This window comes from Streptosporangium longisporum (assembly GCF_039534895.1).
GTDB classification, from domain to species: domain Bacteria; phylum Actinomycetota; class Actinomycetes; order Streptosporangiales; family Streptosporangiaceae; genus Streptosporangium; species Streptosporangium longisporum.
Genome location: NZ_BAAAWD010000011.1, coordinates 56,019 through 112,853, shown reverse-complemented (window position 1 = coordinate 112,853; position 56,835 = coordinate 56,019). Strand labels below are relative to the sequence as shown.

48 protein-coding genes and 1 pseudogene (2 of these 49 running past the window's edge) are annotated in these 56,835 nt (G+C 71.4%); 22 read left to right on the top strand and 27 right to left on the bottom strand.

All coding sequences use genetic code 11. The features are described 5' to 3' along the window. Window positions 1-1,083, bottom strand: partial view of a pyridoxal phosphate-dependent decarboxylase family protein gene (locus tag ABD832_RS21055; protein ID WP_344898053.1) — the 5' portion only. It extends 465 nt beyond the left edge of the window; only the first 1,083 of its 1,548 coding nucleotides appear in the window; the start codon lies at window positions 1,081-1,083; the stop codon falls past the left edge of the window. Window positions 1,084-1,144: 61 nt separating this feature from the next. Here ABD832_RS21055 and ABD832_RS21050 point away from each other — a divergent pair, with 61 nt between their 5' ends. Together ABD832_RS21050 and ABD832_RS21045 are read left to right on the top strand one after the other, a co-directional pair. Then, window positions 1,145-2,485, top strand: a complete 1,341-nt coding sequence (locus ABD832_RS21050) for an aminotransferase-like domain-containing protein (protein WP_344898051.1) — start codon at window positions 1,145-1,147, stop codon at window positions 2,483-2,485. 356 nt (window positions 2,486-2,841) lie between these two features. Beyond that, window positions 2,842-4,113 carry a hypothetical protein gene (locus tag ABD832_RS21045; RefSeq protein WP_344898049.1) on the top strand — a complete coding sequence of 424 codons (1,272 nt, stop codon included), beginning with the start codon at window positions 2,842-2,844 and terminating at the stop codon, window positions 4,111-4,113. Window positions 4,114-4,196: 83 nt separating this feature from the next. On the opposite strand, the gene ABD832_RS21040 is transcribed toward ABD832_RS21045, so the two are convergent. The 4 genes from ABD832_RS21040 to ABD832_RS21025 are packed head-to-tail and all read right to left on the bottom strand — an operon-like array spanning window position 4,197 to window position 8,363. Then, complete coding sequence (locus ABD832_RS21040) at window positions 4,197-5,198, bottom strand: LacI family DNA-binding transcriptional regulator (protein ID WP_344898047.1); 1,002 nt, start codon at window positions 5,196-5,198, stop codon at window positions 4,197-4,199. 53 nt (window positions 5,199-5,251) lie between these two features. Then, window positions 5,252-6,142, bottom strand: coding sequence for a carbohydrate ABC transporter permease (locus tag ABD832_RS21035; protein ID WP_344898045.1), 891 nt, complete (start codon window positions 6,140-6,142; stop codon window positions 5,252-5,254). Further along, window positions 6,142-7,044, bottom strand: coding sequence for a carbohydrate ABC transporter permease (locus ABD832_RS21030; protein ID WP_344898043.1), 903 nt, complete (start codon window positions 7,042-7,044; stop codon window positions 6,142-6,144). The genes ABD832_RS21035 and ABD832_RS21030 overlap by 1 nt, the downstream gene beginning before the upstream one ends. Then, window positions 7,041-8,363, bottom strand: coding sequence for an ABC transporter substrate-binding protein (locus tag ABD832_RS21025; protein WP_344898041.1), 1,323 nt, complete (start codon window positions 8,361-8,363; stop codon window positions 7,041-7,043). The genes ABD832_RS21030 and ABD832_RS21025 overlap by 4 nt, the downstream gene beginning before the upstream one ends. 337 nt (window positions 8,364-8,700) lie before the next feature. On the opposite strand from ABD832_RS21025, the pseudogene ABD832_RS21020 reads away from it, so the two are divergent. From ABD832_RS21020 to ABD832_RS21010, 3 genes and pseudogenes are all read left to right on the top strand, one after another. Continuing rightward, window positions 8,701-9,951: pseudogene (locus ABD832_RS21020) on the top strand (beta-galactosidase); the annotation flags it as partial. Window positions 9,952-10,012: 61 nt separating this feature from the next. After that, window positions 10,013-10,825: a beta-galactosidase trimerization domain-containing protein gene (locus ABD832_RS21015; protein WP_344898151.1), complete on the top strand. Its 813-nt coding sequence runs from the start codon at window positions 10,013-10,015 to the stop codon at window positions 10,823-10,825. Between the two features lie 94 nt (window positions 10,826-10,919). Further along, window positions 10,920-12,446 carry a glycoside hydrolase family 53 protein gene (locus tag ABD832_RS21010; RefSeq protein ID WP_344898039.1) on the top strand — a complete coding sequence of 509 codons (1,527 nt, stop codon included), beginning with the start codon at window positions 10,920-10,922 and terminating at the stop codon, window positions 12,444-12,446. 199 nt (window positions 12,447-12,645) lie between these two features. On the opposite strand, the gene ABD832_RS21005 is transcribed toward ABD832_RS21010, so the two are convergent. Together ABD832_RS21005 and ABD832_RS21000 are read right to left on the bottom strand one after the other, a co-directional pair. Continuing rightward, window positions 12,646-14,082: a pectate lyase family protein gene (locus tag ABD832_RS21005; RefSeq protein WP_344898037.1), complete on the bottom strand. Its 1,437-nt coding sequence runs from the start codon at window positions 14,080-14,082 to the stop codon at window positions 12,646-12,648. Window positions 14,083-14,321: 239 nt separating this feature from the next. Then, entirely contained in the window at window positions 14,322-15,182 is an 861-nt protein-coding gene (locus ABD832_RS21000; RefSeq protein ID WP_344898035.1) for an NAD(P)-dependent oxidoreductase, read from the bottom strand. A 94-nt stretch (window positions 15,183-15,276) separates the two neighbouring features. Between ABD832_RS21000 and ABD832_RS20995 the strand changes: the two genes are divergently transcribed. Then, entirely contained in the window at window positions 15,277-15,858 is a 582-nt protein-coding gene (locus ABD832_RS20995; protein WP_344898033.1) for a TetR/AcrR family transcriptional regulator, read from the top strand. Between the two features lie 11 nt (window positions 15,859-15,869). On the opposite strand, the gene ABD832_RS20990 is transcribed toward ABD832_RS20995, so the two are convergent. Then, a complete protein-coding gene (locus tag ABD832_RS20990; protein WP_344898149.1) occupies window positions 15,870-16,745 on the bottom strand; it encodes an NAD(P)-dependent oxidoreductase in 876 nt (291 codons plus the stop codon). A gap of 185 nt (window positions 16,746-16,930) precedes the next feature. On the opposite strand from ABD832_RS20990, the gene ABD832_RS20985 reads away from it, so the two are divergent. Further along, window positions 16,931-17,275 (top strand): winged helix-turn-helix transcriptional regulator, encoded by a 345-nt coding sequence (locus tag ABD832_RS20985; protein ID WP_344898031.1) that lies wholly within the window; start codon window positions 16,931-16,933, stop codon window positions 17,273-17,275. A gap of 108 nt (window positions 17,276-17,383) precedes the next feature. Here the strand turns inward: ABD832_RS20985 and ABD832_RS20980 are convergent, their stop codons facing one another. Further along, window positions 17,384-18,247, bottom strand: a complete 864-nt coding sequence (locus tag ABD832_RS20980) for an NAD(+)/NADH kinase (protein ID WP_344898029.1) — start codon at window positions 18,245-18,247, stop codon at window positions 17,384-17,386. A 159-nt stretch (window positions 18,248-18,406) separates the two neighbouring features. Continuing rightward, window positions 18,407-18,883 carry a hypothetical protein gene (locus ABD832_RS20975; protein WP_344898027.1) on the bottom strand — a complete coding sequence of 159 codons (477 nt, stop codon included), beginning with the start codon at window positions 18,881-18,883 and terminating at the stop codon, window positions 18,407-18,409. Between the two features lie 285 nt (window positions 18,884-19,168). On the opposite strand from ABD832_RS20975, the gene ABD832_RS20970 reads away from it, so the two are divergent. From ABD832_RS20970 to ABD832_RS20955, 4 genes are all read left to right on the top strand, one after another. Further along, the gene (locus ABD832_RS20970) at window positions 19,169-20,110 is read left to right on the top strand and encodes a sulfotransferase family protein (RefSeq protein WP_344898025.1); all 942 of its coding nucleotides are present in this window, start codon (window positions 19,169-19,171) and stop codon (window positions 20,108-20,110) included. Then, window positions 20,107-21,294 carry a glycosyltransferase family 4 protein gene (locus tag ABD832_RS20965; RefSeq protein WP_344898023.1) on the top strand — a complete coding sequence of 396 codons (1,188 nt, stop codon included), beginning with the start codon at window positions 20,107-20,109 and terminating at the stop codon, window positions 21,292-21,294. The genes ABD832_RS20970 and ABD832_RS20965 overlap by 4 nt, the downstream gene beginning before the upstream one ends. A 574-nt stretch (window positions 21,295-21,868) precedes the next feature. Then, entirely contained in the window at window positions 21,869-23,164 is a 1,296-nt protein-coding gene (locus ABD832_RS20960; protein ID WP_413224438.1) for a family 2B encapsulin nanocompartment shell protein, read from the top strand. A gap of 37 nt (window positions 23,165-23,201) precedes the next feature. Then, window positions 23,202-24,251, top strand: a complete 1,050-nt coding sequence (locus ABD832_RS20955) for a family 2 encapsulin nanocompartment cargo protein polyprenyl transferase (RefSeq protein WP_344898019.1) — start codon at window positions 23,202-23,204, stop codon at window positions 24,249-24,251. A gap of 57 nt (window positions 24,252-24,308) precedes the next feature. On the opposite strand, the gene ABD832_RS20950 is transcribed toward ABD832_RS20955, so the two are convergent. Then, window positions 24,309-25,460 carry an acyl-CoA dehydrogenase family protein gene (locus ABD832_RS20950; RefSeq protein WP_344898017.1) on the bottom strand — a complete coding sequence of 384 codons (1,152 nt, stop codon included), beginning with the start codon at window positions 25,458-25,460 and terminating at the stop codon, window positions 24,309-24,311. 371 nt (window positions 25,461-25,831) lie between these two features. Beyond that, the gene (locus ABD832_RS20945; protein ID WP_344898015.1) at window positions 25,832-26,575 is read right to left on the bottom strand and encodes a hypothetical protein; all 744 of its coding nucleotides are present in this window, start codon (window positions 26,573-26,575) and stop codon (window positions 25,832-25,834) included. Window positions 26,576-26,894: 319 nt separating this feature from the next. Between ABD832_RS20945 and ABD832_RS20940 the strand changes: the two genes are divergently transcribed. The 7 genes from ABD832_RS20940 to hrpA all read left to right on the top strand — a co-directional run bounded on the left by ABD832_RS20940 (window position 26,895) and on the right by hrpA (window position 39,362). Beyond that, window positions 26,895-28,532: an ABC-F family ATP-binding cassette domain-containing protein gene (locus ABD832_RS20940; protein ID WP_344898013.1), complete on the top strand. Its 1,638-nt coding sequence runs from the start codon at window positions 26,895-26,897 to the stop codon at window positions 28,530-28,532. A gap of 129 nt (window positions 28,533-28,661) precedes the next feature. Continuing rightward, a complete protein-coding gene (locus tag ABD832_RS20935; RefSeq protein WP_344898011.1) occupies window positions 28,662-29,642 on the top strand; it encodes a LacI family DNA-binding transcriptional regulator in 981 nt (326 codons plus the stop codon). Between the two features lie 289 nt (window positions 29,643-29,931). After that, a complete protein-coding gene (locus tag ABD832_RS20930; protein ID WP_344898009.1) occupies window positions 29,932-30,480 on the top strand; it encodes a hypothetical protein in 549 nt (182 codons plus the stop codon). 7 nt (window positions 30,481-30,487) lie between these two features. After that, window positions 30,488-31,573 carry a COG1361 family protein gene (locus tag ABD832_RS20925; protein ID WP_344898007.1) on the top strand — a complete coding sequence of 362 codons (1,086 nt, stop codon included), beginning with the start codon at window positions 30,488-30,490 and terminating at the stop codon, window positions 31,571-31,573. 215 nt (window positions 31,574-31,788) lie between these two features. Next, on the top strand, window positions 31,789-32,535 hold the full coding sequence (ppgK, locus tag ABD832_RS20920; RefSeq protein ID WP_344898005.1) for a polyphosphate--glucose phosphotransferase: 747 nt from the start codon (window positions 31,789-31,791) through the stop codon (window positions 32,533-32,535). 254 nt (window positions 32,536-32,789) lie between these two features. Beyond that, on the top strand, window positions 32,790-35,093 hold the full coding sequence (locus tag ABD832_RS42230; RefSeq protein ID WP_413224436.1) for a glycoside hydrolase family 6 protein: 2,304 nt from the start codon (window positions 32,790-32,792) through the stop codon (window positions 35,091-35,093). 372 nt (window positions 35,094-35,465) lie between these two features. Next, window positions 35,466-39,362, top strand: coding sequence for an ATP-dependent RNA helicase HrpA (hrpA, locus tag ABD832_RS20905; protein ID WP_344898004.1), 3,897 nt, complete (start codon window positions 35,466-35,468; stop codon window positions 39,360-39,362). A 60-nt stretch (window positions 39,363-39,422) separates the two neighbouring features. Here hrpA and ABD832_RS20900 read toward each other — a convergent pair whose 3' ends face one another. After that, the gene (locus tag ABD832_RS20900) at window positions 39,423-39,812 is read right to left on the bottom strand and encodes a Uma2 family endonuclease (RefSeq protein WP_344898003.1); all 390 of its coding nucleotides are present in this window, start codon (window positions 39,810-39,812) and stop codon (window positions 39,423-39,425) included. A 337-nt stretch (window positions 39,813-40,149) separates the two neighbouring features. On the opposite strand from ABD832_RS20900, the gene ABD832_RS20895 reads away from it, so the two are divergent. Next, the gene (locus tag ABD832_RS20895) at window positions 40,150-40,791 is read left to right on the top strand and encodes an HAD family hydrolase (RefSeq protein WP_344898145.1); all 642 of its coding nucleotides are present in this window, start codon (window positions 40,150-40,152) and stop codon (window positions 40,789-40,791) included. Window positions 40,792-40,860: 69 nt separating this feature from the next. Here the strand turns inward: ABD832_RS20895 and ABD832_RS20890 are convergent, their stop codons facing one another. From ABD832_RS20890 to ABD832_RS20865, 6 genes are all read right to left on the bottom strand, one after another. Next, entirely contained in the window at window positions 40,861-41,895 is a 1,035-nt protein-coding gene (locus tag ABD832_RS20890) for a pectate lyase family protein (RefSeq protein ID WP_344898002.1), read from the bottom strand. 114 nt (window positions 41,896-42,009) lie between these two features. Then, window positions 42,010-43,074 carry a pectate lyase family protein gene (locus ABD832_RS20885; protein WP_344898001.1) on the bottom strand — a complete coding sequence of 355 codons (1,065 nt, stop codon included), beginning with the start codon at window positions 43,072-43,074 and terminating at the stop codon, window positions 42,010-42,012. Window positions 43,075-43,085: 11 nt separating this feature from the next. Then, window positions 43,086-44,207 (bottom strand): pectate lyase family protein, encoded by a 1,122-nt coding sequence (locus tag ABD832_RS20880; protein WP_344898000.1) that lies wholly within the window; start codon window positions 44,205-44,207, stop codon window positions 43,086-43,088. Window positions 44,208-44,958: 751 nt separating this feature from the next. Beyond that, window positions 44,959-45,288 carry a DUF5709 domain-containing protein gene (locus ABD832_RS20875; protein ID WP_344897999.1) on the bottom strand — a complete coding sequence of 110 codons (330 nt, stop codon included), beginning with the start codon at window positions 45,286-45,288 and terminating at the stop codon, window positions 44,959-44,961. A 73-nt stretch (window positions 45,289-45,361) separates the two neighbouring features. Beyond that, window positions 45,362-45,856 (bottom strand): NUDIX domain-containing protein, encoded by a 495-nt coding sequence (locus ABD832_RS20870; RefSeq protein WP_344897998.1) that lies wholly within the window; start codon window positions 45,854-45,856, stop codon window positions 45,362-45,364. Between the two features lie 159 nt (window positions 45,857-46,015). Then, entirely contained in the window at window positions 46,016-46,582 is a 567-nt protein-coding gene (locus ABD832_RS20865) for a GNAT family N-acetyltransferase (protein ID WP_344897997.1), read from the bottom strand. 190 nt (window positions 46,583-46,772) lie between these two features. Here ABD832_RS20865 and ABD832_RS20860 point away from each other — a divergent pair, with 190 nt between their 5' ends. After that, a complete protein-coding gene (locus tag ABD832_RS20860) occupies window positions 46,773-47,231 on the top strand; it encodes a MarR family winged helix-turn-helix transcriptional regulator (RefSeq protein ID WP_344897994.1) in 459 nt (152 codons plus the stop codon). A gap of 42 nt (window positions 47,232-47,273) precedes the next feature. Here ABD832_RS20860 and ABD832_RS20855 read toward each other — a convergent pair whose 3' ends face one another. Further along, window positions 47,274-48,137, bottom strand: coding sequence for a hypothetical protein (locus ABD832_RS20855; protein WP_344897991.1), 864 nt, complete (start codon window positions 48,135-48,137; stop codon window positions 47,274-47,276). Between the two features lie 313 nt (window positions 48,138-48,450). Between ABD832_RS20855 and ABD832_RS20850 the strand changes: the two genes are divergently transcribed. Then, a complete protein-coding gene (locus ABD832_RS20850; RefSeq protein WP_344897988.1) occupies window positions 48,451-49,719 on the top strand; it encodes a hypothetical protein in 1,269 nt (422 codons plus the stop codon). A 51-nt stretch (window positions 49,720-49,770) separates the two neighbouring features. On the opposite strand, the gene ABD832_RS20845 is transcribed toward ABD832_RS20850, so the two are convergent. The 4 genes from ABD832_RS20845 to ABD832_RS20830 form a co-directional block, all read right to left on the bottom strand. Further along, a complete protein-coding gene (locus tag ABD832_RS20845) occupies window positions 49,771-50,943 on the bottom strand; it encodes an alkaline phosphatase PhoX (protein ID WP_344897985.1) in 1,173 nt (390 codons plus the stop codon). Between the two features lie 400 nt (window positions 50,944-51,343). Next, window positions 51,344-51,751: a hypothetical protein gene (locus ABD832_RS20840; RefSeq protein ID WP_344897982.1), complete on the bottom strand. Its 408-nt coding sequence runs from the start codon at window positions 51,749-51,751 to the stop codon at window positions 51,344-51,346. Then, window positions 51,751-51,996 carry a hypothetical protein gene (locus ABD832_RS20835; protein WP_344897979.1) on the bottom strand — a complete coding sequence of 82 codons (246 nt, stop codon included), beginning with the start codon at window positions 51,994-51,996 and terminating at the stop codon, window positions 51,751-51,753. The genes ABD832_RS20840 and ABD832_RS20835 overlap by 1 nt, the downstream gene beginning before the upstream one ends. A 243-nt stretch (window positions 51,997-52,239) precedes the next feature. Beyond that, window positions 52,240-53,973 carry an ABC transporter ATP-binding protein gene (locus tag ABD832_RS20830; protein ID WP_344897976.1) on the bottom strand — a complete coding sequence of 578 codons (1,734 nt, stop codon included), beginning with the start codon at window positions 53,971-53,973 and terminating at the stop codon, window positions 52,240-52,242. A 123-nt stretch (window positions 53,974-54,096) separates the two neighbouring features. Here ABD832_RS20830 and ABD832_RS20825 point away from each other — a divergent pair, with 123 nt between their 5' ends. Next, the gene (locus ABD832_RS20825) at window positions 54,097-54,513 is read left to right on the top strand and encodes a MarR family winged helix-turn-helix transcriptional regulator (RefSeq protein WP_344897973.1); all 417 of its coding nucleotides are present in this window, start codon (window positions 54,097-54,099) and stop codon (window positions 54,511-54,513) included. A gap of 108 nt (window positions 54,514-54,621) precedes the next feature. Here the strand turns inward: ABD832_RS20825 and ABD832_RS20820 are convergent, their stop codons facing one another. The 3 genes in view from ABD832_RS20820 to lanKC are tightly spaced (at most 1 nt apart) and all read right to left on the bottom strand, a layout consistent with a single transcriptional unit that may run on beyond the window. After that, window positions 54,622-55,479, bottom strand: coding sequence for an ABC transporter permease (locus ABD832_RS20820; protein WP_344897970.1), 858 nt, complete (start codon window positions 55,477-55,479; stop codon window positions 54,622-54,624). Beyond that, complete coding sequence (locus tag ABD832_RS20815) at window positions 55,466-56,704, bottom strand: ATP-binding cassette domain-containing protein (protein WP_344897967.1); 1,239 nt, start codon at window positions 56,702-56,704, stop codon at window positions 55,466-55,468. The genes ABD832_RS20820 and ABD832_RS20815 overlap by 14 nt, the downstream gene beginning before the upstream one ends. A 1-nt stretch (window position 56,705) precedes the next feature. Further along, window positions 56,706-56,835: the 3' portion of a class III lanthionine synthetase LanKC gene (lanKC, locus tag ABD832_RS20810; protein ID WP_344897964.1), read on the bottom strand. The gene runs 2,543 nt beyond the window's last position; the window shows 130 of its 2,673 coding nt (coding positions 2,544-2,673); the start codon falls outside the window, past its right edge; it ends in the stop codon at window positions 56,706-56,708.

Here is a 56,835-nt window from a genome sequence, read left to right as displayed (position 1 = left end):
GGTGAACTGGACCGCGCTGTCGTAGGGCACGTTCAGCCACTTGTGCAGGTCCACGCAGACCGAGTCGGCCTCGCCCAGGCCCGCGACCAGGTGGGCGTGCCCGGCCGACAGCGCGGCGAAGGCCCCGAACGCGGCGTCCACGTGCAGCCAGAACGGGTGACGCTCGCGCAGGGCGGCGATGGCGCGCAGGTCGTCGAAGTCGACGGTGTTCACCGTCCCGGCGTTGGCGACCACGATCGCCGGGGCCCCGCCGAGCCGGTCCAGCCGCTCCAGCTCCCGGGCGAGCAGGTCCACGTCCACCGCCTCCCGGCCCGGCAGGACGCCGACCCGCCGGATCGCCGAGCGTCCCAGCCCGAGCACGGACAGCGCCTTGGCGACGCTGGAGTGCGGGCTTCCCGACAGCACCGTCACCGGCCCGAGCGCGGCCGTGCCCTCCTCGGCCACCGACACGCCGCGTACCTCGCCCAGCCACTCCCTGGCGATCGCCAGGCCCGCGAGGTTGGACATGGTCGCGCCGCTGACGAACACCCCCTCGTGCTCCCGGGGCAGACCGAAGAGGTCGCGCAGCCAGGTGACCGTCTCCCGTTCGAGGTCGGGGGCGAGCGAGTCCAGCCCCGAGGTGGGGTTCTGGTCGAGTGTGCCGGTCAGCCAGTCGCCCGCCAGCGCCGCGGGCGTCGCGCCGCCCGTGACGAACCCCAGGTAGCGGGGGCCCGGACCGGCCGCGAAGCCCGGCTCCCACCGCGTCGCGAACACCTCCATCGCCCGCTCCAGGCCGATCCCGGCCCCGGGTAGCGGCGCGGGCTCCGGCCGCACCGGCACCCGTGCGGCCGGCCGGTCGTCCAGGCCGTCCAGGATGCGCACGGCGTACGCGCTGACGGCCTCCATCAGCTCGGGCACGCGGGCACGATCGGCTCCCAGAGGGTCGCGGGCGTGCCCGGATTCCGGAAGGTCATGGGCGTGCTCGGCCCCCAGGGGGTCACGGGCATACCCGGCTTCCGGAAGGTCGCGGGCGTGCTCCGCTCCTGGAAGGTCGTTCGAAAGTGCGGGGACGCGCGGGGTGGCCGGGCCGGGTGTGGCGTTCATGCTCCGACGCTAGGAGGCAGGCCGGGTCCGTGTCCTGGTCCAATTGCGGCAAACTGGACCGGTGTTCACGGATGTCCTGACGGGATGGCGGCGCCCGGGAAGCCCCCTGGCGGACGCGCTGGCCGCCGCGCTGCGCGAGGCCGTGCTCGACGGGCGCGTACGGGTCGGGGACCGGTTGCCCTCGGAGCGCAGGCTGGCCACCGAGCTCGCGGTGAGCCGGGGAACGGTGGTCGCGGCCCTGTCCCGGCTGCGCGAGGAGGGCTGGATCGTCACCGGGCAGGGCAGCGGGAGCAGGGTGCGGCTGCCGCGCGACCTCGGCGAGCGCTACGCGCCGCTGTCGGTGGACGGCCGGGGCCCGCTCCTCGACCTGCGCCGAGCCCTCCCGGCCGCCCCGCGCGCGCTCGTCACCGGCGCGGTCACCCGCGCGCTCGCCAGGTCGGCGGGACTGCTGCTGGAGAGCGGTGAGCCCGGTGCCGGGCTGCCCGAGCTGCGCGAGCTGATCGCCCGGCGCCACACCGCCGAGGGGACGCCCACCCGGCCCGGGCAGATCCTGGTCACCTCCGGGGCCCGCGCCGCGCTGGCGCTGCTGGCCGCCCATCTGGGCCCGCGCAGGATCGTGGTGGAGAACCCCTCCTTCTTCGACACCCTGACGATGCTGCGGCGCCTCGGCGTCCGGACCGTCCCGGCACGCGTCACCGGGCAGGGCTGGGACCCCGGCGCGCTGGCCACCGCGTTCCGCGAGGCCGCGAGGGGAGCGGCCCTGCTGACCCCCGACTTCCAGAACCCGACCGGGGCGCTGATGGACGCCCGTACCCGCGCGGAGGTCGCGGAGCTGGCCGCGCGGCACGGGGTGACCGTGATCGTGGACGAGACCATGCGCGACCTGGACCTGCGCGACCGGGCGGCGCCCGAACCCCGTGTCGGCGGGGCCGTCACGATCGGTTCCCTGAGCAAGACCGTGTGGGGCGGGCTGCGCGTCGGCTGGATCCGCGGCCCGGCCGGGCTGATCCGCGCGCTCCTCCTCGACCCCGTCAGCGGCCTGTACGCCCCGCCGCCCCTGGAACAGCTCGTGGCCTGCGAGATCCTCCCCCTCCTGGACGGGCTGCTGGTCCAGCGCAGGGGCGAGCTGCGGCGCCAGCGCGACCACCTGGCCGCGAGCCTGGAGGCGGACGGGTGGGACTTCGCCCTCCCGCCGGGCGGCCTGGCGCTGTGGCTGCGCCTGGACGGGACGGCGGGGGAGACCCTCGCGGCCCGGGCGGCCGAGATCGGGCTCAGCCTGCTGCCGGGCTCGGCCTTCTCCCCGGACGGGACCCTGACCGGCCGGCTACGGGTGCCCTACACCGCTCCGGTCGAGACCCTCGACCGGGTCGTCGAGCACCTGCGGCGGGCCCACAGGTCCTGAAGGCTGTACACCGGGCCGCAGGCGGGGAGCCGGGCCCACCGGCGGCCGTGCGCCGCCTGGGACGCGGACACACTCGACCGGCCGGGACGCGGACACACCCGACCGGCCGGGACGCGGACGCGCTCAACCGGCCGGGTGCGGACGGGCCCGACCGCCCAGGGACACGGACAGCCCGATCGCCCGTAACACGGACGGGCCCGTCCGCCGGGACGGGCGCCGCCGTCCTTACTCGGCACCGTCACAACTGTGTTCACTTCTGTCACGCCGATGGACGCCTGTTTTGCGAACAGGACGCCGACATTCTGGGATGATCGCCGGATATCCTGTCGGACATCGAGAATGACGGACAGTGACAGATGCCCCCCATCGATGACATCACCGCCTTCGCCTCGGCCCAGCCGGTTCTGACGGCCATCGCCGGAGTGTTCGCGCTCCTCGTCCTGGTCGCGGCGTACTTCGTGGTCCGCGCCGTCCAGCGCGCGGCGGTCCGCTTCTATCACCGTCACATCGCCCCCCGCCCGGCGGAGGACATCCTCACCATCGTCGCGGCCAGCATCGCGACCGGCGTCTCCGCCCAGGGCATGTGGCGCTTCTCCGGTGACGTGCTCGGCTTCGACGGCCCGCTGCGGCTGCTGCTCTTCGCCTTCATCGAGGTCGCCGTCATCACCAGCGCGGTCCGGGCCCGCCGCAACATGCGGGAGAACTTCTCCGCCGGTATCGACGGCGTCGCCGTGTGGACGCTGACCGGGCTGACCGCGGTGCTGTCGAGCATGGACGCCCGCAGCGTCGCCGAGGCCGTCTTCCGGCTCGCCGCCCCCCTGGTCGCGGCCTGGCTGTGGGAGCGCGGCATGGCGATCGAACGCCACCGCATCACCGGGCGTTCCCGGATCAACTGGAGGATCACCCCGGAGCGGGCCCTGGTCCGCATCGGCCTGGCCGAGGTCAGTGACCGTACGGCGAGCGAGGTGGACGCGCACCGCAGGCTGACCCGGGTCGCGCTGGCCGCCAAGCGCGCCCGCGCGCTGCGTGCCGCCGGGGCGTCCGAGCGGAAGATGCGCTCGGCCCTGACCAAGCTGGACCGTGCCATGGACCGGGCGGTGGAGCACACCGGGCTGGCGGCCGACCCCGCGCGCCAGGAGGCCCTGCTCTCCCAGATCGGCGCCCTCTACAACACCTCCGCGCTGATCGACCTCACGCCGCCCGTGCCGTGGAGCCCGGAGGCCGAGGAGCCGCAGTCGCGGGCGCGCGCCGCGGTGGCGGCCGGGCCGTCGGGCACACCGGGGGCGCGTTCGGCGATCGACGACGACGATGACGAGTTCCAGGTGCTGGACGTGCCGCCGCCGGTGGTCGACACCGCGCAGCGCGCGGCCCTGATGCGGGCCGCCCGGGAGTACTGGGACAAGCAGATCGAGCGCAGGTTCGTGCCCCGCGCCACCGACATCGCGCACGAGACCGGGGTCTCGCTGGCCAGTGCCCGCGAGTACCGGGCGCTGTGGAAGCTGGAGCCCAAGGCTCACGCGCTGCTGGAGGCGGCCTTCCACGAGCACGGGATCGTCGACACCGGCACCTTCCCCGCCATCGAGACCGAGCAGGTGCTGACCGTCAACGGCTCGTCGCCCGCGCGCTGACCCCTCACCGGGTCCTCGCCGGGCCCGCCCGCCGAGGGCCCGTCCCGGCCGGACCCGTGACGGCCGGTACGGGATCCGGCCGGTCAGGTGGACTCGCGGACGACCAGGGTCGTGGGCAGGATCACCGGCTCGACCCGCTCCGCGCCGTCGATCAGGGCGAGCAGCAGGCGGACGGTCTCCTCGGCGACCCGTTCCAGGGGCTGCCTGATCGTGGTGAGCGGCGGGTGGGTGGAGAGCGCCACCGCCGAGTCGTCGAATCCGCCCACCGCGACGTCCTCGGGCACCCGCCGCCCGGCGGCGCGCAGCGTGGACAGCGCGCCCGCGGCCATCAGGTCCGAGGCGACGAACACCGCGTCGAGGTCGGGGGCACGTTCCAGCAGGCGGGCCATGGCGCTCTCCCCGCCCAGCTGGGTGTAGTCGCCGTGCTCGATGAGCCGCCTGCTCGCCTTCCTGCCCAGGATGTCGCCGAAGCCCTCCAGCCGCAGCGCGCCGCCGGGGGTGTCCAGCGGGCCGGTGATGGTGGCGATCCGCCTGCGGCCCTGTTCGACCAGGTAGCGCGTCATCTGCCGGGCACCCTCGCGGTCGTCGGCCGCCGCGTACGGGATCACGTTCTCCCGGCCGATGACGGCGCCCTGTGCGACGGCGGGCACCGGGATGTCCACCAGCGCGTCCACCAGCTTGTCGCCGGCGTGCGGGGAGACCAGGAACACCCCGTCGGCGTGGCCGCCGCGCAGGTAGCGGATCACCCGGTCGCGGTCGCCGTCGTTCCCGGCGATCATCATCACCAGTGACACGTCCCGCTCGGCGAGGCGCCGGGTGGCGGTGCGCAGCAGCACGCTGTAGGTGGGGTCCTCGAACAGCCGCTCCTGCGGTTCCGACAGGACCATCACCACCGAGCCGGTCCGCTGGGTGACCAGGCTGCGGGCGGCGCGGTTGACGATGTACCCGGTCTCGGCGATGGCCCGCCTGACGGCGGCGTGCGAGGCCGGGCTGACGTAGCGGTCGTCGTTGAGGACCCGGGAGACCGTTCCCCGGGACACCCCCGCCACCGCCGCGACGTCGTGAATGGTCGGACGCTTCGCCATGCTGCCATTGTCCCCTCGGCCGGAGGCCCGCCGACCGCCGGGCGAGCCGGTCACTAGATTTTCACGGCCCCGCCGGCCAGGTCGGTCCGCCAGTAGCGCTGCATGGTCAGGAAGAGCGCGATCAGCGGGACGATCGACAGCAGCGTGCCGGTGAGGATCAGGTTGTACAGCGCGGGCTGGTTGGCCCCGGCCGCGAGCAGCGTGTAGAGGCCCACGGTCAGCGGGAACCTCTGGTCGTCGCCCAGCATGATGAACGGCAGCAGGAAGTTGTTCCAGATCGCGACGAACTGGAACAGGAAGACGGTCACCATGCCCGGCAGCATCAGCGGCAGGGCCACCCGGCGCAGCAGCGTCAGGTGACCGGCGCCGTCGATGCGGCCCGCCTCCAGCAGGACGTCCGGGACGGCCGCCCCGGCGTAGACGCGCGCGAGATAGATGCCGTACGGGCTCAGGATCTGCGGGAGCAGGACCGACCAGTAGGTGTCGGCGAGCCCGGCGCGGGAGAACAGCAGGTACTGCGGGATGGCCAGCACCACGGACGGCATCAGCACGCCGCCGAGCAGCAGGTTGAAGATGAGGTTCCGGCCGGGGAAGCGGTACTTGGCCAGGGCGTAGCCGGAGATCGCGGAGACGGCGGTGGACAGCAGGGCGCCGCCGCCCGCGTACAGCAGCGTGTTGAACATCCACAGCCAGAACACGCCGTCGCGGTAGGCGGCCAGGTCGGCGAGGTTGGACAGCAGGCCGGTCCCGGGCGCGAAGGTCGAGGTGGAGAACAGCTCCGCCTTGGACTTGGTGGCGGCCACCAGCACCCAGCCGACCGGCAGCAGGCAGTACAGCGCACCCAGCAGCAGGATCGCGGTCGGTGCGACCCCGAGCGGCCGGCGTCGCGGCGGGGCGGCGCGGCGGGGCCCGGCCGCGCTCTCCGGAAGGGTGGTGATGGCCATCAGCCCTCCCCTCCGAAGGCGCGGTCGCGGACCAGGCGCAGGAAGCCGAACGACAGGACCAGGGAGATCGCCGCGATGACGATCGAGGTGGCGGCGGCCGAGTAGAGGTCGCCGGTGACGAAGGCGTCGCGGTAGACCTTCATGAGCGGGCTCCAGGTCGAGCTGATCGTGTTCGTCAGCGGCCGCAGGGTGGTCGGCTCGGTGAACACCTGGACGGTGGCGATGATGGAGAACACCGTGGTGAGGATGAGCGCGGGCAGCAGGATCGGGATCTTGATCCGGAGCGCCACCTGCAGCTCGCTCGCCCCGTCCATCCTGGCGGCCTCGTAGTAGCTCCTGGGCACGGCCCGCAGGGCGGTGTAGAGCACCAGCATGTTGAAGCCGACGCCGCCCCAGACCGCGACGTTGGCCATGGAGAAGACCACCGCGCCGGTGCCGAGCAGGTCGACGTCGAGCACCTGGCGGATCGGGCTGAGGCTCGGCAGGTAGAGGAAGCCCCAGATCAGGCTGGCGGCCACGCCCGGGACCGCGTACGGCAGGAAGACGGCGATCCTGGAGAAGCGGGCCAGGCGCACGTGCGCGGAGTCCAGCAGCAGCGCGAACAGCAGCGCCAGGCCGAGCATGACCGCGAGCACCAGCAGGCCGTAGCCCAGCACGCGCAGCCAGCCCGCCCACAGCTCGGTGTCGCGCAGGGCGGCGGTGTAGTTGTCGAACCCCGCGTACACCTCACGGCGTGAGCCCTTGCCCAGGCCCAGTCCGGAGACCTTGGTGCGGCGCAGGCTCAGGTAGGCCGTGTAGACGACGGGAACGGCCATGAAGAGCGTGAACAGCGCCAGCGCGGGGGCGAGGAAGAGGTAGGGGACGGCGCCCGCGGTGCGGGCGCCGTCGTGCGGCCGTCTCATGGGGCGATCTGGAATCCGGACTTCTGCATGTCGGCGACCGTCGCCTCCTGCATCCTCCCGACGGCGTCGGAGAAGGCGGACCTGTCCTGGACGGCCTTGTCGAAGGCGTCCTTGAAGGCGTTGTACGTCACGTTGACGTTGGGCCCGAAGGTGAACCCGCGCGCGGTGGCGGAGATCGCGGCGGCCTGCCGCCAGAAGTCGGGCTGGTTGGAGAAGTAGTCCGGGGCCTCTCCGAGCAGGGTGCCGCCCTTGGTGGCGGCCGGGTAGACGGCGCCCTCCTTGACGAGCAGGGCCAGGGCCTCGGGGTCGGTGTTCAGCCAGGTCGCGAACTTCGCGGCGGCGGCCCGGTTGGCGGACTTGGCGGCGACCGCGGTGGAGGAGCCGCCCCAGAAGCCGCTGGTGTTCTCACCGGCGTTCCACTGCGGCAGCGGGGCGATCGCCCACCTCCCCTTGCCCTTGGGGGCGTTGCTGGACAGCACGCCGGGACCCCAGACGGCCGACGGCCAGGTCAGCAGCCTGCCGTCGTTGAGCGCCTTGTTCCACTCGGGGGTGAAGTAGGGCTGGTCGTCGACGACACCCTCCTTGACCAGTCCGCCCCAGTAGTCGGCGACCCTCCTGGTGGGCTCGTCGTCGACCGCGACCTTCCAGGACTCGCCGCTGATCGACCACCACCGGGCGCCGGCCTGCTGGGCGAGGCCGACGAAGGAGCCGGGGTCCTTGCTGGAGAAGGTGCCCAGGAACGCCCTGGGGTCCTTCTTCCGTACGGTGCGGGCGGCCTCGGCGTACTCGTCCCAGGTCTTGGGCACCTCGATGCCGTACTTCTCGAACAGGTCGCGGCGGTAGTAGAGCATCATCGGGCCGCTGTCCTGGGGGAGGGCGTAGACGGCGTCGGTGCCCAGGGTGACCAGCCCCCAGACACCCTCGCCGAACTCGCCCTTTGCCGCCGCCACCTCGGCGGTGATGTCGGCCACCGCGTCGGCGGCGACGAAGGAGGGCAGCATCTGGTACTCGGCCTGGACCAGGTCGGGGGGGTTGCCCGCCTTGGCGGCGGTCAGGAACTTGGCGGCGGCGTCGTCGCCCCCGGCCTGCTTGCTGATCGTCACCTTGATGCCGGGGTTCGCGGCGTTCCAGACCGCCGCGATCTTGTCCATGTTGGGGACCCAGCTCCAGTAGGTGAGCGTCACCGGGCCCGCGGGGGCGGAGCTCGGCGCGTTCTGCCCGGCCGGAGCGGCCGCGTTCTGCGCGCTGCCGGAACACCCGGCGGCCAGGGCCGCGGCGAGGACCGTGGCCGCCGCCACGACGAGCCGTTTCGTATGCATGTGTTCCTCCGTGTCGGGCGTTCGGGGGTGGGAGGCGGGGATCGGCCGCGAGGCGCTCCGGAGATGTCTGTGAACGTTCACAGAGTGAAATCCCGCGATACGCGCTGTCAATGACCGTTACGTTCTTGTTAAACCCCGATGTTCCCCGAGTTCTCGGCTTTGGGGTGTCGGCCTCTTCCCGGGATGTCGATCCTGCATTACTGTGCACGTTCACAGAAGACTTTTCGAGGGGGAGTCGTTGGCCGGATATCCCGTCCTGCCGGAGGGCATCGCGTACGGCGGGGACTACAACCCCGAGCAGTGGCCGGAGGAGGTCTGGCGCGAGGACGTCCGGCTGATGCGCGAGGCCGGGGTGAACCTGGTCAGCCTCGGCATCTTCACCTGGAGCCAGCTGGAGCCCGCCGAGGGCGTCCACGACTTCGGCAAACTGGACCGGATCATCGACCTGCTGGACGGCGCGGGCGTCAAGGTCGACCTGGCGACGCCGACCTCGTCCCCGCCCGCCTGGTTCAGGACGGCCTACCCGGCCTCCCGCCTCGTCGACCGGGAGGGCCACGTCATCGCCGGGGGGTCGCGGCACAGCTTCTGCCCCAGCTCACCGGAGTACGCCGCCGCCTCCGAGCGGATCGCCGGCCGGCTCGCAGCCCGCTACGCCGCCCACCCGGCGGTCGTCATGTGGCACGTCCACAACGAGTACGGCTGGGCGAACGCGCGCTGCTACTGCGAGACCTCGGCCGCGGCGTTCCGCGAGTGGCTGCGCGAGCGGCACGGGGACGTGGCAGCCCTCAACGCCGCGTGGGGCACCACGTTCTGGGGGCTGACCTACGGCTCGTTCGAGGAGGTGGAACCGCCCAGGCTCGGGCCGGCCGGCCAGCTCACCGCCCTGCAGCTCGACTACGCCCGCTTCTCGGTGGACGCGCACATCGCCAACTTCCGCCGTGAGCGCGACGCGGTCCGGCGCTTCGGCGCGCTGCCGGTCACCACCAACTTCATGATCCCCAACTGCGAGCCGATGGACTACTGGCGCTGGGCGGGCGAGGTGGACGTCGTCTCCAACGACCACTACCTCGACGCCGGGCGCGCCGACGGCCACATCGAGCTCGCCATGGCGGCCGACCTCACCCGCTCGGTGGCGGGCGGGCGGCCGTGGATGCTCATGGAGCACTCCACCGGTGCCGTCAACTGGCAGCCGCGCAACCTCGCCAAGCGGCCCGGGGAGATGCGGCGCAACAGCCTCGCGCACGTCGCCCGGGGGTCGGACTCGGTGCTGTTCTTCCAGTGGCGGGCCTCCCGCCACGGCGCGGAGAAGTTCCACTCGGCGATGCTGCCGCACGCCGGGACCGACTCCGGGCTGTGGCGCGACGTGGTCGCCCTCGGCGCCGAGCTGCGCGGCCTGGCCGGGGTGCGCGGCTCCCGGGTCGAGGCCGAGGTCGCGCTGGTGTGGGACTGGGAGTCGTACTGGGCGCTGGAGCTGGAGTGGCGTCCCTCGGTGGACCTGAGGTTCCGCGAGCGGGTGGAGGCCTTCTACGAGGCGCTCTGGCGCGAACACGTGACCGTCGACTTCGTCCACCCCTCCGCCGACCTGTCGGCGTACCGGCTGGTGGTCGCGCCGAGCTCGTACCTGCTCACCGAGGCGTCCGGCAAGAAACCTGCGCCGCTACGTCGAGGCCGGAGGTCACCTGGTCGTCTCGTACTTCTCCGGGATCGTCGACGAGAACGACACCATCCACCCGGGCGCCCACCCCGGCGCGCTGCGCGACGTGCTCGGCCTGTCGGTGGAGGAGTTCCACCCCCTGCCGGAGAACGGCACCGTCGGTGTCGCCGCCGCGGGCGAGGGTGGGGACGGGGATTCCGGCGACGGCGTCGAGGGCCGGACGAACATCCGGACGAACATCCGGATGAACGGCCGGATCTGGTCGGAGCGGATCCGCCTCGCCGGGGCGCGCGCCGTGGGCGTCTTCACCTGCGGGCCGGACGCGGGCCACCCCGCGGTGACCCGCCACGAGCTGGGAGCGGGCACTGCCTGGTACGTCGCGACCGCCCTCGACCCGGCCCCCGACCCGATCCCCGACCCGATCCCGGACGCGGCCCTCGACCCGGCCTCGGACCCGATCCCCGGCGCGGCTCCCGGCTCGGCCTCCGTCCCGATCCCCGGTCCGGCGTTCGACCCGGCCCTCATCCCGGTTCCCGGCGCGGCCTCCGCTTCCGGAGAGGACGGGGACCTGCGGGTGCTGCTGCGCGCGGTGCTCGACCGCGCGGGGGTCTCCCGCCCGCGTGGCCTGCCCGACACCCTCGAACGGGTGCGCCGGGGCCGCCACCTGTTCCTGCTCAACCACGGCGACCGGCCGGTCACGGTCCCGGAGGTGAACGGCACCGGCCTCCTCGACGGGGTGCGGCACACCGGATCGGCGACCGTACCGGCCGGCGGCGTCGTGGTCGTCGAGCTCGCCGGGAACACATGATCTCCCCCGCTGCCGCGCCGGCCACCTGACCGCGGCGCGTCACCGGGGGCCTCGGGGGACCGTCCGCACCACCCCTTCCCAGAGTGAGGACCCCATGAAGAAGATCCTGGTGGCGCTGCTGACCTGCGCCGCCGCGGTCCTGGCGCCGTCCCCGGCCCAGGCCGCCCCGACGATCACCAACGGCGGCTTCGAGACGGGCGGTGCCGTCGCGGCGCCTCCCGGGTGGAGCACCGGCGGCACCGCCGCCGCCGACTTCTCCGAGGCCGGTGGCCACACCGGCTCCTACCGCCTGTCCCACTGGTCCTCGAACGCCTACACCGTCGAGACCCACCAGACGCTGACCGGCCTGAGCTCGGGCACCTACACCCTCCGGGCCCGGGTCAGGGCCGGGGCCATGAGCCAGAGCTGGATCGCGCTGCGCAACTGCGGCCCGGCGGAGAAGCGGACCTACCTGCCGGTCGGCTCGTCCGAGTGGATCAGGATCGCGGTCACCCAGACCGTGACCGGCGGCAGGTGCACCGTCGCCCTCGGCTCCGCGGCGGCGGCCGGAGGCTGGGCCAACTTCGACGACGTCACCTTCGGCCCGGGTGCCGCGACGCTCGCGGTCAGGGGAGGCGACACCTCCGGCCTGGCCAAGTCCGAGGCGCTCGGCGGCAGGTACCACACCGCCTCGGGCATCCGCGGGGACGCGCTGGAGATCCTGCGCTCGGCCGGGATGAACCTCGTCCGGCTCAAGGTGTGGGTGAACCCGGCCGACGGCTACAACGACAAGGCGCGCGTGCTGGCCGTGGCCAGGCGGGTCAAGGCCCTGGGCATGGGGCTGCTGGTCGACTTCCACTACTCCGACACCTGGGCCGACCCCGGCAAGCAGTACAAGCCCGCCGCGTGGACCGGCCACTCGTTCGCGCAGCTCAAGGCCGCGGTGTACGACCACACCTACGACGTGCTGAACGCCCTCAAGGCGCAGGGCACGACCGCCGACATGGTCCAGGTCGGCAACGAGATCAACGGCGGCATGCTCTGGGAGGACGGCCGCACCGCGAACTTCGGCAACCTCGCCCAGCTGCTGAACTCCGGCTACGACGCGGTCAAGGCGGTGTCGTCCTCGACCAGGGTCGTGCTGCACCTCGCCGAGGGCGGCGACAACGCGCTGTTCCGCTGGTGGTTCGACAGCGCCGCGGCCAACGGCGTCCGCTACGACGTGATCGGCGTGTCCTACTACCCCTACTGGCACGGCACGCTCGGCGCGTTCCAGGCCAACGTCGACGACATCGCCTCCCGGTACGGCAGGCCGGTCCTGCTGGCCGAGACCGCCTACCCGTTCACCACCGGCAACGACGACGCGCTGACCAACATCATCACCGCCGCGACGCCCTACCCCGGCTATCCGGCCTCCCCCGCGGGCCAGTCGGCGATGCTCCGCGACGTGGCGAGCATCGTGCAGGCCGTACCGAACGGCCGCGGGCTCGGCTTCGTCTACTGGGAGCCCACCTGGACCGCGGTGACCGGCAACGGCTGGGACCCGGCCGACCCGTCCTCGGGCAACGGGTGGGAGAACCAGGCGCTGTTCGACTTCGCCGACCGGGCGCTGCCCGCGCTGGCGCAGTTCGCCCCCCGCTGAACCGTCACCGTCACCGTCACCGTCACCGTCACCGGCCCCGACGCCGGACGGCCCCCGCCCGCAGGTGGGCGAGGGCCGTCCGGGAGGCCGCGGGATGTGGGTGGGGCGGGTGGGGCGGCCGTCGGCCGGGCCGCCCCACCCGCCCCGTTCCGGAACGGCCCCGGTCAGGCGGGCCGGCCCGGGGCCTGGTCGAGCGGGATCAGACCGAGATCCGGCCGGCGCCGGCGCCGGCGGTCACGATGGACTTGACGCTGGAGGCGGTGTCGAGGGAGTAGGAGTAGGGGATGGAGGCCACGCTGCCACCGGCCTGGCCGGAGCCGGAGCCGACGAAGTGGTTGTTGCGGGCCACCAGGGTGCCCGGGCCGGAGTCGCCCTCGCCCAGGTGGTACGGGTCGTCGGTGTTCTCGAAGTAGTTGCCCTCGACCAGGACGCCCGCACCCTCGGTGGAGGCCACGCCGTAGCCGGTGACGCCGCCGTAGTAGTTGTTGTAGACGTGCACCGGGTTGCCGAAGCGCACGCGCGGGTGGCGCTGGGTGGTGGCGTCGAACCAGTTGTGGTGGTAGGTCACCCGCAGGTGGCCCCTGTCCTCGCTGCCGTTGCCGTCGTCGTGACCGAGCAGCATGGACTTGTTGTGGTTGGTCACCTTGTTCCAGGAGATGGTGACGTAGTCGCTGGCCCGCTTGACGTCCACGGCGCCGTCGTAGCCGTTGCTGAAGGTGTTGTGGTCGATCCAGACCCGGGTGGAGTACTGCACCTGGATGCCGTCGTCGTTCCAGTCACGGAAGCTGATGTTGCGCACGATGACGTTGGACGCGTTGGAGATGTTGAGCCCGCAGCCCGCGATCGTGGCGCCCGCGTTGCCGAGGACGGTCTTGTTCGAGCCGACCTTGAGCATCCCGGAGCAGGAGATCGTGCCCGAGACCCGGATGACCGCCGCGCTGCTCGACGACAGGGCGCTGCTCAGCGCCGAGGAGCTGGTGACCGTGGTGGTGGGGGCGTTGCCGCCTCCGGTGGTGCCGCCGCCCTGGGTCGCCCAGCCGACCAGGCCGGTCTGGGGCGGGTTGACGGTCGGGGTGACGGTGGGCGTCGGGGTCGGGGTCGGGTCGGGGTTGCCGCCGTCCGCCGGGACCAGGCGCCACTGCTTGCTCGCCACCGAGTCGCAGGAGTTCTGCTGGATCAGGGCCCCGGAGGCGGTGGAGCCGTCCTTGACGTTGAGGCACTTGCCGCCGTTGGCGTTGATCACCCGGTAGCTGGACCCGGACTGGCTCAGGTTCCAGTTCTGCGAGTTGCCGCCCGAGCAGGTCTGCTGCTGCACGGCCTTGCCGGCGGAGGTGCTCGCGTCCTGGACGCCCGCGCACAGACCGCTGTGCGTGGCCTTGAGCGTGCCGCCGCTGCCGGTGAAGGCCCAGGCCTGCCCCGCGCCGCCGCAGCCGCTCTGGGTGAGCTGGACGCCGCTGGCGGAGCCGGCGCCCGGCACGGTCAGGCACAGGCCGCTGGCGTTGTTGACCAGGTTGTAGGTGCCGGGTGCGGGCGCGGCGACGGCGGCCGACGAGACCCCTGCCACCGCTCCCGAGAGAGCCAGAGCCGCTGCGGCGATCGCCGCTCCGGCCGTCTTCCTGCTGATTCTGTGGAACACGGTCAAGCTCCTTGCCGGTCCGGCAGGCCGGTGCGGCCTGCGCTTCGGGTCCCCCCAGCGAGTACTCACGTTCACCGGAGCGGATCGGCGCCGGTGAGCGAGTAATCCACAAGCTAGGTAAGCGCTTTCCGCGTGTCAACCCGCCCGTGGAAGTTTCATGACAGGAACTGTTGCGGACCGGTGGGTCGCGACCCCGTGGAAGCGCCGAGACCCTCTCCCGAGGCCGGGCCGGTGACACGTCAGCGCTGCTTCAGCACGCCGATCAGGCTCGTGAGGCTGTTGCGGCCGTGGCCGGAGGCGATGCCCTGGCGGAAGATCTTCAGGACGGCGGCCGGGATCGAGTCGTCGACGCCGGAGGCCCGTGTGGTGTGCAGCACGTGTTCCAGGCTCGCCGCGCCCATGGAGATCCGGTCGACGTCCCCCTCGTGGTCGCCCGCGGTGATGCGTGGCGCGTAGAACTCCAGGAAGTAGCGGAGGTCCATGCTCCTCACCGCGTGCGGCAGGAAATCCTCGGCCGGGATGCCGTTGGCCTCCGCCACCGCCTGGCCGTGCAGATAGCCCGCCAGCGCCGTCCAGAACATGTCGATCCCGATCTGGTAGTACAGCGCCGCCAGTCCGGGGTCCTCGCCGAGGTACTCGATCCCGGTCAGCACCTCCAGGGCGGGCCTGTGCCCCTCGATCGCGTCCTGTGGGCCGCTGTAGTAGGTCATGGCGTCAGGCGTGCCGATGCCCGGGGGCGGCACCTGCACGCCACCGGTGACGTGCACGGCACCGCGCCCGGCCAGCCACGCGGCCGCCTGACGGGCCCTGTCCGGGGTGTCGGAGGTGAGGTTGACCAGGGTGCGTCCGTCCAGGGCGGCCCCCGGGACCTGCGCCAGGACGGCGTCCATCGCGTCGTAGTCGGTCAGGCTCAACACCACCGGTCCGCCGGCGGTGAGCGCCGCCTCGACGGATTCCGCCCTCCTGGCGCCCCGTACCACCAGCTCGTCCGCCCTGGCGGTCGTGCGGTTCCACACGGTCACCTGGTAGCCGCTGTCGAGGTAGGCGCCGGCCACGGCCTGCCCCATGGGGCCCAGCCCGATCACCGTCACAGACGTCATCCACGGTCTCCTTGTCAGTAGAATGAACGCTCTATTCAGGGCGAGACGATAACACGCGATTAAAACGAACGCTCTACCTAGTATGATGAGGTTCATGCGAACCCAGCACGAGATCGGCACCCGGGAGCGGATCGTCCGGACGACCTCTCGCCTGATGCAGCGGCAGGGGTACGAGGCGACGGGCCTCAAGCAGATCTCCCAGGAGGCCCGGGCCACACTCGGCTCGGTCTACCACTTCTTCCCGGGCGGCAAGCGGGAACTGGCGGTCGAGGCGGTCCGCCACGGGGACGGAGAGTTCGCGGAATTCCTGCGCAAGGCGTTCGACCAGGAGGACGATCCGGCCTCGGCGATCGTCGTCTGCGTCCGCGACCTGGCCAAGGGGCTGCGCGCGTCCGGCTGGCTGGACGGTTGCCCCGTCACCACCACGGCGCTGGAGAGCGCCGGACGGGAGCCCGAGATCCAGCAGGCCGCGGAGGACGCCTACGAGAACTGGCGCACGCTGGTCCGCGACAAACTCACCCGCTCCGGCTTCGCCGACGACGTGGCGCACGATCTCGCGCACAGCGTGATCAACATGCTGGAGGGTGCGGAGCTGTCGGCGCAGGTGTCCCAGAGCGAGGTGCCGCTGGAGATCGCCGGCAGGCACCTCGCACGGCTCATCGACTCCTACCGATGAGCCGAGCCGGGTCACGGCTGCCGCGCCGGCTTTCTGAGCACCTCCGTGAGCGCCGAGATGCTGTGATCGCCGTGGCCGGCCTCGGCCGCCCGCCTCACCAGGTCATGGAGCGGGGCGAGCCAGGCCGTGTCGACGTTCGTCTCCCCGGCCAGGTCGTCGTCGTGGGCCGCACCCGCCAGGAAGAGGTTCACCGAGGAGGCGGCGCCGGTGTAGTCGCCACTGTCGATCTCCTCGGCGTAGATCGGCAGCAGGGATTTGATCATGTCCAGCCACGTGCCGGCGAAGCGCACCATCGTGTTCACCTCCAGCCCGCGCGCCTGGACCGCGGCGGCGCCCTGGAAGAAGCCGACGAGAGCCGGCAGCAGCATGGCGCCCACCGCCATCTCGTACAGGGCGGCCAGGTCGGCCTCGTCGCCGAGGTGGACGGTGTCGCCGCCCAGCACCTTCAGGGTCGTCTCGAACTCCTCGAAGACCGCCTTGTCGCCGCTGTAGTACAGCAGGGTGTCCGGCGCTCCCACGGCCGAGGGCACGTTCTTGACCGCGCCCGCCAGGAACCGGGCGCCATGGCCGACGGCCCAGGCGGCCGTCTCGCGGGCGCCGGCCGGGGAACCGCTGTTGAGGGTGACCAGGGCCCGTCCGTGCAGCGACGCGCCGGCGGGCCGCAGTGCCAGCCGGGTGTCATCGAAGGTGGTCAGGCAGGTGACGACCAGGGGACCTGCCGTCACCGCCTCCTCGACGGTCTCCGCGTGTCTGGCTCCCATGGCGACGAGGGGTGCGGCTCTGGCGGCGGTCCTGTTCCAGACGGTGGTCGGATGTCCGGCCTTGACGAAGGCCTCGGCCAGTGCCGTGCCCATCGAGCCCAGTCCGATCACGGTCACGGGTGTCATGTTCTTTGCGGTCATGTGCGTACTCCAGCCACAGGGACAGAGATGAGGAGACGGGCGCGCTGTCGTGGGAACCGTCGTGGTCCGACGCGGGCCCGGCCCATGCTGGCCGGAGCACCTGCATTCTCTCAAGTACCGACATTTTTGCCGGGTACTGACATAAATGTGAGTAAGGGCAGGTGAAGGAGATGAAGAAGCGGACGTTCACCTGCGGTCTCGACGCCGCCATCGCCGTCATGGGAGGCAAGTGGAAGGGACTGATCCTGTTCACGCTCCAGGACGGTCCCCTGCGCTTCGGGGAGTTGCGGCGCGCGGTGCCCGGCATCAGCGAGCGGGTGCTGATCCTGCAGTTACGGGAGATGGAGACCACGGGCCTGCTGCACCGTGAGGTCTATCACCAGGTCCCGCCGAAGGTGGAGTACTCGCTCACCGAGTTCGGTCATTCGCTCAACACCGCCATGGCATCGCTCGGGGAGTGGGGCGAGGAGCACGTCGAGCGCATCGAGGCCATCCCGTGGGACCAGGTGGGATGAACCGGCGCGGACGGATCGGCAGGCCTCGTCACCGCCCGGTTCCGCGCTTCCGCCCACCGCCGGCACCGCGCGGAGGATCCGGCAGGTGCGGGGGAGGGGCCGGGAGGGTCAGTCGACCTCGGCGCTGCCGTTGACGCGGAGCTTGCGGCGGGCGCGCTCGTAGAAGCTCGTCGTGCCGAGCCGGACCACCCAGGCCGCGGCGCGCATCGCCGTGACGCCGAGCTCGTCCCCGGGCGACAGGTGCGCCCTGACCGCGCCGTCCACCTCCACGGCCAGCGTGCCGCTGGTCGGCAGCAGCTCCAGGGTGACCCGCTCGTCGGCCGAGAGCACGATGGCCCGGTTGAACGACGAGTGCGCCGCGGCCGGGACCACGAGGAACCCCTCCACGTTCGGCGAGACGATGGGACCGCCCGCGGAGAAACTGTAGGCGGTCGACCCGGTGGGGGTCGCGACGATCACCGCGTCGGCCGCGTACCGGACGAAGGAGTGCCCCTCCACGGTGATCGCCACCGCCGAGAGCCCGTCACCGGGGATCCGCACCAGGGCGATGTCGTTGAACGCGGTCATCAGGGTGCCGTCGGGCAGGGTCACGCACACCGCCATGCGCGGCTCGACCGTGTACTCGTGGTTGTCGATGGCCGACAGCGCGGGGGGCAGGTCGTCGATGTCGATCTCCGCGAGGAACCCCAGCCTGCCGAGGTTGACCCCGAGGACCGGGGTCTTCCTCCCGGAGCTGAGGCGCATGGTGCGCAGCATCGTGCCGTCACCGCCGAGGCTGACGAGCAGGTCGGCGCGGTCGATCAGCGTCTCGGTGTCGACCGACACGGCGCTGCAGTCGATCCGCCCCACCTCGTCCGGAAGCCCCATCACCGTGACGTCGCGGCCCCGGGCCCACTCGACGATCGTGTCGATGGCCACCTTCGAATCACGCTGCGGGTGCAGAACCAGCCCCACGGTCTTGACCATCCCCATGCCTCACACTGTACGGGGATCCGTCCCGCGCCCCGCACACCGCGGGGAGCGGCACGGGCGAGGCACGGACGGGGCACGGGCGGGACGCGGGGTCCGGACCGGTTCCGGTCCCGTCCCGGCAGCCGGAACGGGCCGGACGAGGCCGCGGGGATCGGGCGATCAGCCCTGGCGGCGCCTCTTCAGCCGTGCCTCGTGGATGTGGCGGCGCCCTCCCGCGAGCTCCTGCCTGACCCGCCGTTCCACGTCGGCGAAGACGCCGTAGTAGCCGTCCTCGTACTCCTCCATGATCTGGAAGGTCCACCGGCCGGGCAGCACGTCGCGGCCGATCAGCTCGCGGGTCACCAGCTCCGCCATGTCGTCCCGGCCCGCGGCGCGCAGCAGCTCCACGGCCTCGTCGAGCTGGAAGTCGGCGTGCCCGGTCAGCTGGTGGAAGGTGTACAGGTGGCCGCGGGCCCGGTCGGTGGTCTCCAGCGCCTCGGAGAGCTTGCCCAGCGCCTCGGCGGTCGCGTCGTCGACGTCCGGTGCCAGCTTCTCCTCGGGGTCCACCCGGCTTCCGGACGGGTCCGGGTAGGAGGGCCGCTCCTGCGGATCCCGGGGGGCGGACGCCTGCGGGCGTACGTCGTGGGTCACTGACATCTCCTCCTCGCGGGGGCGTGGCGGGCTCGGGACGGCACGGGACCCGCACCGCGCGGCCGGGGTCGCACGGCGGCGCGCCCGGCCCGGTCGTCACCGGCCGCATGCCGTCTGAGCTGTGGGAACGTCTCACTACCCCGGTCGGCGCAGGTGAATCGCCCGCCGTCGCGCGATCCGGCCCGATGCCTGCGGGCCAGGGTGTCCCCGAGGATGTATTCCCGGAACGCAGAGGTGACGTCCGGTGAACGCACAGTTAAATGCCAGGGAAGTCGAGTAACCTGCCTCGCCATGAGCTGGCAGCGTAAGGCCAACGACGCCCTTGTGCGGCTCACCGGATTCCAGGTGAACCGGGTAGGGAAAACCGGTTCGAGGGCGGGGGAGAGATCTCCGGGTGCGAGGTCCCCGGCCGCCCAGGAGCCGTTCAGGCCGCCCGCCGATCCCGTGACCGACCGGCTGCTGGTCGCCCCGGTCTTCGTCCTCTCCCCGGTCAGGTCCGGCTCCACCCTGCTGCGGGCCCTGCTCAACGCCCATTCCATGCTGCACGCCCCGCACGAGCTGCACGTCCGCAGGCTGCGGGTGGAGTTCGGCACCGCTTTGGCGGAGAAGGCCATGGGGGCGCTCGGGCACGACCGGTCCGACCTGGAGCACCTGCTGTGGGACCGGGTGCTCCATCGCGAGCTGGTCAGGAGCGGCAAGACGTTCTTCGTGGACAAGACCCCGGCCAACGCCTTCGCCCACCGGCGCATCGCCGCCTGCTGGCCGGACGCGCGGTTCGTCTTCCTGCTGCGTCACCCGGCGTCCATAGCGAGGTCCTGGTACGAGACCGGCGCCGACCGCGCCGACCGCACAGGCGGCACCGGCGGCGCGGGTGGCACCGGCGGCAGGACGCCGCAGGAGGCCGCGCTGGACGCCCTGCGCTACATGAAGGCAGTGCAGCGGGCTCGCCGGGAGCTCAAGGGATGCACCGTGCGCTACGAGGACCTGACCGCCGACCCCGAGACGCAGGCGCGCCGCCTGTGCGACTTCCTCGGCGTCCCCTGGGAGCCGCGGATGCTGGCGTACGGCGAGCAGGCCGTGCTGGAGAAGGGGCTCGGCGACTGGAAGGACAAGATCCGTTCGGGGACCGTGCAGCCCGGACGTGACCTGCCGGCGCCCGAGGAGGTCCCCGAGCCGCTCAGGCCGATGTGCCGCAGCTGGGGATACCTGCCCGGTGAGGGGGAGTCCTCGTGACGGTGCCCGGCCGACAGGCCATGACGATCCGCTACCTGCTCCTGCACGCCTACGGCATGGGCGGGACGATCCGCACGGTGATCAACCAGGCGAACGCGATGGCCGCCGCCGGGCACGACGTCGAGATCGCCAGCGTGGTACGGCGCAGGGAGAGGCCGCAGTTCCCGATCGACGGGCGTGTCCGCCTGCTGACGCTCTCGGACCAGCGCCGGGAGCGGCCCGTCGACTCGCTCGGACGCCGGGCCTGGCGGCGGATCCGTGGCAAGATCGTGCCCCCCGGCGAGTTCGCCGCCTCCTACTTCACCGAGCGGGTGGAACGTTCCGTGATCGACTACGTCTCCGCGCTGGAGGGCGGCGTCCTGGTCACCACCCGCCCCGCCCTGAACCTGATCTCGGCCCGGCGCGGCCCGGCCGGTGTCGTCAGGGTCGCGCAGGAGCACATGAACCTGGCCACCCATCCCGAGGCGGTCCGCGCGCAGATCGCCCGCCACTACGGCGCCCTGGACGCGGTGGCGGTGCTCACCGGGACCGACCGCGGGGAGTACCAGGAGCTGCTGCCCGGCACCCCCGTCGTGCGCATCCCCAACGCGGTCGCCGCCGGGCGTCCGGCGCCGTCCGACCGCCCGGACGGGCTCGTGGTCGCGGCCGGGCGGCTCGTCGGGCAGAAGGGCTTCGACCTGCTGATCCCCGCGTTCGCCGAGGTCGCCGGGCGTCACCCGGGCTGGCGGCTGCGCATCTACGGCACCGGCCCGAAGAAGGAGGCGCTGCTGGCGCTGACGGCCGAGCACGGGCTGTCGGACGTCGTCTCCCTGATGGGACGGACCGAGCGCCTGGACGAGGAGATGGCCAAGGCGTCCTTCTACGTGCTCAGCTCCCGGTTCGAGGGGCTGCCGATGGTGATGATCGAGGCCATGACCCAGGGACTGCCCGTCGTCGCCTTCGACTGCCCGACCGGCCCGGCCGACGTGCTCACCCCCGGGGTCGACGGGCTGCTCGTCCCGGCCCGGGACGTCGGCGCGCTGGCGGAGGCGATGATCCGGCTGATCGAGGACCCCGGCCTGCGGACGCGGATGGGCGACGCCGCGGCCGTCACCGCGCGCGAGTACGCCCCCGAGGCCGTCATGCCGCTCTGGGAGGACCTGTTCTCGGAACTGCTGGGACACCGCCGGGAAAAATCGCTCTGAGCGCTTTTCTCCTTTTTGCGGGCCGCTTGAAGGGTCGCTTCCCGGGTTGTTTCGTGAGCCGCTTCACGCGTCATCGGAGGGTGTTCGTGTCGGCGTGTGCGTGACCGTGCCCGGAGAGGACGTGCGCCGGATTCGCCCGGTCTCACATCAGTTTCCGGAAATAACGCACGATAGCCGGAGTGGCCGCGTCCCCTGGTGAAAAGCCTGCCATGTACGGCCTGGCGGTGATGTTCAAAGATATTCGACTTTTCCTGCTTTATTGTCCGGTGCTTTTACCGACGACAGACCGAATCGTCGTCACTGCTTGACAATTCATTTAACGGTCACCCAAAATCAAGGCGTCCACGACGGCGGGCCTTATTCGGTCCCGCGCGTCGGGGGGTCGACGATTCCGCCTTTTTCGGCACCACTGATCGCCGTTTTCCCCTGGTCGATTCATGCCCTCTCCTCCCTGTCGGTACGAGTACGGATCGGTGGTGTTGTTGTGACGGAGCCCGAGGCCGGCCGGTCGCAGCTGAGTCTGAGTACGGACGCCGCGCGCAATCTGGCGACGACGACCAAATCGGCTCCCCAGATGCAGGAGATCACCTCGCGGTGGTTGCTGCGGATGCTCCCCTGGGTGCAGGTGTCGGGTGGCACCTACCGGGTGAACCGGCGGCTGAGCTACACGATCGGCGACGGCCGGGTGAGCTTCACCAGCACCGGGTCGCAGGTGGCGGTCGTCCCCGCCGAGCTGTGCGAGCTGCCCCTGCTGCGCGGGTTCGACGACACCGACGTCCTCGACGCGCTGGCGGGCAGGTTCGTCCAGCGGGACTTCGCCGCCGGGGACGTGCTCGTGCAGGCGGGGCAGCCCGCCGACGAGGTGGTGGTGATCGCGCACGGCAAGGTCAACAAGGTCGGCAGCGGGCCGTACGGCGACGAGATCGTGCTGACCGTGCTGGCGGCGGGCGACCACTTCGGCGACGAGACGCTGACCAGGACGGAGGACACCTGGCCGTTCACCGCCAAGGCGGTCACCGGCGGCACGGCGATGATCCTGCCCCAGCAGGCGTTCTGGGAGGTGGCCGAGCGGTCCGAGCGGCTCCGCGAGCACCTGCGGCTGCTGGAGGCCGCCTCCCGGGGCCCGCAGAACAAGTACGGCGAGGCCGCCGTCGAGGTGGCCGCGGGCCACGCCGGGGAGCCCGACCTGCCGGGGACGTTCGTCGACTACGAGCTCCTCCCGCGGGAGTACCAGCTCAGCGTCGCGCAGACGGTCCTGCGGGTGCACAGCCGGGTGGCCGACCTCTACAACGACCCGATGGACCAGGTCGAGCAGCAGCTCCGGCTGACGATCGAGGTGCTGCGCGAGCGGCAGGAGCACGAGCTGATCAACAACCGGGAGTTCGGGCTGCTGCACAACGCCGACCTCAAGCAGCGGATCCACACCCGCACCGGGCCGCCGACCCCCGACGACCTCGACGAGCTGCTCAGCCGCCGCAGGAGCACGAGCTTCTTCCTGGCCCACCCGCACGCCATCGCCGCCTTCGGCCGCGAGTGCAACGCGCGCGGCCTCTACCCGCAGGGCGTCGACGTCGGGGGCAGCGGGGTGCCCGCCTGGCGGGGAGTGCCGATCTTCTCCTGCAGCAAGATCCCCATCACCAAGACCCGGACCACCTCGATCCTGGCCATGCGCGTCGGCGAGGACAACCAGGGGGTCGTCGGCCTGCACCAGACCGGCATCCCCGACGAGTACCAGCCCAGCCTGTCGGTCCGGTTCATGGGCATCAGCGAGAAGGCGATCATCTCCTACCTGGTCAGCGCCTACTACTCCGCGGCCGTCCTGGTGCCCGACGCGCTCGGCATCCTGGAGGACGTCGAGATCGGTCACTGAGGAACGAGGGGGACGGAGCCGAGCGAGAAGAGGAAGCATGACGACGGTTGAGACGACCGGGACGGCGAAGGACGGGCGTTCCGCGAGTGAGGTGCTGGCCTGGAGCCGGGACCTGGTCGAGGCGACCCTGCGACCGGCCGCCGACACGCTGCCCGCCTCGATGCGGCACATCGCCGGATACCACTTCGGCTGGTGGGACGAGCAGGGTCGGCCGTCCGGGGCCGGTGGCGGCAAGGCGCTCCGCCCGGCGCTGGCCCTGCTGTCGGCCGAGGCCGTCGGCGGCGACGCGTCCTCGGCGCTCCGCCCGGCGGCGGCCGTCGAGCTGGCGCACGACTTCTCCCTCCTGCACGACGACGTGATGGACGGCGACCGGACCCGCCGTCACCGCCCCACGGCCTGGGCCGTCTTCGGGGTCAGCCCGGCCATCCTGGCCGGTGACGCGCTGCTGACGCTGGCCTTCGACGTCCTGGCGACCGGGGACCGGCCGATCACGGCCGAGGCGACGCGGATCTTCAGTGCCGCGGTCCAGGAGCTGCTGGACGGCCAGAGCGCGGACGTCGCCTTCGAGGAACGCCGGGACGTCGGACCGGCCGAGTGCCTGTCCATGGCGGCCGGCAAGACCGGTGCCCTGCTGGGGTGCGCCTGCGCGCTCGGTGCCCTGTTCGGCGGCGGCGGCCCCGAGCAGGTCGGGCACCTGGGAGCCTTCGGCAGGGACCTGGGGCTGGCGTTCCAGCTGGTCGACGACCTGCTGGGCATCTGGGGCGATCCGGAGGTGACCGGCAAGCCGGTCCACTCGGATCTGCGGAGCCGCAAGAAGTCCATCCCGGTCGTCGCGGCCCTCACCTCCGGTACGACGGCCGGAGGCGAGCTGGCCGGCCTCTACCACCGGGAGGGGGAACTCTCCGACTCCGAGCTGGTCCGCGCGGCCGCACTCGTCGAGGACGCGGGCGGGCGGGCCTGGACCAGGCTGGAGGCCGACGAGCTGCTCGCCCGGGCGCTGCGCCATCTCGACGCGGCAGGCGCGCCGTCCCGGGCCACCGCCGAGCTCACCACGCTGGCCCGCCTCGTCACCCACCGCGACCACTGAGGACCGTCCCGGAGGCGCCCGTCGCGACCCCCGGGACGAATCCGCCGGGGGCGTCCCTCAGACGAAGGCGCCGATACCGGTGATCGCCCGTCCCACGATCAGGCTGTTGATCTCGCGGGTGCCCTCGTAGGAGTAGATCGCCTCGGAGTCCGCCACGAACCGGCCGACGTCGTAGTCGAGGACGATGCCGTTGCCACCCAGGACCTCCCGGGCCCATCCCACGGCCTCACGCATCCGCGCCGTGCAGAACGCCTTGGCCATGGCCGAGTGCTCGTCGGCGTAGACGCCCTCGTCCTGGAGCTGCGCCAGCCGCACCACCATGCCCAGCGAGCAGGTGACGTTGCCCAGCATCCGTACGAGGAGATCCTGTACGAGCTGGAAGCCCGCGATCGGGCGCCCGAACTGCTCGCGCGTCTTGGCGTACTCCAGCGCGAGCTCGTAGGCGCCCATCATGCAGCCGACCGCCTGCCAGGCCACCCCGCCCCGGGTCTGCCGCAGGATCGCGCCCGTGTCGCGGAACGTGTTCGCCTTCTGCAGGCGGTTGATCTCCGGGACCAGGCAGTTGGTGAGCGTGATGTCGGCGTTCTGCACCGTGCGCAGGGCTATCTTGTTCTCGATCTTCGTGGCGGCGAGACCGGGCGTGCCCTTCTCCACCATGAACCCCTTGACCTGGCCGTCGGCCTCGTCCTTGGCCCACACCAGGATCAGGTCGGCGAAGGTCGCGTTGCCGATCCAGCGCTTGGCCCCGTTGAGCACCCACACGTCGCCCTCGCGCCGGGCGGTGGTGCGCAGCCCCGCCGCCACGTCCGAGCCGCCCTCGGGCTCGGTCAACGCGAACGCCCCGATCTTCTCCATGGCGGCCATCTGCGGCAGCCACCGCTCCCGCTGCTCTTCCGAACCCAGCCGGTCCACGCTGCCCATCGCCAGGCCGTTGTGGACGCCGAAGAACGTCCCCATCGAGGGATCCACCCGGTTCAGTTCCAGCACCACGAACCCGGTCAGCAGGCTGCGCGCCCCCCGGTACGGCAGGCCCGCGATGTCGAGCTTGGCGAACCCGGGAATGACCTGGTGCGGAAAGCGCGCGTTGGTCCACGCCTCGTTCGCGATGGGAGCCACCTCCCGCGCCATGAACTCCCGCACCCGGAGCACGATCTCCTTCTCGGAGTCGTCAAGGAGCGCGGAATAGTCGTAGAAATCGCCGGTCATCATCGCCGTGGCTTCCCTCCGGTCGTCGTACCCGCTCACCTGCCCGCGAGGGGTGAGGTCAAGCAGTGAGACCACTCACAGGCCGGGTGAGGGCCGGGGAAGCGGGCCGGTGGCGCGGGAGCGGGGGACCGCGCAGGCGCGGCCGGGCCGCTAGAGGCCCGGCGGCGGGGCGGAACGAGGCGGGACGGGCCGTGCGAGGACGACCCGGAGGGCGTCGTCAGGTGCGTCGGCGGAGCCGTCGGCGGGGGTGGAAACGGCAAAAGCCCGGGGCGCCCCGGGCTTCCGCGTATGGTGCCCGTCCGTGCGGCCGTGTGTCTCACGGCCGCCGGACGGTGTCACGCGTGTGGTGCCGCCTCACGGCGGTACCGGTGTCGTCAGCGGCGGTGGTGGAAGCTGTACACGCGCACCCGCTCGGTACGGCTACGGCTCTCCTCGAGCTCGTCGGTGCCGTCGAAGACGGCGCGGTACTCACCGCTCTTGTAGGCGCGGGCCTTGGCGTAGAACGCGCCGCGGCGGCCGGTGTCGGTGGAGGTCACGTACTTCCAGGCGCTGGAGCCGCGCTTGCGGAAGTAGATCTCGACCTCCTCGCGGCGGGCGCTCGTCCAGCGGTCGTCGTCGTTGACCAGAAGACGACCGGTGAAGTAGACCCAGCGGCCCTTGCGCACGACGTCGGGGTTCGCGGAGAACCGGTAGACGCGCGTGTCGAGCTTCTCGGCGTCCTTGTGCTCGACGGAGAAGTTGACCTCGTCGGTCACCTTCTTGCCGTCCTTGTCGTACGCGTCGGCGGTCGCGACCCAGCGTCCTTCGAAGTCGTTCTCGTCGAAGCTGGTCGTGAAGCGCCACAGATCGCCCTGGTGGAAGATCCTGGGCTCACGGGCGTCCTGCGTACGGAACTGGTCGGAGACCGGCTTGAGGCGGAGTTCGACGCGGGTGGCCTCGGTGGTGCGCACCTCGATCGTTACCCTGGTGTCGTCGTCCCCGTGAACGACGACCGGGTTCGGGTTGACGTTGTCGATGCGCACACTGAGAGCGACTCGCTCCGCGGAGGCCGTCCCGGCCGACATGAGCAGTGATCCGCTCACAGCCGCGGACAGCAGACCGATGGCGATTCGTTTCATCAAGACGCTTTCCTCTTCTCCCCGTCTGGTAGGCGCGGTCAGGATTGGCCGCGCCTGCCCTATAAGACGTCTCACCGGCGGCCGATGTTGCCTCATGTCTCCAGAAAGTCTGAGTAAAGTCTCCGTAAGGTAACGTTTCGCCGTGGGTAACGGCAGGTCAGTCGCCGCTCCGTGGCCCCTCAAGATTTTTACAACAAAAAATGATTTGTCCGGTTTGTCGGGAATACAAGTGTGATTCGATCATCGTCTCGGGACCGGAGAGGCGGGCGGACGGGCCGGGCCGGGCGCCCGCGGGCCGGGGGACGGATAGCGTTTGCGCATGAGTGCCACCATCGTCGCCAAGGATCTGGCCGCCGGACACGGTGACCGAGCGCTTTTCTCCGGGCTCGACCTGGTGATCGCCCCCGGCGACGTCGTCGGCCTGGTGGGCGTGAACGGGGCCGGGAAGTCCACCCTGATGCGGATCCTGGCCGGCCTGCTCCCGGCCGAGCAGGGCTCGGTGCGGCTCAGCCCGTCCTCGGCGTCGGTCGGCTACCTGCCCCAGGAGCGCGAGCGCCGCGAGGGGGAGACGATCGCGGACTTCCTGGCCCGCCGTACCGGGGTGGCCGCCGCGCAGCGCGCGCTGGACGTCGCGACGCAGGGACTGGTCGACGGCACGCCGGGCGCCGACGACGCGTACGCCGCGAGCCTGGACCGCTGGCTCGCCCTGGGCGGGGCCGACCTGGAGGACCGGGCCGCGGAGGTCGTCGCCGAGCTCGGCCTGGCCGTGGAGCTCGACCGGCCGATGACGGCGCTCTCCGGCGGCCAGGCCGCGCGGGCCGGTATGGCCTCCCTGCTGCTCAGCCGCTACGACGTCTTCCTGCTGGACGAGCCCACCAACGACCTGGACCTGGAGGGCCTGGAGCGGCTGGAACGCTTCGTCACCGGCCTGCGGGCCGGGACGGTCCTGGTCAGCCACGACCGCGAGTTCCTGGCCAGGACCGTCAACCGGGTGGTCGAGCTCGACCTCGTCCAGCAGCTGGTCCGGGTGCACGGCGGTGGCTACGAGGCCTACCTCGCCGAGCGCGAGGTCGCCCGCAGGCACGCCCGCGACGAGTACGAGGAGTACGCCGGCACCGTCGCCTCCCTCAAGCAGCGCGCCGGGATGCAGCGGGCCTGGATGGAGAAGGGCGTCAAGAACGCGCGGCGCAAGGCGACCGACAACGACAAGATCGGCCGCAACTTCCGTACCGAGGCCACCGAGAAGCAGGCCGCCAAGGCCCGCCAGACCGAGCGGCTGATCGAGCGGCTGGACGAGGTCGAGGAGCCCCGCAAGGAGTGGGAGCTCCGGATGGAGATCGCGGTGGCCCCGCGCTCCGGGGCCGTGGTCGCCACGCTGCGCGACGCCGTGGTCCGGCGCGGCGCGTTCACCCTGGGGCCGGTGAACCTGGAGATCGGCTGGGCCGACCGGGTGGCGGTCACCGGGGCCAACGGCTCGGGCAAGTCCACGCTGCTGGCCGCGCTGCTGGGCCGGATCCCGCTGGAGGAGGGCAACGCCTCGCTCGGTCCCGGCGTGGTGGTCGGCGAGGTGGACCAGGCGCGCGGGCTGTTCCTGGGCGACGAGGCCCTGGTGGACGCCTTCGGCGCGGTGGTGCCGGAGATGGTCCCCGCCGAGGTCCGTACGCTGCTCGCCAAGTTCGGGCTCCGTTCCGCGCACGTGCCGCGGCCGGCCGCCACCCTGTCGCCGGGGGAGCGGACCCGGGCCGCGCTGGCGCTCCTGCAGGCGCGCGGGGTGAACCTGCTCGTGCTCGACGAGCCGACCAACCACCTCGACCTGGCCGCGATCGAGCAGCTGGAGTCGGCGCTCGCCTCCTACCCCGGTACGCTGCTGCTGGTCACCCACGACCGGCGGATGCTGGACGCGGTGCACACCACCCGGCGCGTGCACGTCGACGGCGGCCGGATCACCGAGAGCTGAAAAGCCGAAGAGCCGGCGGACAGGGTCGACGGTCAGGCACCAAGGGGCCAGACAAGTGTCTCCTGACCGGTTGACGTAACTTTCGCAAGCAGCCGCAAGTAATTACTTCTTTTGCCTTATAGTTTCATCATGACGCGACGGCTTGCAGAAGTGGCCAAGAAGGTCGGGATGAGCGAGGCGACGGTCAGTCGCGTGCTCAACGGGAAGCCCGGGGTCTCCGAGGCGACCCGCGAGGCCGTCCTCACCGCCCTCGACGTGCTCGGCTACGAGCGGCCGACCCAGCTGCGGGGGGACAGGGCACGGCTGGTCGGGCTCGTCCTGCCCGAGCTGCAGAACCCCATCTTCCCGGCCTTCGCCGAGGTGGTCGGCGGGGCGCTGGCCCAGCAGGGGTTCACCTCGGTGCTGTGCACCAGGACCCTGGGCGGCGTCTCCGAGGCCGAGTACGTCGACCTGCTGCTCCAGCAGCAGGTGTCCGGCGTGGTCTTCGCCGGAGGGCTGTTCGCCCAGGCGGACGCCTCCCACGAGCACTACGAGCTGCTCCGGGAGCGGCGCCTGCCGACCGTGCTGGTGAACGCCGCGGTGGCGCACCTGGCGTTCCCTCAGGTCTCCTGTGACGACGTGGCCGCCGCCGAGATGGCGCTCGGCCACCTGCGGTCGCTGGGTCACGAGCGGATCGGCATGGTGCTCGGGCCCCCCGACCACGTGCCCTCCCGGCGCAAGCTGGACGCGGCGAAGCTCGACCCGGAGTTCGTCGAGCACACCATGTTCTCCCTGGAGGGAGGGCACGCGGCGGCCGCGCGGCTGATCCGCCGGGGCGTCACCGGCATCATCTGCGCCAGCGACGTGATGGCCCTGGGCGCCATCAGGGCGGCCCGCAGGGCGGGGCTGTCGGTGCCCGACGACGTCTCGGTGATCGGGTACGACGACTCCGCGCTGATGAACTGCACCGACCCGCCGCTGACCACCCTGCGCCAGCCGATCGACGCGATGGGCCGCGCGGTCGTCGACCTGCTCGCCGCCCAGATCGACAAGGCCCTGGTCCCGGCCGACGAGCTGCTCTTCGAACCGGAACTGGTGGTCAGGGCCTCCACCGGGCCGGTGAAGCGCTGAGCGCCACGACAGCGCATTTTTTGCGGCTGCTTACTCCTATGTTTCAGTTTCCTGCGACGTTCACGCCCGGCCGACCCTTCCGCACGGTCGATCGCGGTTGCTTGCCTGAAAGCGGCTAATTTAGGCTCTTTCAGGACAAAAGTGGCCGTCGCCGTTATATCTCCTGACTGACCCTTTGCCTCTGTCGTCACCCTCAGTAGCCTCATATGTCCTAAAGTGATCGCTGCGGGCAGGGGCCGGCCCCCTGTCTCTCCCCTCGGAAACACATCCGGACGTTCGGGGGAAGACCGTGCGCAGAAGATCCATCGTGCTCGTCGCGGCGAGCGCGAGCACCCTCATGTTCCTGTCGGCCGCGCCCGCGGTGGCCGCGCCGACGGACGAGACCATCGTGACGTTCGCCGTGGAGGCGGGCTCCCTGGACGTCGTGGCGCCGGCCGGTCCGATCGACCTGGGCTCGGCGCCTCCCGGCGGCACGCTCACCGGGCAGATCGGTCCCGTGTCGGTCTCCGACACCCGGGGCGGCGCCACGTCGGAGTGGACCGCGTCGGTGTACGCGACGAACTTCATCGACGCCGCGCTGACGATCCCTCCCACCACGATCGACTACTGGTCGGGGCCGACGACCGCGACCACCGGCGGCGGCACCTTCGTCCCCGGGCAGCTCACCGCCCTCGTCGCCGACCCGCTCGACCTGGTCGCCACCCCGCTCGTGGCCTTCGCCCACACCGGCGGCACCGGAGGCAGCACGGCGACGTGGAACCCGACCCTGATCGTGAACATCCCGATCACGGCCCAGATCGGTGACTACACCGGGACGGTGACACATTCGGTGGCGTGACCGTCCCGTGGCCCTGCTCGCGCTCCTCCTGCCGCTGATCGCGCTCCTGTCGGGGGCCGCCGGGGGCCGGGCCGGTGCGAGGGGGGCCGCCGACGACACCCCCCGCGGCACGATCGGCATCCGCCTGCTGGAGGCGCCGGTCAGCCGCCACGACGACCCCCGGGCGCTGTCGTACATCGTCGACCACCTGCGCCCCGGCACCACGATCGAACGTGACCTGGAGGTGTCCAACACCTCCTCCCAGCGGCGGCGCGTCCAGCTGTACGCGGCCGCCGCCGACGTCGTGCGCAACAGGTTCCAGCTCCAGCCGGGCCGTGCCCGGAACGAACTGACCGGCTGGACGTCCCTGAACCGCGACTCGCTCGCCCTGCCCCCGGGAGGGAGCGGGACCGCCCGGGTCACGATCGCGGTGCCGGAGTCGGCGTCGCGCGGTGAACGCTACGGCGTCATCTGGGCACAGGCCGCCACCCGGCGCGACCCCGACCGGCCCGTGCGCATCGTCAACCGGGTCGGCGTCCGCGTCTACCTCGACATCGGACGCGGTGGCGAACCGCCGTCGGACTTCCGTATCGAGATCCTGACCCCCGTGCGCTCCCCGGACGGTGCCCCGCAGCTGGCGGCGCTGGTCCGCAACACGGGCGGCCGGACCCTGGACATGAGCGGCACGCTGTGGCTCTCGGACGGGCCCGGCGGCCTGCAGGCCGGGCCGTTTCCCGCCGACCGCGGGGTCACGCTGACGCCGCGATCCGCCGCCCCGGTGACGGTGACGCTGGACCGCCGGGTGCCCGACGGCCCCTGGAAGGGGAAGCTGACCCTGATGAGCGGCATGGTGAAGAAGACCGTCACCGCCACCTTCACCTTCCCGGTCGCGGGCCGGGGCCGTCCGGTCGAGCCCGACGACGACCTCCTCCCGCTGATCGGCCTGGTCGTGGGCCTGGTGCTGCTGCCGGCCGCCGCCGGTGTCCTGGTGATGCGCCGCAGGCGGCACGGCACGGCGCCGCGCCGCGTCCCCGCGGGCGGGGGCGGTCCGCTCCCCGGCGCGCGGACCCGGCGTCCCCGGACGGCGGGGGCCCACCGGCGGTCGGGCGGGTGACCCGGACGGCCGTCCCCCCGGCCCGGCCTTGTCCGAGCCTTGTCCGAGCCCTGTGCGAGCCCTGTGTGAGCCCTGTGTGAGCCCTGTGCGAGCCCCGGCCGGTCCCCACCCGGAACCCCGCCGCGTCCGCGCGGGCCCTCACCCGGCCCGACCGCTCACCCGGAAGGAGCATCAGCCGACCGTGCCGGGGAAGGGGGACCGGTCAGGAGGTGCACATGGAAGCGCTGGGAATCGACATCGGCGGATCGGGCATCAAGGGTGCGCCGGTGGACGTCGCCAAAGGACGGCTGACGCAGGAACGGCTGCGCATCCCCACCCCGGACCCCGCCGAACCCGAGGCGGTGGCCGAGGTCGTGGCGAAGATCGTCGAGCACTTCGAGTGGCAGGGGCCCATCGGGGTGACCTTCCCCGGGGTCGTGGTCGACGGGGTCGCCAGGTCGGCCGCCAACGTGGACAAGGCGTGGATCGGCACGGACGCGCAGCAGTTGTTCTCCCGGGTGACCGGGCAGACCACGATCGTGCTCAACGACGCCGACGCGGCCGGGCTGGCCGAGGTGGCGGCGGGCGCCGCCAAGGACAGGCCGGGTGTGGTGATGCTGCTGACCTTCGGGACCGGGATCGGCAGCGCCCTGCTGATGGACGGCCTCCTGGTGCCCAACACCGAGCTCGGGCACCTGGAGATCAGGGGCAAGGAGGCCGAGAAGCGCGCCTCCGACCACGCCCGCGAGGCGCACGACCTCGGCTGGGAGGAGTGGGCCGAGAAGGTGCAGGAGTACCTGGAACACGTCGAGATGCTGTTCTCGCCGTCGCTCTTCATCATCGGCGGCGGGGTCAGCAAGAAGGCCGACAAGTTCCTGCCGCACATCAAGATCCGCACCCCGATCGTCCCGGCCGGCCTGCAGAACGAGGCGGGCATCGTGGGCGCCGCGATGGCGGCGACGAGGGCGGCGGAGAAGGCGTAGCGGCGGAGGTCGGAGAGCCCGGGGAGGCGGCGCCCCGGGCCTCGACGGACCGTTCCGCCGGCGGCGCGGGCACGCCGCCGGGGAACGCCGACGAGGGTGACTCTGAAACTTTCATCTGGTTCGAAACCCGTTCGGTGAGGTCAGGGGCCGACACGTCGTCTCCCGAGGGCCCCCGGGGCGCAACACCCTGTACACACGCCGGAAACATCCGGACTATGGGAGCGCTCCCACCCTCGTCCTGGAGATGATCACGAATGACAGTCACTTCGCGTCGCCAAGCCTGGCGTAACCGGGCGGCGACCACGGCGGCCCTGCTGGTGGCCGCCGCCGGCCTCGCCACCGGCCAGGCCGCCACGGCGCACGCCGCAGTATCCTGCGACGTCGCCTACTCCACCAACGACTGGCAGGGCGGATTCACCGCCAACGTCACCCTCAAGAACCTCGGTGACCCGCTGAACGGCTGGACCCTCGGCTTCGCCTTCACCGGCGGGCAGACGCTCCAGCAGGGCTGGTCGGCCACCTGGGCCCAGTCGGGCACCCAGGTCACCGCGAAGAACCTCGCCTGGAACGGCACCCTCGCCACCGGTGCCTCCACCAGCATGGGCTTCAACGGAATCTCCACCGGGAGCAACCCCAAGCCCACCGCCTTCACGGTCAACGGCGTCACCTGTGGCGGGCAGAACCCGACCAACCAGCCCCCCACGGTCGCCCTGACCAGCCCGGCCTCCGGCGCCACCTACCAGGCGGGCGCCGCCGTGCCGCTGGCGGCCACCGCGAGCGACGACGGCTCGGTCAGCAAGGTCGAGTTCTACGTCGACGGCACGCTGGTCAACACCGACACCACCGCGCCGTACTCCTACTCCGCGACCGGCCTGGCCTCCGGCGCGCACACCGCCAAGGCCAAGGCCTACGACAACGCCTCCCCGGCGCTGTCCACCGAGACCGCCGCGGTGCCCTTCACCGTGGGCGGCGGCAACCAGACGCCGTCGGTCGTCGCCTCCGCGACCTCGGTCAGCGTTCCCGAGGGAAGCTCCAGGACGGTCGGCTTCAAGCTGAGCCAGGCGCCGACCGGCAACGTCTCGGTCAACCTGACCAAGACCGGTGACGCCGACCTCACGATCTCGCCCTCCACGCTGTCGTTCACCACGGCCAACTGGAACACGGCGCAGAACGTGACCGTCTCGGCCGCCCAGGACTCCGACGAGGCGAACGGCACCGCCACCATCGCGGCCGCCGCCACCGGTCACACCGGTGCCTCCGTCACCGCGACCGAGGCCGACGACGACGGCGACACCACGCCGATCACGCACGTCGACAACCCCTACGCCGGCGCCGACGGCTACGTGAACCCGAACTGGTCGGCCAAGGCCGCCGCCGAGCCCGGCGGCGACGCGGTCGCCGACATCTCCACCGGCGTGTGGCTGGACCGCATCGCCGCGATCGCCGGCTCCTCCTCGGCCATGGGCCTGCGCGCCCACCTGGACGAGGCCCTGGAGCAGGACGCCGCCAACGGCAGCAGGCCGCTGACGATCCAGTTCGTCATCTACAACCTGCCCAACCGTGACTGCTCGGCGCTGGCCTCCAACGGTGAGCTGCTCATCGCCCAGAACGGTCTGAACCGCTACAAGACCGAGTACATCGACCCGATCGCCGCGATCATGGGCGAGGCCAAGTACCGCAGCCTGCGGATCTCGACGATCGTCGAGATCGACTCCCTGCCGAACCTGGTCACCAACCTCAACATCGCCAAGTGCCAGGAGGCCAAGGACAGCGGCGCCTACGTCGACGGTGTCCGTTACGCCCTGAACAAGCTGCACGCGATCCCGAACGTCTACACCTACATCGACGCCGCGCACCACGGCTGGCTCGGCTGGGACACCAACTTCGGCCCCGCCGCCGACCTGTTCGCCAGCACCGTCGCCGGCACCACCGCGGGCTTCAACAGCGTCGACGGCTTCATCACCAACACCGCCAACTACTCGGCGCTGCGTGAGCCGCACTTCACCATCAACACCACCGTCAACGGCCAGACCGTCCGCCAGTCCACCTGGCTCGACTGGAACTTCTACGTCGACGAGCTCTCCTTCGCCCAGGCCTTCCGGAACACGCTGATCCAGAAGGGCTTCAACTCCAACATCGGCATGCTGATCGACACCTCCCGCAACGGCTGGGGAGGCGCGGCCCGCCCGTCCGCTCCCAGCACGTCCAACGTGCTGAACACCTTCGTCAACGAGTCCCGTGTCGACCGGCGCTTCCACGCCGGCAACTGGTGCAACCAGAACGGTGCCGGCCTGGGCGAGCGCCCGCAGGCCAGCCCCGCCCCGGGTCTGGACGCCTACGTCTGGATCAAGCCCCCGGGTGAGTCCGACGGCGCCAGCAAGGTGATCCCGAACGACGAGGGCAAGGGTTTCGACCAGATGTGCGACCCGACCTACACCGGCAACGCCCGTAACGGCAACAACATGAGCGGCGCCCTGCCGGACGCCCCCATCGCCGGCCAGTGGTTCTCCGCCCAGTTCCGTCAGCTGCTGCAGAACGCCTACCCGGCGCTCCCCTAGTCGGCTGATCCCGGGCCCACCCCCCACGGGGGCCCGGAGCGGGGTTCTTCCCCGCGACCTGAAGGCCCCGTCGTCCCGGTTCCGGGACGGCGGGGCCGCTCCCTGTTCCGGCCGTCCTTTCGGCCGTTCTTTCCGGCCTTCCCGGAACGCGTGCCGGTGCCCCGCCGGTCCTGCCGCCTCACGGTCTGAGCCGTCACCCGCTCCCGGCCGCCGTACGGCCCCGATATCCGGATGCGGTGACGCGGCGACTCGGGCAGCATGGACGGTCGGGCCCGATCAGGGCTCCGGTCCGGGCAGGAACCCTCGGCCCGTGCGTCCTCGCGGGCACGGGGGAGCCGTCACTCGCGGGCCGAAAGTATCCTGGGTCTCAGTATGGGAACGCCTCCTTTGACATCTCCGCTCTCCGAGCTGCACGCGCGCCTGCCCGAGCTCACGCTCCGTGACCAGCGGCGCCTGCGCCGCAGGCTCGACGGCGCGCGCAAGGTCAGGAACCGTGCCGCCCAGCAGAAGATCGCCGCGGAGATCACCTCCGACATCGAGCGGGCCGAGCAGCGGGTCGCCCGCCGCCGCGCCGGCGTTCCCGCGATCACCTATCCGGAGGCGCTGCCCGTCAGCAAGCGCCGGGACGACATCCTGGAGGCGATCCGCGACAACCAGGTCGTGATCGTCGCCGGTGAGACCGGCTCCGGCAAGACCACCCAGCTTCCGAAGATCTGCCTGGAGCTGGGCCGGGGCGTCAGGGGCCTCATCGGGCACACCCAGCCCCGTCGCATCGCCGCCAGGACCGTGGCCGAGCGCGTCGCCGAGGAGCTCGACACCCCGCTCGGCGAGGCCGTCGGCTACAAGGTGCGCTTCACCGACCAGGTGAGCGAGGGCACGCTGGTCAAGGTCATGACGGACGGCATCCTGCTGGCCGAGCTGCAGCACGACCGCGACCTCGACCAGTACGACACGCTGATCGTCGACGAGGCGCACGAGCGCAGCCTCAACATCGACTTCATCCTGGGCTACCTCAAGCAGCTCCTGCCGCGCCGCCCCGACCTCAAGGTCGTCATCACCTCGGCCACCATCGACCCCGAGCGCTTCTCCGAGCACTTCGGCGACGCCCCGATCGTGGAGGTCTCCGGCCGCACCTACCCCGTGGAGGTGCGCTACCGGCCGGTCGCCGAGGACGACGACCAGATCCAGGCGATCGGCAACGCCGTCGACGAGCTCTGCGCCGAGGGGCCCGGCGACATCCTGGTCTTCCTCAGCGGCGAGCGGGAGATCCGCGACACCGCCGAGGCGCTCTCCAAGCGCAAGGACGCCGAGATCCTGCCGCTGTACGCCCGGCTGTCCGCCGGGGAGCAGCACCGGGTCTTCCAGCGCCACACCGGCCGCCGGGTCGTGCTGGCCACCAACGTGGCCGAGACCTCGCTGACCGTGCCCGGCATCAAGTACGTCGTCGACCCCGGGTTCGCCCGCATCTCCCGTTACAGCCACCGCACCAAGGTTCAGCGCCTGCCCATCGAGGCGATCTCCCAGGCGTCGGCCAACCAGCGCAAGGGCCGCTGCGGCCGCGTCTCCGAAGGCGTCTGCATCCGGCTGTACGAGGAGGACGACTTCCTCACCCGGCCGGAGTTCACCGACCCGGAGATCCTGCGCACCAACCTCGCCTCCGTCATCCTGCAGATGACCTCGATCGGCCTGGGCGACATCGGGGCCTTCCCGTTCGTGGAGCCGCCCGACCAGCGCCAGGTCAGGGACGGCTACGACCTGCTGCTGGAACTGGGCGCCTTCGACCAGGCCAGGCAGATGACCCCGCTCGGCCGCAAGCTGGCCGGGCTGCCGGTGGACCCGCGCCTGGCCCGGATGGTGCTGGAGGCCGACCGCAACGGCTGCGTCCGCGAGGTCATGGTCATCGCCGCGGCCCTGTCGATCCAGGACCCGAGGGAGCGCCCGGCCGACAAGCAGCAGGCCGCCGACGAGAAACACCGCCGCTTCGCCGACAAGGAGTCGGACTTCGTCTCCTACCTGAACCTGTGGGAGTACCTCCAGGAACAGCAGAAGGAGCTCTCCTCCAGCGCGTTCCGGCGACTGTGCAAGGCCGAGTTCCTCAACTACATGCGCGTCCGCGAGTGGCAGGACGTCTACAGCCAGCTCCGTCAGACCGCGAAATCCCTCGGCGTCGTCCCCGGGACGGCCCCCGGGGACGAGCAGAAGATCCACATGTCCCTGCTGTCGGGGCTGCTCTCGCACGTCGGCGTCAAGGACATCGACAAGAAGACCGCCGACGCCGGGGGCGGGCGCCGTCCCCCGAACGAGCCGCGCAGGCCGATGACCGAGTACATCGGCGCCCGCAACGCCCGGTTCGCGATCTTCCCGGGCTCGGCGCTGGCCAAGAAGCAGCCGCTGTGGGTGATGTCCGCCGAGCTGGTGGAGACCTCCCGGCTCTGGGCCCGGGTCAACGCCAAGATCGAACCCGAGTGGGTCGAGCCGCTCGCCCAGCACCTGATCAAACGCACCTACTCCGAGCCGCACTGGGAGAAGAAGCAGGGCTCGGTGATGGCGTACGAGAAGGTCACCCTGTACGGGGTGCCGATCGTGGCCCAGCGCAAGGTCAACTACGGCCGCATCGACCCCGAGCTGAGCCGGGAGCTGTTCATCCGGCACGCCCTGGTCGAGGGCGACTGGGAGACCCACCACGCCTTCTTCGCCGAGAACCGCAGGCTGCTCGAGGAGGTCGAGGAACTGGAGGAGCGGGCCAGGCGCCGCGACATCCTCGTCGACGACGAGACGCTCTTCGACTTCTACGACCGGCGCGTCCCCGCCGACGTCGTCTCCGGGCGCCATTTCGACTCCTGGTGGAAGAAGACCAGGACCGACCAGCCCGACCTGCTGAGCTTCGAGAAGTCGATGCTGATCAGCGAGACGGCCGGGGACGTCAGCAAGCGCGACTACCCCGACGTCTGGCGCCAGGGCGGCCTGCGCTTCCCGCTCACCTACCAGTTCGAGCCCGGCACCGACGCCGACGGTGTCACCGCGCACATCCCGCTGGCACTGCTCAACCAGGTCAACGTGGAGGGCTTCGACTGGCAGATCCCCGGACTGCGCGAGGAACTGCTCACCGCGCTGATCCGGAGCCTGCCCAAGCAGATCCGACGCAACTTCGTGCCCGCGCCCAACTACGCCAAGCAGGTCCTCACCCGCGCCGAGCCCACCCGGGAGCCGCTGCTCGCGGTGCTGGAACGCGAGCTGCTGAACCTGACCGGCATCCAGGTGCCCCGCGAGGCCTGGCAGCCCGACCTGGTCCCCGACCACCTCAAGATCACCTTCCGGGTGGTCGACGGCCGGAAGAAGAAGCTCGCCGAGAGCAAGGACCTGGCCGACCTCAAGCGCCGGCTCGCCCCCAGGCTCCGCCAGACCCTCTCCCAGGCCGCCGACGGCCTGGAGAGGTCCGGCCTGACCGGCTGGGCCATGGACGCGCTGCCCAGGACGTTCGAGCAGGGCAGGATGAAGGCCTACCCGGCGCTCGCCGACGAGGGTGCCACCGTGGCCGTGCGGATGTTCGAGACCGAGGCCGAGCAGCGCCGCGCCATGTGGGAGGGGACCCGCAGGATGCTGCTGCTGAACATCCCGTCCCCGGCCAAGAGCATCCTGGGAAGCCTGGGCAACCAGTCCAAGCTCGCCCTCAGCCGCAGCCCGCACTCCGGGGCCGCCGCCCTGTTCGACGACTGCGTCACCTGCGCCGCCGACCGTCTCATGAGCGAGTACGGCGGCCCGGTCTGGGACAAGGCGGCCTACGCCGCCCTGCACGACAAGGTCCGCGCCGAGCTGTACGACACCACGGCCGAGGTCGTCGCCAGGGTCGAGAGCATCCTCAAGGTCTGGCACACCGTCTCGACGCTGCTGCCCGCCTCCCGCTCCACCCCCGCGGTCGAGGACATCCGCGAGCAGGTGGCCGGACTGGTCCACCCGGGGTTCGTCACCGAGACCGGCTACGCGCGCCTGCCCGACCTGCTGCGCTACCTCAAGGGGGCCCAGCGGCGGCTGGAGAAGGTGCACGACGACGCGTTCCGCGACCAGGAGCGGATGGACAGGATCCACGACATCGAGGACGAGTACCACGAGCTGGTCGAGAAGCTCCCCCCGGGCCGCCGCGGTGACGACGACGTCCGCCAGATCCGCTGGATGATCGAGGAGTTGCGGGTCAGCTACTTCGCCCAGACCCTCGGCACCCCGTACTCGATCTCCGACAAGCGCATCCGCAAGGCGATGGAGAAGCTCTGAGCCTCGCCCGGAAGGGCGGGGGCGTGCGAACCGGCGCCGCCGGGGGCGAGGGGATCGCGGTCAGAGGAAGATCGAGGTGTCGAGGTCGAAGCCGACGGGGGACGGCAGGTGGAGCGGCTTGCCGAGCTGGACGCGCGTGACGGCCTGGTAGGCGCCGCCCTCGGGGTCGCTGAGGACCGTGACCGTCGCGGGGGTGGCGATCGGATCCACGAGCAGCATGACCGGAACGCCGCCCGCCGCGTAGACGCGCGGCTTGTCGTCACGGTCGGCTCGGGCGCTCTCCGGGGAGACGATCTCGGCGACCATGATCAACCCGGAGGATCGCAGCTCCAGGGTGCCCCAGCGCGGGCAGTCGGCGGGGGCGAGCGCGAAGTCGGGGATGAGACTGTCCCTGGGGCCGTCGATGCAGACGTTCACCCCGCCCACGTGCGCGTGCCATTTCCGCTCCATGACGATCGGCTGCAGGGCGTAGGACAGCAGGGGTCGCGCTCCAGCTGTGCTCGGGGATGCCCACGGGGCTCATGATCAGGTTCCCGCCGATGATCTCGGCGCGGAAGCCGGGAGTGGAGGGCAGCGTCTCCAGGAGTTCCCGCGCCGTGCGCGCGGGGAGCGTCTCCTTCGAAGGGGCGTGTCCGGAGGGACGCCCTCGTGCCGTCGTCACCATCGAGCCGTCTCCCTCCGTATCCGAAAAGGCACTCCGAGTGTCACATGCGGGGTCGTCCGGGCGGGGTGTGTACCGGCGTATACGATCGTGGGCCTGAACGAGGGGGAGATCGTGGTCCGGGCGCTGGTGTTCGACGTGGGCGAGACGCTGATCGACGAGACGCGCATCTGGTCGCGCTGGGCCGACCGGCTGGGGGTCACCCGGTTCACCATGCTCGGCGTGCTGGGCGGCATGGCCGCGCTCGACCGGTCGTTCGAGGACGCCTTCCGGCTGCTGCGGCCGGGGTTCGACGTCGAGGCCGAGCAGGAGGCGTGGAGGCGCGACGACCCGGACGGGCTGCGGGTGAACTTCGACGCCGACGACCTCTATCCGGACGTCCGTCCCGCGCTGGCGGCGCTGCGCGGCCTCGGCCACCAGCTGATCATCGCCGGCAACCAGCCGCCGCAGGCACGGGACGCGCTGCTGGCGATGGACCTGCCGGTCGACGCGATCCACACCTCCGACGGCTGGGGCGTCGCCAAGCCCGCCCCGGAGTTCTTCGCCCGCGTCGCCGAGGTGTCCGGGCGCGAACCCGGCGAGATCCTCTACGTGGGCGACCGGCTGGACAACGACGTCCTGCCCGCCCGCGCGGCGGGGATGCGGACCGCGCTGATCCGCAGGGGCCCGTGGGGACACCTGCACGCGGCCCGCCCCGGGGCCCGCGGGGCGGGCGGCGCGGATCACGTCGTCGACGACCTGCACGCCCTGGTCGCGATCCTCACCTGAGGGCCGCACCCGCGGGCGGTTCGCGGCGGTGTCCGCGGGCCGCTCCGCCCGCGGACGGTCCGGCGACGGTTACAGGTCGCTCCACTGCGCGCCGACGCCGGCACCCGAGCGCACCGACGCCGGGACGCCGGCCGGCGGGTCGACCGTGTACGCGTAGAAGGTGCGCGGCTCGACGACCGTCCCGGCCGTCTCGGGCGTCCCGGAGTTCACGAAGATGTTGTTGCGCTGCACCGCCCGGCCCGGCCCGCTGTCGGCGTAGCCGCTCGCCGAGTAGAGCGGGTGCGGCACATCCTGGAAGTAGTTGCCCTCCACGACCACGCCGGCGTTCTCGGTGGAGGCCACGCCGTACAGCTCGTTGCCCAGGAAGTAGTTGTTGAAGACGTGCACCGGCTCGCCGAAGCGGATGCGCGGGTGGCGCTGCCGGCTGTTGTCGAAGAAGTTGTGGTGGATCGTCACCTTCAGGTGGCCGATGTCGGTGCCCGCGGCGCCGTCGGAGTGGCTGATCAGCATGCTCTTGTCGGAGTGGTCGAAGTGGTTCCACGACACGGTGACGTAGTCGGCGCCGCGCACCACGTCGATGGAGCCGTCGACCGCGCCGGAGAAGGTGTTGTGGTCGATCCATACGTGGTGCGACTCCCGGCCGACGTTGATGGCGTCGTCCTCGGCCTCGGTGAAGCGGATGTTGCGCACGATCACGTTGTAGGACCGGTAGAAGTCCAGGCCGCCGCCGGTGATGTGACCGGAGGTGCCCACCCCGATGATGGTCTTGTTGGGCCGCACCCCCTGCTTGCTGGAGATCTCGATGGTGCCGGCCACCCGGATGATCAGGGTTTCCTTGCTGTCGATGTACTCCAGGAACGACGCGGCGTCGGTCACGGTGACCGTACGGCCTCCGGCGCCGCCGGTGGTGCCGTTCTGGCCCAGGGCGTTGACCGACGCGAAGCCGATCGGCGCCGCCGCCATGGCGGAGCCCGCGGCGGGGGCGGCGGAGGTGGCGCTCGCGCCGGCCGGCGCGGAGGAGAGGGCGGCGGCCAGGACGGCGCCGGCCGCGACGGCGCGCAGGGCCGCGCGCCGGGAGACGTGGCCGGTGAGGGGCTGGGGCATGACGTCTGCCTTTCGGGGGCGGGGAGGGGGGAGGCGCAGGGGAAGGTGGTGCGGAGGGGCCGCCGCCCGCCGGGGCGGGAGGCCGGGGGGTTCCGGGGGCGGCGGCCCGGCCCGTCAGCAGCCGATCTTTCCGACGCCCACGCCGGCGGACACCTTCGCCGGGACGGTCGCGGGGTCGTCAACGGTGTAGGAGTAGTACGTGCGCGGCTCGACGACCGTGCCGGCCGTCTGCGGGGTGCCCGAGCCGACGTAGAGGTTGTTGCGCTCGACCACCCGGCCGGGCCCGCTCTTGTCGTAGCCGACGTAGATCGGGTGGGCGACGTTCTGGAAGTAGTTGCCCTCGACGAGCAGGCCGGCGTTCTCGGTGGAGGCGATGCCGTACAGCGCGTTGTTCCGGTAGTAGTTGTTGAGGACGTGGACCGGCTCGGCGAAACGCACCCGGGGGTGGCGCTGGTCGGTGCCGTCGAAGAAGTTGTGGTGGTAGGTCACGCGGAGCTTGCCGATGTCTGCCGTGTAGCTGTCCGAGTGGCCCAGCAGCGCCGACTTGCTGTGGTCGTGGAAGTGGTTCCACGAGACCGTGACGAAGTCCGACTCCCGCTTGATGTCGAGCAGGCCGTCGTAGCCGTCGGAGAGGTCGTTGTGGTCGATCCACACGTGGTGCGCCTTGTTGGTGACGCTGATCGAGTCGTCCTCCGCGCCGCTGAACCGGATGTTCCTGATGATGACGTTGTTGCCCGGCCGGGTGGTCGAGCCGAGCTGGAGGCCGCCACCGGTGATCTCCGCGGTCGTGCCCACGCCCAGGATGCTCTTGTTCGCGACGACGGTCAGCATGCCGGAGACCTGGATCCGGCCGGAGACCTGGATGATGTACGGTCCCGGGCGGCCGACGTAGTCCTTCAGGGCGGCGGCCGTGTTCACGGTGACGACGGGGCCTCCGGCGCCGCCGGTGGTGCCGTTCTGGCCCAGGGCGTTGACCGACGCGAAGCCCCCGGGGGTGCCGGTGCAGGCCGCGGTGGTGGTGGCGTTCGTCGCCGCGCCGAACCCGGCGGCCCGCTCCGATCCGGAGACGTCGGCGTGGGCCGCGCCGCCCACACCGGCGAGCGCGGCGACCAGGAGGGCCGCGGCGGCGGTGGGACGGCGGCGCCTCGCGGCGGGACGGCCGAGGTGGTTGATGATCATTTTCGTCTCCATCAGATCTTCCCGACGCCGGCGCCGGCGGGCACGATGGTCGGCACCGCGGACGCCGGATCCGGGGCGTAGGAGTAGTAGGTGCGCGGCTCGGTCACCGTTCCCCGGGTCTCGATGGGGTGGTTGCAGTCGACCAGGATGTTGCCGCGCTCGACCAGGCGCCCGAGGTCGCCGCTGAACGCGACCCGGCCCGGGTTGTTGACGCTGTAGAAGTAGTTGTTCTCGACCAGCACCCCGGCGTTGTAGGTGGACGCGATGCCGTAGCTGTTGTCCCGGTAGTAGTTGTTGTAGACGTGCACGACGTCGGCGAAGCGGACCCGGGGGTGGCGCTGGTCGGAGGCGTCGAAGAAGTTGTGGTGGTAGGTGACGTGCAGCCTGCCGATGTCCTGCGGGCCGGCGTCCTCGTCGTGGGAGAGCAGCAGCGTCTTGTCGTGGTCGTGGAACCTGTTCCACGAGACGGTCACGAAGTCGGAGCCGCGCTTGATGTCGACCGCGCCGTCGTCCCCGTTGGAGAAGTCGTTGTGGTCGATCCAGATGTGGTGGCTGAACATCTGCACGTTGATCATGTCGTCGGAGGCGCCGGAGAACGCGATGTTGCGGATGATGATGTTGTGCACGGCGTTCGCCGGGGGCGAGGTGACGGAGTCGCTGACCGGCAGGCCGATGTTCAGCCCGCCGCCGACCAGCGCGGCGTTCGCGCCGACCCCGATGATCGTCTTGTCCGAGGCGACGTTGTACATGCCGTCGTTGGAGCCGGTGGGCAGCGTGATCCTGCCGCTCACCCGGATGACGTACGGCCCCGGCCGGGAGATGTAGTCGAGGAACTGCGCGGTGGTGGTCGCGGTGACCGTGGGCCCGCCGGCGCCGCCGGTGGTGCCGTTCTGGCCGAGGGCGTTGACGGTGGCGAAGCCGACCATGGCGTCGACCGGGTCGGCGAGCCGAGCTCCGGTCTGCGCGGTGGCGGTGGTGGTGCCGGTCAGCGCGGCGATCAGCAGGGCGATCGCGCCCAGGACGAGCGTCGTACGCGGACCGCGCCGGGAGGAGGGGGCGGCGGCCGGGGAGGAGCCGGTCGGTGCCGCCGGAGCGGGCCGCGGGGCCGGTGGGGGAGTGGCGGGGAGGGGCATGTGTTCTCTGCTCTCTGCAGGCCGCGGTCACGGCGGCATGCTGTCAGGCGGCGTCGGCCGGGAGAGGAGTACGGGGGCCGCGACGGGCGGCACGGGTGCGCGGGCCGCGACCGCGGGGAGTAGGGCGGAGACGGCGGGTGCACCGACGGTGAGGGGTGCGTCCGGCCAGGTGGCCGTGCTCGCCGACCGGGGCCGGTCGCCCGGGAGGTGAGACCGCGGTGTCGCGGGACGCGAGGCGGGAGTGGACACCGCGCTCGGGAGAGAAGAAGGTGCGGATCAGAGGGCGACCATGGCATCACCACCTCGTGGCGAGAGGACACCTCCGGGCGGATGCTCCGGAAAGCGCTTTCCGAACTGGGGTGAGTTTATGTTTCCCACAGGTTTCTGTCAACGATCCGGGTACGCGTATCGGTCGTCGGCGGGTGCTCCGGGGGCTCTCGCGTCACCCCGCCGGACGGGGTCCCCGGGAGGCGTTCCGCCGTCCCGGGCCGTTCATCGCCCTCGGGGACATGGGACGCCCCGGGACATGGAACGCCCCGGGCCGTGAAACACCCACGGACGTGAAACAGGCCGGGACGTGAAACAGGCCGGGACGTGAAACAGGCCGGGACGTGAAACAGGCCGGGCCGTGAAACAGGCTGGAACGTGAAGCACCCCCGGCCCCCGCCGGTGAAGGCGGGAGCCGGGGGTGCCGGGTTCACGACGTCCGACGCGGGATGGAACGTCCCGGTACTCGACGTCCGTCGCCGGATCAGACGTCCCGGTACTCGATGTCGGGCTCGATGTGCACGGCACGTTCCTCGGCGGACAGGTCGTCGTCGTCCGGGCCCACGTCCGTGGCGTACTCCTCGGCCGTCCGGTCCGGGCTGCCGCCCTCGTCGGGCGCCACCAGGCGGAAATCCTCGCGCGGAGGCCGCTCGTGGTCCGGCGCCTCCCGGCGGAGGCGTTCGTCAAGGGTGTCACGGTGCCGGTCGTCGTGTTCGACGACCTCGTGGTTGAGCCCGCGGTCGTCGGTCCACTCCGCGACCTCGATCGCCTGCTCGTCGCTCAGACCCTCGCGGTCTGGAGGTAGTTCGCTCATACCGCGGCCCTACCCGTTTGCCGTCGCTAATCACCAGGTCAGCCGTTCACCGGGAACGGCCGGTCGTCACGGGTCATTCGGCGGTCTCGTCGGAGCCGCCCGCCAGGTAGTGGGGGTGCCCGTCGGCCCTGGCCAGGCGTGCCGTGCGCAGGCGCGCGGAGGTGCTCGACGGCAGGAGCGCGATGCCCTCCTCCCAGGGGAGGAACGCCACCTCGTCCAGTTCCTCGGCCTGGACCCGTATCCGGGAGGGATCGGCCACGACGCCGCCGTCGAACAGGAAGTTGACCAGCGGCCGGGGACGTTCCCCGAGCGGTGGCGACCAGTGGACCACGAGGAGATCACCCGGCTCGACGGACAGGCCGAGCTCCTCGGCGATCTCGCGCGCGGCGCAGTCGTGGGGAGTCTCGTTCTCCTCGGCGATCCCCCCGGGGAAGTTCCAGCCGGGCCGGTAGTTGGGTTTGACCAGCAGTACCCGGTCGTCGGCGTCGGTGAGCAGCATGCTGGCCGAGATGAACGCGCTGGGCAGGGTGGCGAACCACGCGGCCGGTTCGAGGTAGGTCTCGCTCATTCGGATCACGCTACCGCCGCGGGCCCGGCGGCACGGGCAGGACAGGCCCCGCCCGTCCCGTCCTCGGTCCCGCTCGTCCCGTCCGTCCCGCCCGTTCGGCCTCGCCCGTCCGGTCCCGCTCGTCCGGTCCTCGGTCCCTTCCGGTCCTGTTCGTCCCGGTCAGTCGAGGGTCTTGACCAGCAGCTCGAACTCCAGGTCCTCGCGGGTCGGCACGCCGAAGCGCTCGTCGCCGTACGGGAAGGCGGACCTCTGGCCCGTGCGGGTGTAGCCGCGGCGCTCGTACCAGGCCAGCAGTTCCTCGCGGAGCGAGATCACCGTCATCCGCATCTCGGTCACGCCCCACTCGTCGCGGGCGAACCGCTCGGCGTGGGCCAGGAGCACCCTGCCGATGCCGCCGCCCTGCAGGGTGGGGCGTACGGCGAACATCCCGAAGTAGGCGTGTCCCTCCCTGCGTTCCAGCTGGCAGCAGGCGACGACCTCGCCGTCGGACTCCATGAGGAGCATGCGTCCGTCCGGCCCCCGCACCGCGTCCGCCACGCCCTCGGCGTCGGTCCGCTGCCCGTCCAGCAGGTCCGCCTCGGTGGTCCAGCCCGCCCGGCTCTGCTCCCCCCGGTACGCCGACTGGACCAGGGAGACCAGCGTGGGGACGTCCTTGTCGGTGGCGACGCGGACGGTGGGCCGCGTGACCTGGGAGGCGCCGTTCATGGGACTCGATCCTTCCGCCATGGGCGAGATCGTACGCGCGGACGTCGCACGGGCCGGAATCGGGCGGGGACGGTCCCGGCAGGACCGGGGACGACGACAGGGCCGACGACGACGGCGGGACCGGCGACGACGGCAGGATCGGCGACAACGGCAGAAGCGGGGACGACGGAGATCATAGGTCCTTCCAACGATTCTGTTAGGGTGACCGTTCGTGGAATCACCTCCGAGCCGCCTGTCCGCCAAGCCGAGCTGGCTGATCACCCAGCTGGCCGTGCACGCGCGGCGGCTGGTGTCCGCGGGATTCGCCGAGGCGGACGCGCGCGGGTACCACTACCGCCTGCTGGCCGCCCTGCACGAGTTCGGGCCGATGAGCCAGGCCGTGCTGGGACGCCGGTGCAGCGTCGACCGCAGCGACGTCGTGAACGCGATCAACGAGCTGACCGGGCAGGGATCCGTCGAGCGGGCCCCCGACCCCGCCGACCGCAGGCGCAACACGGTGACGATCACCGACGAGGGCCGGTCGCGGCTGCGCCGGATGGACGAGGTGCTCGACGGGGTGCAGGACGACCTGCTCGCCCCGCTCTCGGCCGACGAGCGGCGCCTGCTGGTCACGTTGCTCGGCCGGCTGCTGGACCACCACTCCGGGCAGGTCCCGGGCGGCGACGCCTGACCCGATCGGAGCGTCCCGCGGGGTGAGGCGTCCCGGCCGGGGTCAGGGGACGATGGGAAGGTCGCGGCGGGCCCGTTCCAGGTCGGTCTCCCAGATCCACAGGCGGCGGGCGGGCGGGATCCGGTGGTAGCCGTACAGCCCGGTCTCCCGCATGGTCCCCAGGTCCACGCACACCCGCTGGAACGCCTGCCGGATCGCCGCCCCGGGGCCGTCGCGGAGGTCGCCGGAGCCGAGCTTGACGCAGGCCCGGTACTCGTACCCCAGCAGCAGGTCCTCGCCGAACCGCGCCCACGCCCCGCGCCGCCCGGCCCAGGCCGCCTCCGCCTCGGCCAGCAGCAGGTTCAGGTCGGCGGTCGAGGGGAGGGAGGGGTAGATGAGGAAGGTCGCCGCCCAGCCGGAGGCGATCATGTCGAGGTTGAAGGTACGCCGGCGCGGGTCGTCGCGCGGCGGCAGCGGGTCGGCCGCGGTGCCGGTGAACCAGGGCGCGGTGTAGGCCAGCAGGCGGCCGTTGCCCTCGATGAGCTCCCCGGTGGCGATCACGGCCAGCTTGCGCTGCGAGCCGTCCGGCCGGGTCAGCCGGGCGGTCACCGCGGCCTGGTGCTCGGCCGCCGCCGCCTTGCCCGCGGCCTGGTGCCGCGCGGCCGCGTCGGGGGTGATCCTGGAGGCCAGGTAGGCGCGCAGGTCCTCGGGCAGGGCGTCGTAGGTGCCGTCCAGCAGCCGTACCCGGGCGCGCTCCAGGGCCGCCTGCGCGGTGGGAGGGCTGCCGCCGTACGCGCTCTCCGGGGTGTCGATCGACACCATCCGGATCGCCATCGCGATGGCAGGGGTGTCCCCGTCGGTGACACCGAGCGGCCGGTAGTCGTTGGCGGGCCTGCTCGCCCCGGCGAAACCAAGATCGACCATCATCGTCCTCCGGAACGGGAGCCCCTGAAGGAGCCGTCACGGACCCCGTACGCCGACGTCTTCGCGGGTCGAGCCGGGTCGCTGCGCGCGAGGACCGATCCGCCGGGAAAGTAACGACGAACTCACGTAAGTCGCTTATTTATCCTTTCCCGATTGTGACTATTTGTCACGCGATTCTTCGCGGGTATCTCGTGAAGACGATATGGAATGATATTTCCCTTAAAAGGCATAGATGTCGAGAATCCATCTAAAGTAGGTCGGGGGCCGTTCCTGCGGCCGATGCGGGCGCGCGTCGTCGCGGCCTAGCGTCGCTCCCATGACGGCGAACGTTCCCGACGACCGGCGGCAGGCGCCCCGGCCGGCGGACCCCGATCCTCGCCCCGGCACCGGTACCGGCCGGGAACCGGGCCTGGATCCCGGTCGTGACCCCGATCGCGACTCCGGCCCCGGCCCCGGCCCTGGTCGCGACCTCGGTCCTGCTCCTGACCCCGGCTCCGGCTCCGGCTCCGGCCCCGGCCGGGAGGCGGGCGGCGAGCCGGGGACGATAAGGCGCATCGCCCCCGCCCTCGGGCTGTTCCTGCTGTCCCCGCTGGTCGCCGAGTACCTGCTCGGCAACGTCCCCGCCTCCGAGCTCTGGGGCCTGATCCTCCTCGCGCCGATGTACGGCGGTGGCGCGATCATCATCCGCGAGACGGTACGGCGCACCGGGCGCGGCTGGACGGCGATCCTGCTGCTGGGAGGCGCCTACGGCCTGCTGGAGGCGGGCCTGATCGACCAGACCCTCTTCAACCCCGCCCCGCTGTACGAGGGCGACGCCGCGCACGCCACCTTCGTCCCGGCGCTGGGCATCAGCGGCAACAGCGCCGTCGGCTTCCTCGCCGGGCACGCGATCTGGAGCATCGGCGTCCCGATCGCCCTCGTCGAGAGCCTGGTGCCCCGTCGCGCGAGGGTTCCCTGGCTGGGCAGGTTCGGCCTCGCCGTCACCTCGGTCGTGTTCGTCCTGGGATCGCTGCTCATCTTCAGCGGCATTCACGACGAGAGCGGGTTCATGGCGTCGGCACCGCAGCGGATCACGACCGCCGTCGTCGTGACCCTTCTGGTCGTCGCCGCGTTCGCGACGGGACGACCCCGCGCGTCCGCCGGGCGTCCCGGTGCTCCCGGGGCTCCCGCTGCTCCCGGTGCTCCCGCAGGGCGTCCCCGCCCGGGGAGGCTCCTGCGGGCACCGGCTCCGTGGCAGGCCGGGACGGCGGTGTTCGTCACGTCCGCGGTGTTCGTCGCCCGGCCGGAGAACTGGTGGGGGATCGTCATGGGGATCGCGCTGCTCGCCGGGGCGACGGCAGTGATCGTCCGATGGTCGCGGGACCGGGACTGGGGCGCGGCGCACCGGCTCGCGTCGGCGGGCGGGGCCCTGCTGACCTACTCGTGCCTGGGCTTCCTGCTGCTGATGCTGCACGACATCGCGACCGTCACCAACCTGGTCGGCCAGGGGTTCCTCGTCCTCGGCGCGCTCGCCCTCTTCCTGACGGCTCGCGGGACCGTGCGCCGGGCGTCCGGTGCGGTGGCCCGGACGACCGGCGCGCCGTGAGCCCACCGGCGCCCGTCCCGGACTCCGGGACGGGCGCCGGCGGGCAGGGGGTCAGGGCCGGACGCGGAACGGCCCGGTCACCTCGTAGGTGATCCCGCCGGTGCCGGCCGAGGACCCGGAGGTGCCGCGCTGGGAGGAGAAGTACAGGCGCGAGCCGTCCGGGGAGAACGCCGGGCCGGTGATCTCCGAGGAGGACTGCCCGGGCAGCCGCAGGAACGGCGCCACGACCCCTTCGCCGGTGATGACGTTGATCTCCATGTTGCCGCCGTCCTCGGCGACGAACAGGTCGCGGCTGGTGGGCGCGCCGGTGATGTTGTCCACCCCGGTCAGCGGGGCGGTCCCGCCGGTCACCAGGGAGTCGTCGTAGGCCAGGTCGAGGCTGGAGGCGGCGGCGTCGTACGCCCAGACCCGGTTGTCGCCCTTGGTGGTGAAGTAGCAGACGCCCCGGTCGTACCAGCAGCCCTCGCCGCCGTCGAAGTGCTTGGCGGCGGAGACCTGCTTGCGCGTCGCGATCGGGAAACCGTCGCGGTCGGGGATGTCCTGCCAGGTCACCGGCCCGGTCACCTGCGCGGCCGGTGCGCAGAGCACCTGGAGCCTGCCGGTGCGCAGGTCACCCCAGGTGTCGGGGAGGAACCGGTAGAAGCAGCCGTCGCCCTCGTCCTCGGTGAGGTAGACGACCTGCCGCACCGGGTCGCAGGCCGCGGCCTCGTGCTTGAAGCGGCCCATCCGGGTGCGTTCCTCGGCGGAACGCCCGCCGGCGGGCCAGGTCTCGAAGACCCGGCCGAGCGGGACCTCCTCGCACGACAGCCAGGTGCCCCACGGAGTGGCGCCGCCCGCGCAGTTGACGTTGCTCCTGGACAGGATGCGGTAGGCCGAGGTGATGGAGCCGTCGGCGGCGAAGCGGACGGCCGAGGCCCCGCCGACGAGCGGGACCTCCGAGTTGGACACGTAGATCCAGCCGCTGCCGTCGGGGAAGCACGCCCCGCCGTCCGGTGCCGGGTGCCAGGTGTACCCGGCGACCCGCTGCCCGGAGCGGGCGATCACCCGGCTGGTGAACCCCGCGGGGAGCTCGACACCGTTCGCGTCCGCGGCCCGCAGGTCACCGTACGGGCTGGGTCCCGGCTGGGCGACGGCGCCGAACGCCTGTCCCCACAGCGCTCCGGAGAACGCGGCACCTCCCACTCCGACGACGGTCGCGCGTAGCAGCGTTCGACGATCCATCATTCCTCCGAGTCAGGCCGTAGGTCATCGAACGGAACGTAAAACGCCGAGGCTACCTTGACCACCCCCTCCGGCGTGAACGAGAGGTGATCTTTCAGGGCCCGCACCGCTCCGCGACCCGAGCGCCTCAGGGGGCACCGGGGCGGTCACCCGGTACGACCAGGCCGTCATCGCACCGAGGCGCGACCGGACGGCACTCCGTACGCCGGCGGCGCCGTCAGCACCGGCACCGCCTCAGGCCTTCGTGTCCGGCGGCAGATCATGTGGAGATCCGGCCCGCCCGCCTGCTCCGGCCACGTCGGGATCACCCTCGACCGCCCTGTCCGCAGGGGTGAGGCCCCCTGTCCCCGGCCTGCGTGGGACGCGAGGGAAGGCGATGGGCGGCGGCCGCGTCGTCGCGGTGTCAAGCGCTTTGACGGTCTTCGCTCTTGCTCGTACGGATCTGCTGGATCCGTTGCTTGCTCAAACCCAGCAACTCCCCGATGTCGGGGTCCGACAATCCGAGCCGGGCCAGCTGGTCGACGCGTGCCCTGGCCGTTCTGGTGTAGTCGTCGGCGATCGCGGCGGCCCGTCGCTGGAGCTCGGCGAAAGCGTTCAGGTCGTCCTCGGTGAGGCCGGGCAGGGTGTAGTGGAACACCGGAACGGGTGGTCGATCACGGTCGGAGAACAGGAAGGGCAATCCTTCGGCGACGTCGCCGTGCAGCTCTTTCAGGGAGCGTGCGGACATGCCCCCTGCCACGCCCTGCACGGTCGCGAGCCATAGCGCGCCGGTCTTGGTGACGTGAACGTCAACGTTGTCCTGAACGCCCATCAGTCCTCCAGCCAGTCGTCGCCGAACAAGGACGCGAGCCCTCGCTCGAGATTCTCCACAACGTGCGGTGTCTCGCCCGGATACAGCGGGACGATCGCACGCGCCACGACACGGCCCCCGGCATCCCACAGCAGCAGGAAGCGCTGCCTTCTGGTCGTCTCGGCCCAGTCGCAGCGCAACCCGTGGTCACGGGCGAGGACCGTGATCCGGTCACGGATCCCCGTGTAGTCGTCTCGTTCCACCACACGAGGCAGACTATATCCCTTGCCTGACATCGACAATGCCCCTTGTCGCCATGTTCGTCGTGGTGTGTCGTCCTTTGTGGCCGGTCATTTCGAGACGGGCCATCATCTTTTTCCGCAGGGCTTCGGCTGGGAGGGGCGGCGGGTGCGACCCGTCAGGTTGGATCGGAAGCAGCTGGGTCATCGGCCCGAGGACCCGTACAGGGACGGCCGGCCCGGCGTTCCCGTGACGGATCGCGACCCGGATCAGGCGGTGGTGAGGGAGCGGTCGCGGTTGACGAGGGCGGCGTAGGGGCCGTCGGAGGCGAGGAGCTCGTCGTGGGTGCCGCGTTCGACGACGCGGCCGTGGTCGAGGACCACGATCTGGTCGGCGTCGCGGATCGTGGACAGCCGGTGGGCGATCGTGATGGTGGTGCGCCCGCGCGACAGGGTGTCCAGGGCCTCCTGGACGGCGCGCTCGGTCTGGGTGTCGAGGGCGCTGGTGGCCTCGTCGAGGATGAGCACGGGCGGGTTGCGCAGCAGCGTCCTGGCGATGGCCAGGCGCTGCTTCTCCCCGCCGGAGAAGCGGTAGCCGCGCTCGCCCACCACGGTGTCGTACCCGTCGGGCAGCGACGCGATGTGGTCGTGGATCCTGGCGGCCCGCGCGGCGGCGACGAGTTCCTCGTCGGTGGCCGAGGGCCTGGCGAAGCGGAGGTTGTCGGCGATCGAGGAGTGGAACAGGTAGGTCTCCTGCGAGACCACGCCGACCGTCTCGGCCAGGGACTCGAAGGTCAGCTCGCGCACGTCCACGCCGTCGATGGTGATCCGCCCGCCGGTCACGTCGTACAGGCGGGGGAGAAGGTAGCTCAGGGTGGTCTTGCCCGAGCCGGTCTCGCCGACCACGGCCAGGGTGGTGCCGGCCGGGACGGTGAGGTCCACGTCCGACAGGGCCGGGGTCTCGCCGTAGGAGAAGTCGACGTGCTCGAAGCGGATCTCGCCGCGCACGCTCTCCGGCGTACGGGTGCCGGGGTGGATGTCCACCTCCAGGTCCAGGTACTCGAAGATCCGGGCGAACAGCGCCAGCGAGCTCTGCACGTCGACGCCGAGCCGCAGCAGCGACACGGAGGGCCGGAACAGGCCCGTCTGCAGGGTGGTGAAGGCGACCACGGTGCCGATGGAGACGGCCGAGGTCAGCCCGGTGGACCAGTAGATCACCGCGGGCATGGCCGCCATGATGATCTGGATGGTGGACTGCCGCCAGCGCCCGGCCATGCTGGAGCGGACCTCCAGGTCGGCCAGCTCGTCGGAGGCGACGGAGAAGCGGCCGGCCAGCTCGGGGCCGCGGCCCATCGTCCGGCCGAGCAGGATGCCGCTGATCGACAGCGACTCCTGGACCATCGACGACAGGGCGGCCATCTTCCGCTGCCGTTCGGAGGTGATCCTGCGGCGCTCCCGGCCGACCCTGCGGCTGATCGCCACGAAGACGGGGAGCAGCGCCAGCGAGATGAGGGTCAGCCGCCAGTCCAGCACCAGCATCGCGATGATCGTCGCCACCACGGTGGTCAGGTTGGAGACGATCGAGGCGGCGGTGGAGGTGACCACCTGCTGCATGCCGCCGATGTCGCTGGCGATGCGCGACTGCACCTCGCCGGTACGGGTGCGGGTGAAGAAGGCCAGGGACATGCGCTGCAGGTGGCCGTAGACCGCGGTGCGCAGGTCGTGCATGACGCGCTGGCCGACCCCGGTGGAGACCATCGTCTGGATCACGTCGAGCACGCTGGTGACGACGGCCACCGTGACCATGCCGAGCGCGAGCAGCGTCAGCAGGCCGGTCCTGCCGTTGGGGATGGCGTCGTCGAGCACCTCGCGGAGCATGAACGGCGAGGCCAGCGAGACGAGCGAGGAGACCCCGATGAGGGCGCCGACGACGGCCAGCCGTCCCCGGTAGGGGCGGAACAGGCCGACGACGCGCCGCAGGGGAGCGCGGGGTTCGTCGTGCATACGTGGTGTTTCGTGCCGTAGGGCACTCCCGGTTGGTTCCGTCATGGAACTCCTTTCTGATGTTTACTCAAACAGAGGTTACCTCTCATTCATTCCCGGACGCGCTGGGATAGGTTCGGCGCTGTGGAGACGGAACTGGCCGATCTGGTGCACGGCGTCGGCCGCCGGCTGCGGCGCGGGTACGGCGAGCGGCTGGGCCCGCTCGGTCTGAGCCCCGGCCAGGCGCGGGCACTGAGGGTGATCGTCGAGTCCGAGCCGCCGCTCCGGATGGTGCAGCTCGCCGAGAGGCTGCGGATCGTGCCGCGCTCGGTGACCCCGGTGGTCGACGCCCTGGAGGAGGCCGGCCTGGTCCGCCGCGAGGTCGATCCGGCCAACCGCCGCTCCACCCTGCTGGTGGTGACGCCCGGGGGACGGGAGCTGTACGAGCGGGTACGCGAGGAGCGCAGGCGGGTGGCCGAGGAGCTGTTCTCGGTCCTCACCGCCGAGCAGCGCGACCGGCTCAGGGAACTGCTCGGCACGGTGGACGCCCAGTCCGCCTGACCGGCCGGGCACGCCGGCGCGCACCACCGTTCCCGCTCACGCCGTTCCCGGTCGTGGCGGTCCCGCTCACGCCGGTCCCGGGGGTGCGGCTCCCGCGGGCTCCGGTTCTCAGTCGGTACGTTTGAAGCGGGCGACGGCCAGGGCGAGCATGAGCAGGCCCGCGCCTCCGACCAGGAGCAGCTCCAGCGCCATGGGGACGGGCCAGCCCGACCAGCGCACCCCGGCGCCGTACACGGCCCGCACCTCGGGCGGGACCGTCAGATGGGCGAAGACGACCTGACGCGTCGGGTCGACCGCGTACGTCAGGGGGTTGAGCAACGTCAGGGTGTTCATCCAGCCGGGCAGGTTGGTGAGCGGGAACAGCGCTCCCGACAGGTACATCAGGGGCATGATCGCCATCTGCGCGATCCCCTGGAACGACTCCATGCTGGTCATCCGCGCGGCGACCAGCACTCCGAAGGCCGACATGGTGAAGCCGGTCAGGAACATCACGCCGACGAGCCCGGCGATCATGACCGGGTCGTAGGGGACGCCGACCAGCCCGGCCATGGCCACGATCACCAGGCTCTGCAACGTCGCGACCAGCGCGCCGCCGAGGACCTTGCCGAACACGATCGCGGTACGGCTCACCGGCGCGACCAGCATCTCCCGCAGGAAGCCGAACTCGCGGTCCCAGACGATCGAGGACGCGCAGAACATCGCGGTCAGGATCACCGTCATCGAGATGACGCCGGGGAACATGAAGGTCTTCAGGTCGACGCCGTCGGGGACCCCCGGCATCAGGGAGCCGAACCCGCTGCCGATGATGAAGATCCACATGAAGGCCTGGAAGAGCATGGCCGTGATCCGCTTGCCGTCGGTGGCGAAGCGGATCATCTCCCTGCGGAGCACCACCCGTACCGCGCGGAGGTTGTGGGCGGCGCCGCGCAGCGGGACGCGGGCCGGGGGAGTCTCAATCGCGGCCATGGGCCCTCACCTCTTCGCCACGGACGTCACCGGGGTCTTCGCCGGGGACGTCATCACGGACGTCATCACGGACGTCATCACGGACGTCATCACGGACGTCATCACGGACGTCATCACGGACGTCATCACGGACGTCATCACGGACGTCATCACGGACGTCATCACGGACGTCACCGGAGTCGGCGGCCGCGCCGTTCACGCCGTTCACGCCTTTTACACCGTTCGCGTCGTTCACGTGTTCTCCGCCCTCCGCTTCCCCGCCCTCCGCGCCGTCGTCCCCGGTCCGCCCGCCGTCCTGGGCGTCGCGGATGGTCGAGCCGGTGTAGGCGAGGAAGACGTCGTCCAGCGAGGGCCTGGTCATCTGCACCGACCTGATCGGCACGCCGAGCCCGGAGAACAGGCGGGGCACGAACTCCTCGCCGCTGGGCACGGAGAGGACGAGCCCGCCGTCGCGCTGCGCGACCTCCACCAGGAAGCGTTCCCGCAGCGCCGCGGCGGCGGCCTCGTCGTCGTCGGTGTGGATGCGGATCCGGTCTCTGCCCACCGTGGCCTTCAGCGCCTCCGGGGTGTCCAGCGCCACGACGGAACCGTGATCGATGATCGCGATGCGGTCGCAGTACTCGGCCTCCTCCAGGTAGTGCGTCGTCATGAAGACCGTGATCTTCTCCAGCTCGCGCAGCTCGGCGATGTAGCCCCAGATGGCCACCCGGGTCTGCGGGTCGAGCCCGACCGTGGGCTCGTCCAGGAACAGTACGCGGGGGGAGTGCAGCAGGCCCCGGGCGATCTCCAGCCGCCGCCGCATGCCGCCGGAGTAGGTGTGCACGCGGTCGTCGCGGCGCTTCCACAGGCCGACGATGTCCAGGACCCGTCTCATCCGGTCCCCGATGACGTCCTTGGGCAGGCCGTACAGCTCGGCGTGGAAGCTCAGGTTCTGCGCGCCGGTGAGGTAACCGTCGACGGTCGGTTCCTGGAAGACCAGCCCGATGTCGCGCCTGACCTCGTCGCGCTGCCGCACGATGTCGTGCCCGCCGACGGTGGCGCTGCCGCCGGTCGGCCGGACCAGCGTGCACAGCATGTTGATCGTGGTGCTCTTGCCCGCCCCGTTGGGGCCCAGCAGGCCGAACACCTCCCCGGGCGCCACGTCGAAGTCGACGCCCTTGACGGCCTCGATCCGCCCGTACTCCTTGCGCAGTCCCCTGACGGACACCGCCGCTCCGTCGTCCATCTCAACGCCTCCCTCGGGGGGAGAAGAACGGCAGGAAGGACGTCCCGGTCCCGGCGGCCTGTGACATGGCGAGCAGCACGCCCGCCCCGCCCGTCGCCAGGTCCATGGAGAGCCGGAAGCCGTTGGTGCCG

Excerpts from the sequence above, each read along its gene's own strand:
- ABD832_RS21045 (WP_344898049.1), top strand. The coding sequence starts at position 2,842 with ATGCCCCCCATCGATGACATCACCGCCTTCGCCTCGGCCCAGCCGGTT.
- ABD832_RS21040 (WP_344898047.1), bottom strand. The coding sequence starts at position 5,198 with ATGGCGAAGCGTCCGACCATTCACGACGTCGCGGCGGTGGCGGGGGTG.
- ABD832_RS21035 (WP_344898045.1), bottom strand. The coding sequence starts at position 6,142 with ATGGCCATCACCACCCTTCCGGAGAGCGCGGCCGGGCCCCGCCGCGCC.
- ABD832_RS21030 (WP_344898043.1), bottom strand. The coding sequence starts at position 7,044 with ATGAGACGGCCGCACGACGGCGCCCGCACCGCGGGCGCCGTCCCCTAC.
- ABD832_RS21025 (WP_344898041.1), bottom strand. The coding sequence starts at position 8,363 with ATGCATACGAAACGGCTCGTCGTGGCGGCGGCCACGGTCCTCGCCGCG.
- ABD832_RS21010 (WP_344898039.1), top strand. The coding sequence starts at position 10,920 with ATGAAGAAGATCCTGGTGGCGCTGCTGACCTGCGCCGCCGCGGTCCTG.
- ABD832_RS21000 (WP_344898035.1), bottom strand. The coding sequence starts at position 15,182 with ATGACGTCTGTGACGGTGATCGGGCTGGGCCCCATGGGGCAGGCCGTG.
- ABD832_RS20995 (WP_344898033.1), top strand. The coding sequence starts at position 15,277 with ATGCGAACCCAGCACGAGATCGGCACCCGGGAGCGGATCGTCCGGACG.
- ABD832_RS20990 (WP_344898149.1), bottom strand. The coding sequence starts at position 16,745 with ATGACACCCGTGACCGTGATCGGACTGGGCTCGATGGGCACGGCACTG.
- ABD832_RS20985 (WP_344898031.1), top strand. The coding sequence starts at position 16,931 with ATGAAGAAGCGGACGTTCACCTGCGGTCTCGACGCCGCCATCGCCGTC.
- ABD832_RS20980 (WP_344898029.1), bottom strand. The coding sequence starts at position 18,247 with ATGGGGATGGTCAAGACCGTGGGGCTGGTTCTGCACCCGCAGCGTGAT.
- ABD832_RS20975 (WP_344898027.1), bottom strand. The coding sequence starts at position 18,883 with ATGTCAGTGACCCACGACGTACGCCCGCAGGCGTCCGCCCCCCGGGAT.
- ABD832_RS20970 (WP_344898025.1), top strand. The coding sequence starts at position 19,169 with ATGAGCTGGCAGCGTAAGGCCAACGACGCCCTTGTGCGGCTCACCGGA.
- ABD832_RS20960 (WP_413224438.1), top strand. The coding sequence starts at position 21,869 with ATGCAGGAGATCACCTCGCGGTGGTTGCTGCGGATGCTCCCCTGGGTG.
- ABD832_RS20955 (WP_344898019.1), top strand. The coding sequence starts at position 23,202 with ATGACGACGGTTGAGACGACCGGGACGGCGAAGGACGGGCGTTCCGCG.
- ABD832_RS20950 (WP_344898017.1), bottom strand. The coding sequence starts at position 25,460 with ATGATGACCGGCGATTTCTACGACTATTCCGCGCTCCTTGACGACTCC.
- ABD832_RS20945 (WP_344898015.1), bottom strand. The coding sequence starts at position 26,575 with ATGAAACGAATCGCCATCGGTCTGCTGTCCGCGGCTGTGAGCGGATCA.
- ABD832_RS20940 (WP_344898013.1), top strand. The coding sequence starts at position 26,895 with ATGAGTGCCACCATCGTCGCCAAGGATCTGGCCGCCGGACACGGTGAC.
- ABD832_RS20935 (WP_344898011.1), top strand. The coding sequence starts at position 28,662 with ATGACGCGACGGCTTGCAGAAGTGGCCAAGAAGGTCGGGATGAGCGAG.
- ppgK (WP_344898005.1), top strand. The coding sequence starts at position 31,789 with ATGGAAGCGCTGGGAATCGACATCGGCGGATCGGGCATCAAGGGTGCG.
- ABD832_RS42230 (WP_413224436.1), top strand. The coding sequence starts at position 32,790 with ATGACAGTCACTTCGCGTCGCCAAGCCTGGCGTAACCGGGCGGCGACC.
- hrpA (WP_344898004.1), top strand. The coding sequence starts at position 35,466 with ATGGGAACGCCTCCTTTGACATCTCCGCTCTCCGAGCTGCACGCGCGC.
- ABD832_RS20900 (WP_344898003.1), bottom strand. The coding sequence starts at position 39,812 with ATGGAGCGGAAATGGCACGCGCACGTGGGCGGGGTGAACGTCTGCATC.
- ABD832_RS20890 (WP_344898002.1), bottom strand. The coding sequence starts at position 41,895 with ATGCCCCAGCCCCTCACCGGCCACGTCTCCCGGCGCGCGGCCCTGCGC.
- ABD832_RS20885 (WP_344898001.1), bottom strand. The coding sequence starts at position 43,074 with ATGATCATCAACCACCTCGGCCGTCCCGCCGCGAGGCGCCGCCGTCCC.
- ABD832_RS20880 (WP_344898000.1), bottom strand. The coding sequence starts at position 44,207 with ATGCCCCTCCCCGCCACTCCCCCACCGGCCCCGCGGCCCGCTCCGGCG.
- ABD832_RS20875 (WP_344897999.1), bottom strand. The coding sequence starts at position 45,288 with ATGAGCGAACTACCTCCAGACCGCGAGGGTCTGAGCGACGAGCAGGCG.
- ABD832_RS20870 (WP_344897998.1), bottom strand. The coding sequence starts at position 45,856 with ATGAGCGAGACCTACCTCGAACCGGCCGCGTGGTTCGCCACCCTGCCC.
- ABD832_RS20865 (WP_344897997.1), bottom strand. The coding sequence starts at position 46,582 with ATGGCGGAAGGATCGAGTCCCATGAACGGCGCCTCCCAGGTCACGCGG.
- ABD832_RS20855 (WP_344897991.1), bottom strand. The coding sequence starts at position 48,137 with ATGATGGTCGATCTTGGTTTCGCCGGGGCGAGCAGGCCCGCCAACGAC.
- ABD832_RS20850 (WP_344897988.1), top strand. The coding sequence starts at position 48,451 with ATGACGGCGAACGTTCCCGACGACCGGCGGCAGGCGCCCCGGCCGGCG.
- ABD832_RS20845 (WP_344897985.1), bottom strand. The coding sequence starts at position 50,943 with ATGATGGATCGTCGAACGCTGCTACGCGCGACCGTCGTCGGAGTGGGA.
- ABD832_RS20840 (WP_344897982.1), bottom strand. The coding sequence starts at position 51,751 with ATGGGCGTTCAGGACAACGTTGACGTTCACGTCACCAAGACCGGCGCG.
- ABD832_RS20830 (WP_344897976.1), bottom strand. The coding sequence starts at position 53,973 with ATGCACGACGAACCCCGCGCTCCCCTGCGGCGCGTCGTCGGCCTGTTC.
- ABD832_RS20820 (WP_344897970.1), bottom strand. The coding sequence starts at position 55,479 with ATGGCCGCGATTGAGACTCCCCCGGCCCGCGTCCCGCTGCGCGGCGCC.
- ABD832_RS20815 (WP_344897967.1), bottom strand. The coding sequence starts at position 56,704 with ATGGACGACGGAGCGGCGGTGTCCGTCAGGGGACTGCGCAAGGAGTAC.